Origin of the sequence: Citrobacter sp. Cb041 (assembly GCF_030336655.1) — a bacterium.
Classification (GTDB): Bacteria; Pseudomonadota; Gammaproteobacteria; order Enterobacterales; family Enterobacteriaceae; genus Citrobacter; species Citrobacter braakii.
Map to the genome: position 1 here is coordinate 1 of NZ_JAOWDD010000042.1, position 53,744 is coordinate 53,744.

Sequence of the window (53,744 nt, forward strand, 5' to 3'; positions counted from 1 at the left end):
GTCGGCTTACCCGGCTGGATAAATTCCAGTTTTACTGCATATTTCTCTGCCCATTCAGCCAGAGCCAGTGAGATAAATTCCGGATCGTTATCAATGCGTAGCATGACAGGATAGCCGCGATTTGCGGCGATCCTGTCGAGTACACGGACCATCCGCAGAGCTGGCAGATTCAGATCGATTTCAATCGACAATGCCTCACGGTTAAAGTCATCAACAACATTGAACGTGCGAAAACGACGGCCACAGACCAGGGCATCATGCATAAAATCGACAGACCAGCTCTGATTCAGCGCTTCCGGCGTGGCCAGTGGCGAGGGATTACGCACCGGCAACCGCTGTTTGCCCTTACGACGAAAGTTCAGCTTCAGCAGACAGTAAATACGGTGGATCCTTTTGTGATTCCACGGGTGTCCCTGCCGCCTCAGAACCTGAAAAAGTTTCGGAAAACCGTATCGTGGGTATCGCTCAGCCACTGCCTGCAACGCGACAATAACGGGTTCGTCACGCGTGGTATCCGGACGGTGATGGTAAACCGTTCTGCTCAGGTTCAGACTCCGGCAGGCCTGACGGATACTGAGTCCAAATGTCGTTATCAGATGAGTGACCAGCTCACGCTTAAAGGCTGGTTTTAAAGCTTTTTTTCGATAACGTCTTTCAGCGCCCGGCTCTCAAGGCTCAGGTCGGCAAACATCTGTTTGAGACGTCGGTTCTCGTCCTCAAGATCCTTGATCTTTTTAATATCAGAAGCCTCCATGCCGCCGTATCTGGACTTCCTGTTGTAGTAGGTGGCTTCAGAGATACCTGCCTCCCGGCAGACATTTTTAACAGTTCGTCCGGCTTCAACCGACTTAATCACTGCGATGATCTGATGCTCAGTAAAACGGGCTTTACGCATAGCGATCTCCTATGTTGGCAGAGTGATTATGCCGGATGATCTCTAAATGTGAATGGCACGATTATGCGGGATGTTTACATAATGCCTGTGTGATTAAAAATACGCTTCGTTGAACAAAAAAGCCCGCAGCGCGGGCTTTTGAGTTTGTGGAGATTAGAACTGGTACACAATACCCATGGCAAACTGATCGTCAACTGCGTTGCCAGTAATTGCGCCGTCTTCTTTATCCAGCAGGTTAAATTTATACGCTGTGTAGACGTTCATATTTTTATTGAAGTAGTACCAGGTGCCGAGCTCGACGTAATTCACGCGGTCAGCGTTAACACCGCCGGCCAGGTCTTTACCCTGCGAATAAACGTAACCCAGGGATGGACGCAGACCAAAGTCGAACTGATATTGAACGACTGCTTCAATGTTTTGCGTTTTGTTTGCAAAAACCGGATCGGTTCCGGTTCCGATTCTGGTCATATTACGCGTTTCGCCATACATCGCTGCCGCATAAACGCTGTTGGCGTCATATTTTGCTGCCAGGGACCAGACTTCAGCGTTGCTGCCATAGCCATCGATGGATTGTTTGTCCGTACGGTCGGATTTACCATATACCGCAACGAAACCAAAGCCATCTACGTTGTAGTCCACCGACATGCTGTAGCCGTCGCCATTTGCTTCAGTGACAGCGTCATCGTGATTCTTACCCTGGTACTGTAGCGCGAAATCAAGACCCTCAACCATGCCGAAGAAATCTGTGTTGCGGTAGGTCGCCACGCCGTTGGTACGACCGGTCATGAAATTATCCGTCGCAGACCAGGAATCGCCACCCCATTCAACCAGCATATCGGTGTAGGCTGCCGCATCGTAGGCTACGCCATAGTTACGACCATAATCAAATGAGCCGTAATCCGCATATTTCAGACCCGCGAAGGCCAGACGAGTTTTTTGCTCCTGAACTCCTTCCGCATTGCTGGCGTCGAGGTTGTGTTCAAACTGACCAAAACCTGTCAACTCGTTGCTGATCTGGGTTTCACCTTTCACCCCAAAACGGGCGTAAGAGGTGTCAGCATTTTCACTGTTACTGCTATCCGTATTCGACCAGATGCGTTCGCCTACCATCTTGCCGTAAAAATCAATTTTATTGCCGTTCTTATTATAAATTTCAGCCGCATTTGCTGCGCTTGCAGCTAATAAGGCAGGGAGAAGCAGTGCCAGTACTTTTCTTTTCATTATGTATTCCCTTTATATAATAATTAAAATGAATATGTAGCGCTATCTGAAAGACTACATTTGAATACTATCTATGAAGTTCATTTAATTTTAAATATAACATGTAACAAATATATTTAAGATATTTCAAGATGTTTCATTGTTGCTTTTATATAATTAAAATTGCATGGCATTTGAATTAATATAATTCATACAAATGTATTTTTTATCATATAGTTATGATTTCTTTTATTCTATCTTGTTGAATGTATATTATTGATATTTGTTATTTATTTTGCATGCGAGATTATAATTGAACTGCTTATTTTGAATAATGGATTTATATATCCATTATAGTGATGCTTGTTAAGTGAATAATATGTATTGATGATAAAAAAGCGTCGACGGTAGTCTGACATGAGAATTGTTGCTAAGGTGGTTTTCTTTCTGCGAAGAGCGAGAGTATGGAACTACAGTACTGGCAGTCGAAATTTGAAGCCTGGTTACGTGACAATCATTCCGGGCACGACGCTGCCCATGACATCTTTCATTTTCGTCGCGTCTGGATCACATCACAAAAGTTGAGCATGGATGTGACCGTAGACTGGCTGGTGGTGCTGACGGCGTGCTACTTTCACGATCTCGTCAGTTTGCCGAAGAACCATCCCGATCGTCATCGTTCGTCGGTACTGGCAGCCCAGGAAACGCGTCGCGTTTTGATGCGCGATTTCCCTGATTTTCCACAACAACGATTACCTGCCGTGTGCCATGCTATTGAGGCGCACAGTTTCAGCGCCAAAATCGTACCAGAAACCCTTGAAGCCAAAATCGTGCAGGATGCTGACCGGCTTGAGGCGTTGGGCGCAATTGGTTTAGCTCGGGTATTTGCCGTGTCCGGCGCGTTAGGCGTGGCGCTGTTTGATGCGGAAGATCCGTTTGCCCGACAGCGTAGCCTTGATGATAAACAGTACGCACTCGATCACTTCCAGACCAAATTGTTGACGCTGCCGCTGACGATGCAAACTGAACACGGTCGGCATTTGGCGCAACATAATGCTGACTTCTTACTGACGTACATGGCGAAGCTGAGTGCGGAGTTAAAAGGAGAATATGAAATGCTGGATCTTGACGCGATTCAACCCTTTAAGCTGCGTTAGTCGCCAGTACAGCCGCAACGTCAACCGCACTAATTTATGTTAACCTGTCAGCTATCCATTTCGGCCGGTTAAATGTATGCAGGATAATTTTTCAGTAGCAGGTTCCATGAACCCGATGACAGATGATAACGAGGCCGCCGCACAGGTGATTTTGGCTAAGTTGCTTGAAATATATGACGTGAAAACGCTGGTTGCTCATCTGAATGGTGTTGGCGAGAACCGCTGGAGTCCGGCCATCTTCAAGCGAGTAGTTGCCAATGAAACGTGGCATCGCCTCAGCGACGGTGAGTTGGCTCATCTGAACGACTTGCTGCCGAGGCCGCCTGCGCATCATCCACATTATGCTTTTCGCTTTATCGATCTTTTTGCCGGTATTGGCGGCATTCGTCGCGGCTTTGAGGCGATTGGCGGGCAGTGCGTGTTTACCAGTGAGTGGAACAAGCATGCGGTGCGCACCTACAAAGCGAATCACTACTGCGATCCTCACCAGCACCATTTTAATGAAGATATTCGCGATATCACCCTCAGTCATCATGATGGGGTGAGTGACCAGCAGGCGGCGGAACATATCCGCCAGCATGTTCCGCAGCATGACGTGCTGCTGGCGGGATTTCCTTGTCAGCCATTCTCTCTGGCCGGTGTATCAAAGAAAAACGCGTTAGGGCGGGCTCATGGCTTCGCCTGCGATACGCAAGGCACACTTTTTTTTGACGTGGTGCGCATCATCGATGCGCGTCGGCCGGCAATATTTGTGCTCGAAAATGTCAAAAACCTGAAGAGTCACGATCAGGGGAAAACGTTCCGCATCATTATGCAAACGCTGGATGAGCTGGGTTATGACGTGGCTGATGCACACGATAACGGGCCGGACGATCCGAAAATTATCGATGGGCAACATTTTTTGCCCCAGCATCGCGAACGTATTGTGCTCGTCGGCTTTCGCCGCGATCTGAATCTGAAATCAGACTTCACGTTGCGCGATATTGTCTCCCGCTATCCTCAGCGGCGTACGACGCTGGCGGAGCTACTTGAGCCGACCGTCGATGCAAAATATGTGCTCACGCCGGTGCTGTGGAAATATCTGTATCGTTATGCGAAAAAGCATCAGGCGCGGGGCAATGGATTTGGCTATGGCATGGTGTATCCCGGCAATCCCGATTGCGTAACGCGCACATTATCGGCGCGTTACTATAAAGATGGGGCAGAGATCTTGATCGACCGCGGTTGGGATATGGCGCTGGGTGAAAAGGATTTTGATGATCCGCACAATCAGCGATACCGTCCGCGCAGGCTGACGCCCAGAGAGTGCGCGCGCCTGATGGGATTTGAATCACCTCAGGGCTATCAGTTCAGGATCCCGGTGTCGGACACACAGGCTTATCGTCAGTTTGGTAATTCGGTGGTCGTCCCGGCATTTGCGGCGGTAGCCAGACTGCTGGAGCCAAAAATCAAACAGGCGGTTGCTATTCGCGAGAAAGAGAAACTGCATGGCAGACGTTCACGATAAAGCGACGCGCAGTAAAAATATGCGGGCGATAGCAACCCGCGATACCGCAATTGAAAAACGCCTTGCCAGCGTACTGACAGAGCAGGGGGTAACGTTTCGCGTGCAGGATGCGACGTTACCCGGTCGTCCCGATTTCGTGGTGGATGATTATCGTTGTGTGATTTTTACCCACGGCTGTTTCTGGCATCATCACAACTGCTATCTATTCAAAGTCCCCGCCACACGAACAGCGTTCTGGCTGGAAAAAATAGACAAAAATGTCCAGCGTGACGCGCGGGATTGTGAAAAGTTGCAGGCTCTGGGCTGGCGCGTACTGATTGTCTGGGAGTGCGCCCTGCGTGGGCGCGAAAAGCTGGGGGATGACGCGTTGTCCGAACGCGTCATCGAGTGGATCTGCGGCGGTGGCGCAAGTGCGCAGATCGACACCCTCGGTATCCATTTACTGTAACGTCTTTTCCGACGGGGTCGCAACGGCGTCCGCTTTAATGGGAAATAAGTATTTACCGAGTGTGACCAGTACCACCGCAAATACAATCACGCCAAGCGCCAGCCATTCGATGGGCGCCAGACTTTCACCTCCCAGGCCGGTACCTAACAGTACAGCGACAACCGGATTAACGTAGGCATAGCTGGTGGCTAATGCCGGGCTGACGTTGCGGATCAAGTACATATACGCGTTGATGGCAATAATAGAACCAAACACGGCCAGATAGGCGACCGCCATAAAGCCTGAAAACGTCGGCATAGTGGTCAACGTTTCCCCGGAAATCAGCGAGGCGCACATCAGCACAATACCGGCGGCTAACATTTCAATGGCTCCGGCCATCATGCCAACGGGTAACGTTATGCGCGAGCCGTACACTGAGCCAAACGCCCAGCTTATCGAACCTATCAGGATTAAAATTGCTCCCCATGGATTACCACTCAAATTACCACCGCTGTTCAGCATGATGATCCCCGCGAGTCCAATTGCGATCCCCATCCATTCAAGTTTGCGCGTTTTGATGCCAAAAAAGTGGCTAAAACACAGCGTAAACAGCGGGACGGTGGCGACCACCACGGCGGCAATACCGGAAGGCACGTTTTGATGTTCTGCGACGGTGACCAGTCCGTTACCGACAGCCAGCAGCAGGATACCAATTAACGCGGCGTTCAGGAGCACGCGCAGAGGCGGCAGCTTATGTCCGCGGATAAGTAAGAATGCTGTTAATAAAATCCCCGCAGAGAGAAAACGAACACCAGCCATCATCAACGGCGGCCAGCTTTCAACGCCAATGCGAATAACGAAGTACGTGGAACCCCAAATGATGTACAGCGCGAAAAGCGCACTGAAAAGCGGTAGCAATTGCCTGAAACGCATAATCCCTCACGGTGGAAATAAAAAGGTGCAACATAGTAAACGTCAAAACTATCTTGCTGGCGAGATTTATAATTACGTGCTGATGTTAAAAATTTGTTGACCAGAAAGGTCAGTTTCAGCATTGCGTGTTTTACTTCATACTTATGACTGCAAAAAAATAATATTGAGGGTAAAAATTTTGGCAGGAAGTAGCTTATTGACCTTACTCGATGATATCGCCACTTTGCTGGATGATATCTCTGTCATGGGAAAACTGGCCGCGAAAAAAACCGCGGGTGTGCTGGGCGATGATCTGTCGCTTAACGCGCAGCAGGTGTCGGGTGTGCGGGCGAACCGTGAACTCCCGGTGGTCTGGAGCGTCGCGAAAGGATCGTTTGTTAACAAAGTTATCCTTGTGCCGTTGGCGCTATTGATAAGCGCCTTCATTCCCTGGGCGATCACCCCCTTATTAATGGTAGGCGGGGCGTTCCTCTGTTTTGAAGGTGTAGAAAAAGTTCTCCATACCCTGGAAGCGCGTAAGCACAAAGAAACCCCGGAAGAGCGTCAGCAGCGTCTGACATCTTTGGCAGCACAGGATCCGCTCACCTTTGAGAAAGACAAAATCAAAGGGGCGATACGTACCGACTTTATTTTATCTGCTGAGATTGTCGCGATTACGCTGGGGATCGTAGCGGATGCGCCATTGTTGAATCAGGTGTTGGTGTTATCTGGCATCGCATTAGTGGTGACAGTGGGGGTCTACGGCCTGGTCGGGATTATCGTTAAGCTCGATGATATCGGATACTGGTTGGCAGAAAAGCGCAGTACGCTGGCCCAGTCGCTGGGTAAAGGATTGCTGGTTGTTGCCCCCTGGCTTATGAAAACACTTTCCGTGGTCGGCACGCTGGCGATGTTTTTGGTTGGCGGCGGAATTGTGGTGCACGGAATAACACCGCTGCATCATGCGATTGAACATTTTGCCCAACAGCAAAGTGCATTGATTGCGCTGATGCTTCCGACCCTGCTGAATCTGGTGCTCGGTTTTATCATTGGCGCAATAGTGGTGCTGCTGGTGAAAACCGTCGCCAGAGTGCGCGGAGTTTCGCACTAATTGTCGCAGGGTTGATTACGCAAAACCCTTCTTTGTCGTCTAAGGTGTAAAGGTTTCTCTTGATACAGGAGGCAGGTATGGTCTTTTCTGTCAGTGAGGAAGTCACCTCCAAAGAGGGTGGCCCACGCATGATCGTTACCGGGTATGCCAGCGGAATGGTGGAGTGTCGCTGGTACGACGGCTTTGGCGTCAAACGGGAAGCATTCCGTGAAGATGAACTGGTGCCGGGCGAGCGAAGAAAGCTCTGCCAGGATGCCTGAACACCTGGGGTGCGCGTAACCGGGTGATCTTTCAATCATTAGTTATATTTATCATTTTAGTGAGAATTATTTACTTGTCAGGCAAAAAAATTGCAGATAAGGTTTGTTTCACATCAGATTTCCTGGTGTAACGAATTTTCAAGTGCTTCTTGCATAAGCAAGCTTGATCCCGACCCGATAAGGGCCGGGATTTTTTTCGCCCTCAGTCAGCGATTGATCTCCGACACGCTAAAATCATGGATATCAAGCTCGAACGCGTCGGCCAGTTCATGCCACGTGTGGTAATCACGTCCGTCGACGCTGACGCGTTCAGGGTCATCCTGACTGCGATGAATTTCACTCTCGCAGATTTCGTTGATTGCCTTCAGTAGCGCGTCCACATCGACGCTGACTTCACGTTTGGCCGTATCGCTGTACTCTTTCGCGGTTTTCATCCTCATACCTCTCAACCGTTAAGGATACCGGGGGAGCGCATCCAAACATCAGATACGCACAACTTAAGTATAGACCGTCGATAAAACCCGCAATCGCGCGAGGCGGGCGCTGCCAGAAAAAGGAAATTGTTCTACACTGGCACAAAGCCACAGGAGGAAAACTATGAAGGTGAATGATCGGGTCACAGTCAAAACGGACGGCGGTCCTCGTCGACCGGGCGTGGTACTGGCTATCGAAGAGTTTAGTGAAGGCACCATGTACCTGGTTTCGCTGGAAGACTACCCGCTCGGTATCTGGTTCTTTAATGAGTCAGGTCATCAGGATGGTATCTTCGTGGAAAAAGTAGAATAAGGTGAGTTTTGCTGCATGATCCTGACTGGTGGATTCGCCACCAGTCAGAACGTGTTAGCGCGTATTCACAAAGATACCATTGGTAACGTTATCGGTGAGTCTCACAACGTGATAGATAACTTGCTTATTATGCGTCTTTATCTTTCGTTTTATATTCCCCTTATGGGATGACACGGTCTTGGCCTTGATATTCATTTGGTCGGATATCTGTATTGTTCCCTGACCCTCCATCCACATGCGTAGCATGCTGGACTCGGTACGGCTCAATGATAATGTCGGCAGATTCACATCAATGACAAAATCTACTTCTTTTTTCAGAATATCGCCAAGGAGTTCATCCAGTGAATCTGGTTTAATCGACTTAGAACTGATCAGTAAATTTTTTCTTACTAATAGATACTCATCAAAATGCACGTTGGCAATTGCCATAAACACAATAAATAATGTGCCAGGATGCTGATTAATGATTTGCTTTATTTGCTGGCTATTAGCAGGATCGTGGATAAAGCAGTCCTCATTAATAAACACCACAGCGGGCTGTTGAGAGACACAGGCGAGACTGAGCTCCTCAACGTTGGAAATGTTGTTGATTTCCCTTTTCTTCACCCCCCGACTTACCAGATATCCGGTCAACCCTAGCCGGGTGTAACTGCACAAATCCATAATAATCGTTGACATGGCATACCCTCACTCAATGCGTAACGATAATTCCCCTTACCTGATTATTTTCATCACAACTAAACGGAATAATAACGACCCAAGATGACGCTTTCGCTGTTTTTCAGGCGAAATTACTATCCCGTAAAGTTGCGTATAATTTGCCAGGAAACATCTTAAAGTAAAGTAAATGTTGCGTTATGTGAGTGAGTCTATAATAAATAAACCGCGACAGAGATATCCTGGTGGATGTTGTCGCTTTTTAAATTTAGGACAATCCTTAGTAAAACAGGATAAAAATTAAGGGTTATTATTTTCCGGGCATTTCGCTGACAATATCAGCCAACAGATTAAAAATTTCGCTGAATAATCGCTCGCAGAATGGCGCAATTAATGGCATCAGGGCCGCCATTAATGAAATACCCACGGCGAGGGTGAGTGGAAAACCGATGACGAAAATTGACAACTGCGGGGCCATGCGGTTCAACAGACCGAGTGCGAGGTTTAGGGTGAGTAGCAGCGTCATTATCGGCAGGGCCAACATTAGCCCGTTGAGGAAAATCAGGCTACCCGCCCGCGCCAGCGCGAGAAACGCATTGCTGTTCACCGGATTGCCGCCGATTGGCAAGGTATGAAATGTATCCACCAACAGCGAAATAAGCCACAAATGGCCGTTAAAAGTCAGGAATAACAGCATGGCGAGCATGTCGATCAGTCTCGCCAGTACCGGCATATTCAGACGGCTGCCGGGATCAAAGAAGGTTGCGAAGGAGAGACCCATTTGCAGACCAATTAATTCCCCGGCGGTACGTACTGCCGCGAACGCAAACTGCATAGTGAAGCCCAGAGCGATGCCGATCAGGATTTGTTGCATTGCCTGCCATAGCGCCACGATAGAAAAGATAGGGACGTCTACCGGGGGAATCGACGGAGCGATAACGACGGTTATCATTAACCCCAGCCCCAGTTTTACCCGTTTGGGGATCGCGCGCTCGCTGAGAATCGGGGCCGTTGAGATGAGCGCCAGGATGCGCAGCAAAGGCCAGAAGTAAAGATTCAGCCAGTGGAGCCACTCAACGCTGGTCACCTGCAGCATAATGTCATCTACCCGATGATGTAGGGGATATTGCTGAACAGCGTACGCACGTAGTCGAGCAGCAGGTTAAGCATCCACGGGCCGGCAACAATGATGGCAATAAAAACCGCGACAATTTTGGGAATGAAGGACAGCGTCATTTCGTTTATCTGAGTCGCCGCCTGCAAAATACTGATGATAAGACCTGTAACGAGGGCGACCAACAGCAAAGGCGCGGCAAGGGCCAGGGCGACTTTCATCGCCTCTGTGCCCATCATCATGACCGATTCAGGTGTCATTTCGCGCCTCTAACTGTAAAAGCTTTGAGCTAGCGAGCCGACAAGCAACTGCCAACCGTCTACCAACACAAACAGCATCAGCTTGAACGGTAGCGCGATCGTGGCCGGGGGGACCATCATCATCCCGAGCGCCATCAGCACGCTGGCGATGACCAGGTCGATAATCAGAAACGGAATAAAAATGGTAAAGCCTATCTGGAATGCCGTTTTCAGCTCGCTGGTGACATAGGCTGGAAGCAAAATCCGCATCGGTACGGCTTCTGGTCCCTGTAGGGGACCGCTGTTTGCTAAGCGCGCGAAGAGTGCCAGATCGGCTTCACGGGTCTGGCGCAACATAAACTCACGCAGCGGCTGTGCGCCTTTCTCCATGGCTTCCTGCATAGAGATTTTCTCTTCGCTGAACGGCTGATATGCGTCGACGTAGATTTTGTCGATTACCGGCGACATGATGAAAAAGGTCAAAAATAGCGCCAGGCCCAGTAGCACCTGGTTCGGGGGGGCCGAAGGGGTTCCCAGCGCATTTCGTAACAGACCGAAAACGATGATGATGCGGGTGAAGCTGGTCATCATCAATAAAATGGCGGGCAGGAACGTCAGCGAGGTGATAAACACCAGCGTTTGCACGGGCAAAGACCAGCTTTGTCCGCCGCCAGGCAGCGGCTGGCTAACCAGACCCGGGAGCTGGGCGAGGGCTACTGGGCTGAAAAGCCATAAGCCTGCCAGCGTGATGGATAACAAACGGCGCATCAGGATCTCCCGGGACGCTTAAGCAAACTCTTCATCATGGCCTGGAAATCCGCGGGGGAGGCCGGTTTTTCTTCTGCATCAGCAGGCGCCGGGGGCAGGGTGTGCAACACGTTAATTTGCGAGGCCGTGACGCCCAGTACCAGGCGCGCATCTTCAACCTCAACAATCACCACGCGCTCACGTGGACCCAGTGAGGTACTTGCCGCAACTTTCAGTCCGCGCGTACCGGCGCTTTTGGGGGCAAACCCCATACGCTTAATCACCCAGGCTGCAGCCAGGATCAATACGATGATCCCAAGCAGCGCGCCGCTTACCTGAACCAGCGGTGAGCCGGGTACGGCGGCTGGCTGAGAAACTGTAGCCTGGGTATTCATGATTAACGGCTCAGACGGCGCATGCGTTCAGATGGGGTAATAATGTCGGTGATACGTACGCCGTATTTGTCTGCGACAACCACCACTTCACCCTGGGCAATCAGGTAACCGTTGATCAGGATATCCAGCGGCTCGCCCGCCAGACCATCCAATGCGACGACCGAACCCTGCGTCAGACGCAGCAGCTCTTTGATGGTCATACGGGTTCGGCCCAATTCGACGGTCAGTTTGACCGGAATGTCCATGATCAGGTCGATGTCCTGCAAGGCACCGCTGACGTCGCCGCCACCTAACTGCTGGAATACCGCATCGGCCGCACTTTTGGTGGGCGTGGTTTTTTGCTCGTTTAACGCGTCAGCCCACAGATCGTCCAATGCACCAGTGTTCTCATCGGACGGATTATTCATATCACTCATTTGGGCTGTTCCTCATTCAGCGAATTCAAAATCGGGTTTATCAGATGTTCTACGCGTAACGCATACTGACCGTTCACCGTGCCATACTGGCTGGTCAGTACAGGCACGCCGTCCACATGAGCAATAATGCGGTCGGGTTTTTCAATCGGCAGTACATCGCCGGGTTTCAGTTTTAAAATCTGGGATAGCCGCAGCGGAATGTCAGCAAAATTTGCCACCAGCTCCAGCTCAGAATGCTGAACCTGACGCACCAGATTATTGCGCCAGTTCTGATCTTCATTACGTGAGTTTTCCAGCGGCGGGTTCACCAGCAGCTCACGCAACGGTTCAATCATGCTGAATGGCAGACAGATGTTAAATTCACCGGTCAGATTGCCAATTTCAACGTGGAATGGGGTATTGACCACGATGTCGTTAGGAGACGTGGTGATATTGGTAAATTTCACCTGCATCTCAGAACGAACGTATTCCACTTCCAGCGGATTGATGGCCTTCCACGCGTCGCTGTAGCTTTCCAGCGCCAGCTTCAGCATGCGGTTGATAACGCGCTGTTCGGTATGGGTAAATTCACGGCCTTCCACTTTCGTCGGGAAGCGGCCATCACCGCCGAACAGGTTATCGACGGCGATAAATACCAGACTCGGTGAGAACACCACCAGACCCGTACCGCGCAGCGGCTTCAGGTGGATTAAGTTCAGGTTGGTCGGAACCGGTAAGTTGCGCGCAAACTCGTGGTATGGCTGGATACGGATCGCACCCACGGTAATATCCGGGCTACGGCGCAACAGGTTAAATAACCCCATACGGAACTGGCGCGCGAAGCGTTCGTTAATGATCTCCAGCGCCTGTAAACGCTCACGTACCACGCGGCGCTGGGTGTTGGGATCGTAAGGACGAATATCGCTTTCTTTTGCGATACCGGAAATGGGTTCGTCTTTAGTTTCGCTATCGCCATTAAGCAATGCGTCGATTTCAGCCTGAGAAAGAATACTGTCGCCCATGTCTTTACCGCAGAATAAAAGCTGTATAAAGAACGTCGGTGACAACCTGTTTGGGTTGCCCAACAACGAGCGGAGTCGCGAGCGTCTCTTTGATGGCGGCAATGAGCTGTTGCTTACCTTCTTCGGTGGCGAGCGTAGCCGCGTTCTGACGAGAGAACAGCAGCAGCAAGCGGCTGCGCACTTCCGGCAGATATTCGTTAAGACGTGAACGCGTTGCCTCGTCTTTCATGCGCAGCGTGATACCGATATACAGTACACGGTCCGCATCACCCAGATTGACGGTAAAGGTATCCAGCGCAAAGAATACCGGGGCTGGCGGTGGAGCCGGTTCCGCTTTGACGCTGGCGGACGGCTGCTGCTGCATGCGCCAGTAGCTATAACCCGCAGTTGCGCAGGCGGCGAGGGTAATCAATACCAGCAGAGGGATCCAAATAGCGCGTTTACTTTTTTTGTTAATCGCGGAGTCAGTCATCAGATACGGGCTTCCTGTTTCGGTACAGCTTATGGGCTGATTATCCCGTGTCCTGTCCACGACAAAGCGTGGAAAAGACGCGGATAATCATGCTACCTCTGGCGTTAGGCGAAGATGTCTACTGCTCCATCACCGCGTGCTGCGGCTTGCAGTGAGGCTGGTGCTGCCAGTACGGCGTCATCTTCAGCGGCAAAAATGTCTTGTCCCTGAGCGCGACCCGCCTGCTGTTGCTGCCCGGAAGACTGCTGATTACCGGCAAAGCTTTCACTGCTGATACTGCTTTGTCCAAGCTGGATACCGCTTTCAGCCAACTGCGTACGCAGCATCGGTAATGCAGCTTCCAGCGCAGCGCGCACGTGACTGTGTGGCGATACCATTTGCAACTGCGCGAGGTTGTCATCCAGCTTGAGGGAAATGTGCACCTGGCCCAGATCCTGTGGATGCAGACGCAGTTCTGCGCTTTGCTGGCCCTGGCGAGTAAACAGAGTGACGTGCTGGCTTAGTGATTGCTGCCATTCCTGGCTACCCAATGGCGCGCTTAGCACAGGTGCGGCGGTCGGTAACGGCTGAGCGTGGGACTGCGGGCCACTTAACGGCGCCGTCGTCATGCCAATGCTGGTCGGCGAAGGGGAGCTTTCAATTTCCGCTCTGGTCGTCGCCGCTGCCGTCAACGGGGTTAATGTCGGATTGTTTGTCTGATCTACGCTGCTGGCAGGCGTTGCAATATCCGCTTTGCCTTTTTTTGCATCACCTGGCAGCAATTCGCCAGCATTATCGGCGATAGCGCTGTGTACCGAACCTCGTGACAACGCCGAAAGTGTCGCATCAACGGGGGCTGGCGCGCTGTCGACGGCAGGCGTGGTCTGCGGTTGTCCTGGCAGCATGGCGAACAACGCGCTCAGGTTGGCGAGATCCTCATCGCTCAGTGCAGTGTTTTTTTCATCCTGCTGAGCGACTTTGCCCAGAGTCGTCAGGGCATTAACTTTCAGTGAGGGCGTGAGGGCAGACAAAAGTTGCTGAGCGTCTGTCATGTCGACAAGAGAAGCATCAGTGTGCATCTCTTTTTGCGCCAGTAGTTCGGTCAACTTGAGCGACGGTGCTGAATCGCCATTTTTTTGCAATAACCCTTTTTGCAGTTTGCTACCGGCCGCCTGTAAGTCGGCAAACGACAGCGGGGCGTCTTTACCCTGCGCGTTGTCCGCACCTAATGCACCCGCCAGCAGCGCTAAAAAATCCTCGGGTGAATCAACCGCTTTGCCTGACTGAAGACCTGCGGCTACGTCGGTGTCGGTGGTAATCAGTTGGGGTAAAGTAATCATTCGGGTTTCCTCATAGCTGCACGCTGAGCAAATTCATCCATTTTTTTCTGATCCAGGCGGTTTTCGGCCAGTAACGCCGCCGAGGTTTGTCTGTCCTGCAGAGTCTGCCACGCCTGTAAACGTTGTTTTTTGTCGCGCCAACTGTTCAATGCCTGGTCTACTTTCTGCGTCCACTGATTGAGCTGTTGGCGGTGTTGCTCAATCGCTTTTTCCAGCGTCTGAATAAATTGTTGGTAATTGATCCAGCGATTACTGGTAATTCCCTGACCCATGTCGCTGTTCAGATTGTTGCGGTACTCATGCTGATAATCGATCAGCATTTTCAACTGCTCTTCCGCCTGCTGACAGCCACGACGCATCTCTCCCAATAAGACAGCGGCGTCATCTACCTCTTTTTCAGCCAGGTCTTTCAGTGTGGCTAATGCACCATGTTGTGCCATGACCTATGCTCTCCTGCTTACTCACACACCAGGGAAAATCAGTTCTAACGCGTGCAGAGAATCTTCCCAGTCCGCTCGTTCAAAAATGCCTTGCTGTAAGAATGCTTCCAGTTGTGGCCATAGGGCGATGGCTTTATCCAGCATGGGATCGCTGCCTTTGGCATACGCCCCCACGCTGACCAGATCGCGGTTGCGCTGGAAGCTGGATAGCAGCTGTTTAAAGTTTCGTACCCGCGCATAGTGTTGTTCACTAATAAGCGCGGTCATGGCGCGGCTGATCGAGGCTTCAATATCGATGGCCGGATAGTGACCCGCTTCGGCCAGATGACGGGACAGCACAATGTGGCCGTCCAGAATCGCGCGCGCGGAATCCGCAATGGGGTCCTGCTGGTCGTCACCTTCGGTCAGTACCGTGTAAAACGCGGTAACGGAACCGCCGCCGTGAATACCGTTCCCGGCACGTTCGACCAGTGCCGGTAATTTGGCGAATACTGAGGGGGGATAACCTTTCGTTGCCGGCGGCTCTCCGATCGCCAGGGCGATCTCACGTTGCGCCATCGCATAGCGGGTGAGGGAATCCATAATCAGCAATACGTGCTGTCCACGATCGCGAAAATCTTCGGCGATACGCGTGGCATAGGCCGCGCCTTGCATACGTAACAGCGGCGAGACATCTGCGGGAGCGGCAATCACCACCGAGCGTGCACGACCGTCGGTACCGAGAATATTTTCAATAAAATCTTTAACTTCGCGACCACGTTCGCCAATCAGACCTACGACGATAACATCGGCCTGGGTATAGCGCGCCATCATGCCGAGCAGAACGCTTTTACCGACACCGGAGCCCGCGAAAAGTCCCATACGCTGACCGCGACCGACGGTTAACAACGCGTTGATGGGGCGTACGCCTGTATCGAGGACGTGTTCAATCGCGGTGCGTTGTAGCGGGTTAAACGGCGGCGTAATCAGCGCCCCGGTTTCGGTGGTATCCGGGGCGGGCAGACCGTCGAGCGGTTTGCCGCTACCGTCAAGCACACGACCCAGCAATGCAGGGCCAAGCGGTAATTGCTTCCCGCTTTGCAGGCCTTCTCCGGCAATGTTTTTTGCGTACACGCGTGCGCCGGGCAGAACGCCTTCAACCTCTTCGAGGGGCATCAGAAACAGACGCTGACCGTTAAACCCCACGACTTCACTTTCGACCTCCTGGGTTTCGTTGCCGTCCTGGCGTTCAATAACGCAGGTGGCGCCCAGCGGCAACTGTAATCCCGTGGCCTCCAGCACCAGCCCGGTGGCGCGGGTCAGGCGACCGTAACGGCGCACCGCAGGCAGCAGCGACATTTTCTCTTCGAAGCTGTCCAGCGTATTGAGCCAGCGAGTCAGGCGAGTGGTCATTACACGACTCCCGGCGCTGCCAGACGGCAGAGTTCTTGCCAGCGCGTGGCGACGCTGGCATCCAGATCGCCTTCATCGGCAGAGACTTTACAGCCGCCGTGATGCAGCGTCGGATCGCCGCGCAGCCGCCAGCCGTGCAGGCTGAGGGTCGCACCGAGCATCTCCTCTACACGCTGGAGATCGTCCGGATGTACGCGTAGCTGCGGTTTACCGCTAAACAGCGGTTCTTGCTGTAACAGCTGTTGGATTTGTTTAATCAGCGCAGCGTTATCCACAATAGGCGTCTGGCCAATAACCTGACGCGCAGCTTCCAGCGCCATTTGCATCAGACGCGAGGCAATGACGCTGTCCAGCGCGTCCAGCGTATTCTGAAACTCGCTCACCAGCTGCTGCATGCGGGCGTGGATCGGTGCATGCTGAGCGCGCGCCTGGTTCTGGCCTTGCTCCAGCCCCTGACTCAGGCCTTCCTGATAACCTTGTTCGTGGCCTTTTTGTCGACCTTCCGCCAGACCCGCGTTATAACCTTGCTCATGGGCCTGCAGTTGCAACTGTGCGAGCTGCTGTTCAAGCTGTTGCTCTGCGGAAAGCTCTGGTTCTTCTGTTTCTTCTGACAGCGGGTTTTCGCTGTGGTCAGCCAGTACGAACTCCGCCATCGGTGGGGCGAGGTCGTCCGGGGTCCAGACTTTCCACGGCAGTTCGTTAGACATAGGTATCCTCGCCGCTGCCTATCACCATCTCGCCGGTTTCCGCCAGACGACGCACAATAAGCAGAATGGCTTTCTGTTCGTTTTCCACCTGCGACAAACGCACCGGGCCGCGGTTGGCGAGGTCGTCGCGCAGAATATCGGCAGCACGTTGCGACATGTTGCGCAGGAACTTCTCGCGCAGCGGCTGTTCGGCACCTTTCAGGGCAATCAGCAACGATTCGGAATCCACTTCCTGCAGCAGGCGCTGGATACTGCGATCGTCGACATCCACCAGGTTCTCGAACAGGAACATCTCGTCGATAATTTTCTGCGCCAGCTCGCCGTCGAATTCGCGTACGGCGGTAATAACCGCTTCTTCCTGCTGGGTTTTCATCAGGTTGATAATTTCTGCCGCCGTTCTCACGCCGCCCATTTTGCTGCGCTTGAGGTTCTGGCCATCGAGCAGGCCGTTGAGAACCTCGGTCAGTTCTGCCAGCGCGGCAGGCTGTACGCCGCCAAAGGTGGCGATACGCAGCATCACGTCGTGACGTAAACGCTCGTCGAAAAGCGCCAGTATATCGGCGGCCTGGCCCCGCTTGAGGTGCACCAGGATGGTGGCGATAATCTGCGGATGCTCGTCGCGGATAAGGTCGGCGGCGCTTTGCGGCTCCATAAAGTTAAGCGTTTCAATGCCGCTGGTGGTATCGCGGGTTTCCAGAATATCTTCCAGCAGACTGGAGGCACGTTCCTCGCCCAGCGCTTTCACCAGTACGGAGCGCAGATATTCGTTGGCGTTGATATTCAGCGCGGCAAACTGTTCGGCTTCTTGTTCAAATTCGGCCAGCACTTCCGTCAACTGCTTGTTGGAAATCTGGCGAACGTTGGCCATCGCCGTACTGAGCGCCTGAACTTCGCGCGTGGAAAGGTGCTTAAACACCTCCGCCGCGCGATCTTCGCCAATGGTCATCAGCAGGATGACGCTTTTATCGGTACCGGTAAGATTACTCATGATCGTTGCTCATCCACTGGCGAATGACCAGCGCCACGACGCGCGGATCGTTATCTGACATTTCACGAATACGCTGACTCATGACTTCTGCTCCCAGACGCTGATTAGTACGACGCTGCTGGGTTTGTTCGTCTTTGCTGAGGCGAACTTCTACCGCTTCTTCGGTTTCCTGACGGACACGCGTTTGTTCTTGTACGGCTTTCGCTTCTTCACTGCGACGGACCAACTGCGGACGAACGGCTTTCCGCCACAGGATCCACGCCACCAACAGAACCAGCAACCAACGACCTGCGGACATTAACTGATCAATAAAGAACGGCTGTTTCCAGAACGGTAGCTCGCCAATGGAATCGTCGGTCGCCGTGAAGGGAGAGTTCACCACGTTCAGGGTATCGCCACGCTTGTCGGAGAATCCCATCGCTTCGCGGGTTAGATCCTCAATCTGTTTCATCTGCTCGGCGGTTAACGGCAACGGTTTGCCGTCTGGTAACGTTTTGTAGTTGACCACAACAGCCACCGAGAGACGCTGCACATCGCCAACGTTCATTTTGGTATGGCGAATGGTACGGTCAACTTCATAGTTGCTGGTTTCATTGCGCTGAGTATTGCGCGGGCCGGCATTATTACTGTTGTTCGCCGTCTGTGCGTTTTGCGTATTTTGCGCGTTTTGCTGATTAGCGGGTGGATTGGCGATTGGCGCAGTATTTGCCGGAGCGGGCTGATTTGACAACGCGCCCGGGACGCCGCCTGGCGCTCCGCTACCGACCTGCTCACTGACATTCAACTGACGAGAACGCAGCACGGCCTGGGACTCATCACCGTTTGGACGGTACTGTTCTTCGGTTTGCTCTTTGTTGGCAAAATCCAGCTGCGCGGTGACCTGCGCATGTACGTTACCGTTGCCGACAATCGGCGACAGAATAGATTCGATACGACGCTGAACGCGGCCTTCGACGTCGCTGGCGTATTTCAGCTGCGCATCGTTAAGATCGCGGCTACTGGTATTTGACTGGGTTAAAAGATGACCCGCCTGGTCGACCAGCGTAACGTTGCCCGGCGGCAAGCCTGCAACAGCGCTGGAAACCAGATGCGTGACCGCACTGATCTGACCTTCATCCAGCGCGCGACCCGGCTCCAGGTTGACGGTGACGGAGGCTGAAGGCGCTTTTTGCTCACGCACAAACAGCGATGGTTTCGGCATAGCCAGATGCACGCGGGCGCGTTTTACCGGTCCCAACGTTTCAATCGTACGGGCTAATTCACCTTCCAGCGCGCGCTGGTAGTTGACCTGCTCGCTAAACTGGCTGATACCAAATTTTTCCTGATCCAGCAGTTCAAAACCCACCGCGCCGCCTTTGGGCAGACCTTGCTGCGCCAGACGTAAACGCAGTTCGTGGACTTTATCGGCAGGAACTTCAATGGCGCCGCTTCCCTCAGTAAAACGGTAGGGAACGTTCATCTGCGTCAGTTGGGTGACGATCGCGCCACCATCCTGATCGGAAAGATTGCTGAACAGCGTGCGGTAGTCAGGTGCTTTGGCCCACAGGACCATCGCCACGATGATCGCGACGGCAGCGGCTCCCGCCACAATCAGAGGAATTCTGGGATTCGCGCGCAGGCGGTTTAACCACTCGAGAGGTTTAAGCTGGGTTGCAGTCGATGCTGTCGCACTCATCTCGCACCTCGTGGCTTATCGTGGACGGCGTTTTTTGCAAAGTGGAACAAGACTCACTCCCGGGTCAGCAAACTCGAAAAATTGACGGTCTCATTATTTGCGGTATCGAATTTTTCTATGCGTTAAAAACCGTGGTTTTTTATCGTTATTTAACGCCTTTATCTTATTGACTAACTGGTAATCTCAACTACGTAAAAAATTATCCAGGGGATCAGAATGTCGGCAATACAGGGGATTGAAGGGGTCATCAGCCAGCTACAGACCACGGCGATGTCAGCAAAAATGCAGGATATGCAGCCACAACCGACCGTGAGCTTTGCCGGTCAACTGCATGCGGCGTTAGACAGGATCAGCGATGTACAAACCGCGTCCCGTGTGCAGGCTGAGAAATTTACCCTCGGTGAACCGGGTATTGCGCTGAACGATGTGATGACCGATATGCAAAAAGCGTCGGTATCGATGCAGATGGGGATCCAGGTGCGCAACAAACTGGTGTCGGCGTATCAGGAAGTGATGTCGATGCAGGTGTAGCAAGCCGAACATTCTCCCGCTGCGTCGGGCAACGGGAGAATCGCATTACTTCTGAATTAAATAACGAATCGTTGGACCATCCTGCTGAATATCCAGCACCGTATAGCCGTGATTACGCGCATCCAGTGGAATATTGTTGATTGACTGCGGGCAATCGCTCACCACTTCCAGAATCTCACCTTTCTTCAATTGCGGCATCGCTTCCAGTGTGGCGACAGCCGGGTACGGACACGGCTCGCCGACCATATCGAGGCGATAATCAGGCACGATATTTTTCATACAGACTCCTTGGCAGGCGTCAGCCCAGCGCGACGGAAGAAGCGTTTTTCCCAGCCGATGATGAGCATCAGCGCGGTAAATAACAGCAGATAGGTTACCAGCAGGCCACCGAGCGGGCCGAAGGTGTTGAGCAGATTCACTTTGTCCCAACTGGTGGCAAGCGCGGGAGCAAAATCATCCCAGTAGTAGGCCAGAATTGTCGAGCCAATAACGTTGCCCAGACCCACCCACCAGTAATGCACCTGGCCTTCAACGGCGCGGTACATCCAGCCCGTTTCACACCCGCCCGCCAGAACAATGCCGAAGCCGAACAGCAAGCCGCCGATCACCGCATTCGGACCTGCCCACATGATTTTAGGCTCGACGCCCAGTTGTACGTAGCTAAAGATACCGATGGCGCTGACCGCCATCCCGAAGATGATCGCTTTCGCCATATGGGTGCGACCGGAAATCCACAGATCGCGGAAGGCGGAGGTGAAGCAGATTTGCGCCCGTTCAATCAGCAGCCCGAACCCAACGCCGAACAGCATGGCCAAACCAAGTTTGGGCTTATCCATCGCAGTGAGTAGCGCCCAGCCGATCATGGCGATAAACACCAGCATGCCGAGGCGGAAACGGCGACGGGCCTGATCTGGCTTTTGCGTTAACGGAGAAGCGGCGGAGACTTTCTGCATTTTAACCGGAATACGAAACATCGGCAGCAGGGTAAAGCGTGCGCCAAACCATGAGCCAATAGCAGTTGCCAGGGCGAAAAACCAGGCGTGTAGCGAGAACTGTGGAATACCGGTGAAGAATGCGGCCAGGTTACAGCCCATTGCCAGCCGGGCGCCGAATCCGGCAATCATCCCGCCGACAATCGCCTGCATAATGCGCACCCGACTGCGCGGCATGCGTAATTTGACGTTGTTTGCCCACAATGCGGCAGCAAAACAGCCCCCGAACATACCGAGGATCATCATGCCGTCAATGCGGGTCAGGGGTGAGCCTTCGAGATGGATCAGCTTGTAGTATCCCCATTCTTCGGCGTGAACGCCAAACAGTTGCAGGATTTGACCACCCCAGCGAGTGAATTCGCCGGTAACGGCCCAGAAGGTTCCCGTAATGCCGAAATAGTAGGTAGAGAGAATACCCGCTGCGATGACCGCAGGGGCGGGGGCCCAAAATTTAATTAACCAGGCCTGTTTGAAGTGTTGCCATGACATGCGTTGTGCCTCTGAACTCAGAAGGTATGTAACAAGAAGTGTGGATACTACACCGATCAGAATTTTTGACTATGAGTAATAAGAGGTAACACCGTCTGGATCAATCTTTCTCAACCCTGCCGAAAGGCTGGCGACATCAGGCCTTTAATGCCACAATCCCATTTTCTTCGCATGCAGGATGAATGATGAAAAAATTAGCAATCGTTGCTGTATTTCTGGCGCTTACCGGATGCGCCGAAGTAGAAAATTATAACGACGTGGTGAAAACGCCAGCGCCAGCCGGTCTGGAAGGATACTGGCAGTCAAAAGGTCCGCAACGCAGTCTGGTGAGCCCGGAAGCGATTGCCAGCCTGGTGGTAACAAAAGAGGGCGACACGCTGGATTGTCGCCAGTGGCAGCGAGTGATCGCGCTGCCGGGGAAACTGACGATGATCTCTGGCGATCTCACCAACGTGACGGTGAAACGCGAGCTGTATGAGATTGAGCGTGAAGGCAATACGCTGGAATATGACGGTATGACGCTGCAGCGGGTCGACCGCCCGACGCAGGAATGTGCTGACGCGTTAAAGAAAACGCCGCTGGCCACGCCACTGCCATAAGCTATACGCCCCGGTAGCCAACGGCCACCGGGGTTGAATTTTATAACACGTCTTCAATCACCCACACGCTGACGCTACCGCCGTTACAATAAAACGTCGCTTCACCGTTCTCATCGGTGACCACGCTTTCTTCGCGATTTCCCAGATAGTCGCGCCAGGTTTTATTCCCGTAATTGGCGCCGAGATTGATGGTCTTTTCCCCGTCATCGCCGTTAGACAAAACAACCACACAGCCGGGATCGTCGTCCGTTCCGCTGCGGCTAAAAGCGATACAGTTAGGGTGATCGAAAAAGAGCGTCTGTACGCCGTGCGCGAAGCGCTGGCGCGCGAGGATCAGTTCATCAAGCTGTTCAATGATCGGCATGTCGATAGGATAGGTTTCGCCATCGCCGCCAGTATCTTCGTAATGTGCCCCGTAGAGGTCAGGATAAAACACTGACGGCACGCCGTTTTCGCGCAGCAGGATCAGCGCATAGGCCAGCGGCTTAAACCATGGCTCGACAGGGGCTTCCAGCGCCTGCAAGGGCTGAGTGTCGTGGTTGGCCACCAGCGTGACGGCATGAAACGGGTCGGCTTCCACCAGAGTGTCGGTGAAAATCTGACTCATGTCGTAATCGCGACCCTGACGAGAGGCTTCGTGGAATTTCATCTGCAAAGGGGCGTCGAATAGCATAGTTTTCCCCTCCACCTGATTAATGTAGGTTTGCAGCTTGTCGACTTCATGCGACCAGTATTCCGCGACGATAAACAGTGGCTTGGGGGCGACTTCCTGCACGTGCTCAATCCACTCTTTATAAAACCATGCCGGAATATGTTTCACGGCATCTAAACGAAAGCCGTCACACTGGGTTTGCTCCATCACCCAACGCGCCCAGTATTTGATCTCTTCGGTGACCGCGTGATTGCGAAAATCGATGTTTTCGCCCATCAGATAATCAAAATTACCCAACTCATCATCAACCTGATCGTTCCAGCCTTCGCCGGTGTAGTCGTTCACGATTTTAAAAATGCCGTCTTCGGTTGGATTTTCGATATGGTCAATACCGCTGAAGCATTTAAAATCCCAAATGAATTGCGAGTACTGGCCTGCGCGGGCAGGGAAGGTGTAGCGCGTCCAGCCTTCGCATTCGACAATCTCATCGTCTATTTGCGTGCGATCCTCGGCGTTAACCCGCTGGACACGAATATTCTCTTTCTCATCTGCGCCCATTTTGTGGTTAACCACCACGTCGAGCAGTACGGCAATATCATTGTGTTTTAGCGCGTCTATCGCCGCCAGCAGCTGGTTTTTATCGCCGTATTTGGTGGCGACGGTTCCCTTTTGGTCGAATTCGCCCAAATCAAACAGATCGTAGGAGTCGTAGCCAACGGAATAGCCGCCGGACGCGCCTTTATAGGCGGGGGGCAGCCATACCATATTGATGCCGATATCATTGAGTCCGCCTGCGCGTTCGGCAAGTTCGGGCCAGAGTTGGCCGCCATCAGGGTAATACCAGTGGAAGTACTGCAATAACGTGGGATTTTTCATCTTCCGTGCTCCAGAAGTCGTTTGGCCGACCTCTGGAGTATGGAAGATTATTCAGACGAGACGGGAAATTATTGTGGGGCAGTGGGGGCGTCGGGAACTAACAGCATGCCGGAAAGACGGCCATAAGCGTTATTTAGCGTCTTTTGGCGCGTCGACTGACCGATGAGATTGCTGAGTTCATCCAGACGTTGCTGCAACAATGTTTTGAGCAGTTGTTCGTTATCCAGCGTCTGTTTAATGTACCCGGCTACTAAATCCTGAATACTTCGCGTAATGCCTGGTGGAGTTTGCTCTTCCATGACCACTTCAATACTTTGCAGATAGGTAACTTCCTGTTCCAGTAAAAGGTCCCATTCACCGCGCTGCGCCAGTTCCAGCAGCGAGTGACTGAGTAGCGCGATGCGCTGCCAACGGTTGATAAACTCCACGGCTGAGGTCATTAACGAGACTCCTGGGACGACGCGTTCGGTGAGATCTGTTTCCAGGCATCCGCAATGTTGCCGAGTAACCCTTCGACTTCTTCAATGGCTTGACAATCATTATTCAGATTAGCGTGCAGTAAGCGGCGAACCATATAGTCATACAATGAAGAGAGATGGGTGGCGAGTTCTCCCCCTTTTTCGTGGTCCAGGCCGGCTTTCAGGCCATTATCAATAATATTGATGGCTTTACTTAACGCTTCACCTTTGGCGACGATATCACCCTGCTGCATAAACAGGCGAGCGCGCACCAGGGCGCTGTTCGCACCATCAAACAACATTTCAATCAGTTGATGTGGATTGGCGCTCATTACGGCGCTTTCCACGCTGACCTGTGCATAGGCTTTGGTACCGCTCGCGGTATACATGCTTACCTCGTGTTATCAGGAATTATTCATCGCTGAAAATTGTTGACCCAAATACGTACTGGTGCTGTTCAGCTTACTCATCATGGAATCCAGTTGGGTAAACTGGGCTTTATAACGAGCAACGACTTCATCAATACTGTTGCTGACGGTCAGATACTGTTTAGTCAGCAGCTTTAGGTTGGCGTTAATATTGTCTTGCGCATTATCGATAATGCCGTCATCGGCCAGATAGCTTTTTACTTCGGTGGCAATCTTAGTGGTAATACCGGTCTCTTTGCCATCGCCAACCAGCAGTTCGCGAGTGGCAGCGGTATTATCTTTCAGTGCCTTAGCCAGTTTTTCTTCATCAATTTTTAACTTGCCAGTGCCGCCATCCTGAGTAATGCCAATCTCAGACATGGTTTTAAACGGTGACTCGCTGCCGCTGTTAGCAAATGGCGCACGAATGCCGTTTTGAATGGTACGGAGAACACTGTCGCCCAGTAACGCGCCGTTATCGGCGCTGGCCGCTTCACCCGGTTCAACTTCTTTATATTTCGTCAGCGTGCCAAAGGTATCCACCAGTGAGTTATAGGCTTCTACCCAGGCCTTGATCGCCGTTGTGGCCTTTTCATCACTTTTTGTTACCGTGATAGAGGCATCTTTTACTTCTTTGGTCAGTTCGAGCGTGATGCCCTGCGGAGCGTCAGTTACGGTATTGCTTTGACGTTCAATATCAATGCCGTTGACCGTCAATTGGGCATTTTGCGCCCCGACCAGCTGTTTCATTTTCCCGCTGCCGGCTTTGCTGTCATAGGACAGTAAATCGCTCAGTTTTGCGTCGTTGGACACCGAGATGGTCATTTCACTTTCAGTGCCGCTTTCTGCGGTTAACACCAACTGATAGTCGTCTTCTTTAACCTTCACCAGACTTGCGGAAATACCGCTGTCGGCATCATTTATGGCATCGCGAATATCTTCCAGTGAGGTTTCGCCTTTGCCTAATTTGATTTCCAGTGGCTCTTTACGGCCCGGTTGCGAAATCGTAATCGTACGTTCATCGACGCTGGTATCGCCCAACTGCTCTTTAGTCGAGGTAATTTTCGCCGTAGTCGATAATGACTGTGCCTGCGCCAGTTGAGTGACGCTGACGGTGTATTTCCCTGGAGCAGCGCCCGCGGTGGTGCTGACTTTTAAATCTTCTGTGCTGCTGGTGGCAGTGGTGCTTTTAAACAGATCGGCATTGTTCAGTGCGGTATTCGCAGTCTGAAATTTTTCTAATGCACTTTTTAGCGTGCCATACGCGGTCAGACGCGAGGTGTTGGCGCTCTGCTGCTGGGTAATCGGCGTTAAACGCTTTTTCTCAGCAGTGGTTAAGTTTGTCAGCAATGTATCCAGCGGTAAGTTCGAACCAACGCCCAGTGATGTAAATGAAGGCATGCCTAATTCCTTGTGATTGCAAACAGTAGTTAACCGCTTTATCGGCAATCTGCGCGCAAAGTTTAATAATAGTTTTGCAAAAATAATGCGCGGAATAGTGGTGCATATAGAGGGTATTTCAGCGGCTAAGAAAAAAAACGACGGAAAGTAAAAATTTTCTAAAGTTCGAAATTAAGGTGCCGATACATGGGTTACGGTGAGAAACCGTGGGCAACAGCCCAATAACATCAAGTTGTAATTGATAAGGAAAAGATCATGGCACAAGTCATCAATACAAACAGCCTGTCGCTGTTGACCCAGAACAACCTGAACAAATCTCAGTCTTCCCTGAGCTCCGCTATCGAGCGTCTGTCCTCTGGTCTGCGTATCAACAGCGCGAAAGATGATGCTGCTGGTCAGGCGATTGCTAACCGCTTCACCTCTAACATCAAAGGTCTGACTCAGGCGTCCCGTAACGCCAACGATGGTATCTCCATCGCGCAGACCACTGAAGGTTCTCTGTCTGAAATCAACAACAACCTGCAGCGTGTTCGTGAGCTGGCGGTTCAGTCTTCTACTGGTACCAACTCCCAGTCTGACCTCGACTCTATCCAGGCTGAAATCACTCAGCGTCTGAACGAAATCGACCGCGTATCTGGTCAGACCCAGTTCAACGGCGTGAAAGTGCTGGCGAAAGACAACACCCTGACCATCCAGGTCGGTGCCAACGATGGCGAAACCATCGATATCAACCTGCAAGAAATCAACTCCAAAACCCTGGGGCTGGATTCACTGAACGTACAGAAAAAATATGATGTTTCTGACGTTGCTGCAGATTTTGGCTATAAAGATACTGCCCAGGCGTTTGTTACTACTGGTTTTGCTGCTGATGCAGCGGCAGCGGGGAAGTTTGGTGCGGCCGTAGATGATGCAACTGCTACCAATTTTAAATTTGATGCAGCTAGCAATAAATACTATGCAGATGTGGCATCAGTTAAAGATAATACTGTAAATGGTACATATGAAGTTGATGTTGTTGCGGGAACTGGCGTAGTAACACTGAAAGACAAGACCGCGGATACAGTTCCTGCAGGGGCCCAGGCTGTTAGTAAGGTGCAACAAAAAGCAACGCCTGATCTTACTGCGGCAAAAGCTGCTCTGGAAAAAGGTGGAGTTTCCAATGCGGAAGCAACATCAGCTACCTTGGTTAAGGTTTCCTATACTGATAAAAATGATAAAGCAATTGATGGCGGTTACGCGCTGAAAACTGCAAGCGGTAAATATTATGCTGCCTCAGTCGATGAATCCACCAAAGAAGTCTCTATCAAAGAAGTAGCGTATACAGATAAAGATGGTAAGGCAGCAACTGCTGCAGTTCAACTTGGCGGTGTCAACGGCAAAACAGAAATAGCAACTGTTGGCGGCAAGGATTATCTTGCTGATAAAGTAAAAAATCACAATTTCAAAACTGAACCTAAAGTGAATGAAATTGCGACTGCAACTACTGACAGCCCGCTGGCTAAAATCGACGCGGCGCTGGCGAAAGTTGCTGACCTGCGTTCCGACCTGGGTGCGGTACAGAACCGTTTCAACTCTACCATCACCAACCTGGGTAACACCGTAAACAACCTGTCTGAAGCACGTAGCCGTATCGAAGATGCTGACTACGCGACCGAAGTGTCCAACATGTCTCGTGCAAACATTCTGCAACAGGCGGGTACTTCTGTTCTGGCACAGGCTAACCAGACCACGCAGAACGTCCTGTCTCTGCTGCGTTAATTTACACTTATCGCGCAAACCCCGCTCCGGCGGGGTTTTTTACATTCAGCTTTACCCGTAACCCCCAAATAACCCCTCATTTCACCCACTATTCACCCGATTAAAACCCCTGCAGAAACGGATAATCATGCCGATAACTCATTTAACGCAGGGCTGTTTATCGTGAATTCACTGTATACCGCTGAAGGTGTAATGGATAAACACTCGCTGTGGCAGCGTTATGTACCGTTGGTGCGTCACGAAGCATTGCGCCTTCAGGTGCGTTTGCCGGCGAGCGTAGAACTGGATGACCTGCTACAAGCGGGCGGCATCGGGTTATTGAATGCAGTCGACCGATATGACGCTTTGCAAGGAACGGCATTTACCACTTACGCAGTGCAGCGTATTCGTGGAGCGATGCTGGACGAACTACGTAGCCGGGATTGGGTGCCGCGTAGCGTTCGGCGCAATGCTCGCGAAGTGGCACAGGCGATGGGGCAACTGGAGCAGGAATTAGGGCGTAACGCGACGGAAACCGAAGTGGCGGAGCGTCTGGCTATTCCTGTGCAAGAGTATCGTCAGATGTTGCTTGATACCAATAATAGCCAACTCTTCTCCTACGACGAGTGGCGGGAAGAGCATGGCGATAGTATTGAGCTGGTGACGGAAGAACATCAGCAGGAAAACCCGTTACAGCAGCTACTTGAGGGTAACCTCCGCCAGCGCGTGATGGACGCGATCGAAGCGTTGCCGGAACGCGAAAAGCTGGTGTTAACGCTGTACTACCAGGAAGAGCTGAATCTGAAAGAGATTGGCGCGGTACTGGAAGTGGGGGAGTCACGGGTTAGCCAGTTGCACAGTCAGGCCATCAAACGTCTACGCACCAAGCTGGGTAAGCTATAGGGGTACATTATTACCCCTGAACAATGCCGCATTACGAATTGACTACCAGGAGTTCTCATGACGGTGCAGCAATCAAAAAGACGGCCTCTAAGCCGCTACCTCAAAGATTTCAAACACAGCCAGACGCATTGCGCCCATTGCTTTAAGTTGCTCGACAGGATCACGCTGGTTCGCCGCGGGCAAATTGTGAATAAAATCGCCATCGCCCGACTGGACACGTTGCTGAATGAAGCAGAGTGGGAACAGGAGAAAAAAGAGTGGGTGGCGCTGTGTCGTTTTTGTGGTGATTTGCACTGCAAAGAGCAGAGCGACTTTTTTGACATTATCGGCTTCAAGCAATTTTTATTCGAGCAGACCGAAATGAGTCACGGCACGGTACGCGAATACGTTGTGCGCCTGCGTCGCCTCGGGAATCATCTGACCGAACAAAATATCTCTCACGATCTGCTGCAGGAAGGGTTTCTCGACGAAAACCTTGCCCCGTGGCTACCGGAAACCAGCACCAACAATTACCGCATCGCCTTGCGTAAGTATGAGCAGTTTAAAGCCCATACGCATATGGGACATATGCAGAAATCCTCCTGGACAGCCAGTTCTGATATATATTAAAAACGAATAAGGTGTAACAGAGTCGTGTTTGTGGATCACGGCAAACGCTTTACACTGTAGTCATAAATGATAGTCACTAATGACAATATTCGGGGTAACTATGAAATTAGCACTTCTGGGACGTCAGGCTCTGATGGGTGTAATGGCTGTTGCACTTGTCGCCGGAATGAGCGTGAAGACTTATGCAGATGAAGGTCTGTTAAATAAAGTTAAAGAGCGCGGCACGCTGCTGGTGGGCCTGGAAGGGACCTATCCCCCGTTTAGTTTTCAGGGCGATGACGGCAAGCTGACCGGTTTCGAAGTGGAGTTTGCCGAGGAACTGGCCAAGCATCTCGGAGTGAAAGCCACGCTGAAGCCGACCAAATGGGACGGTATGCTGGCTTCTCTTGATTCCAAACGCATTGACGTGGTCATCAACCAGGTGACTATCTCTGATGATCGTAAGAAAAAATACGATTTCTCTACCCCGTATACGGTCTCTGGTATCCAGGCGCTGGTGAAGAAAGGCAATGAAGGCGTTATTAAGACTGCTGCCGATCTGAAAGGTAAAAAAGTCGGCGTGGGTCTGGGAACCAACTATGAAGAGTGGCTGCGCCAGAACGTGCAGGGCGTGGATATTCGTACCTATGATGATGACCCGACCAAATATCAGGATCTGCGTGTAGGTCGTATCGACGCCATCCTGGTTGACCGTCTGGCCGCGCTGGATCTGGTGAAAAAAACCAAGGATACGCTGGCCGTTACCGGTGAAGCATTCTCCCGCCAGGAGTCCGGCGTGGCGCTGCGTAAAGGCAATGAAGATCTGCTGAAAGCGGTGGATGCAGCCATTGCTGAAATGCAGAAAGACGGTTCGCTGAAAGCCCTGTCTGAAAAATGGTTTGGAGCAGATGTGACGAAATAATCGTCATCTGATGAAAAAAGGCGCCTTTAACAGCGCCTTTTTTTATTTCATTGCGCCTGAACGTGCATAATAAAAGAACATCACAACAACGAATACCGGAGGCTGTATGCCGCTGCATAATTTAACGCGCTTTCCACGTCTGGAATTTATTGGCGCGCCAACGCCACTCGAATATCTTCCGCGCCTCTCAGATTACCTCGGGCGCGATATTTTCATTAAACGCGATGACGTCACGCCGATGGCTATGGGCGGCAATAAGCTGCGTAAGCTGGAGTTTCTGGCCGCAGACGCGCTGCGTGAAGGCGCGGATACGCTGATAACCGCGGGTGCGATTCAGTCTAACCACGTTCGTCAGACGGCGGCGGTCGCCGCTAAGCTTGGCCTGCACTGCGTGGCGCTGTTGGAAAATCCGATAGGCACCACTGCCGAAAACTATCTCACCAATGGCAACCGTCTGCTGTTGGACCTGTTTAATACGCAGATTGAAATGTGCGATGCGCTTACCGACCCTAATGCACAGCTGCAGGATCTGGCGACGCGGATTGAAGCGCAAGGGTTCCGCCCGTATGTGATCCCGGTTGGGGGTTCCAATGCACTGGGTGCGCTGGGCTATGTGGAAAGTGCGCTGGAAATTGCCCAACAGTGTGAAGGGGCCGTTTCGCTCTCTTCCGTAGTGGTGGCCTCGGGCAGTGCGGGAACCCATGCCGGACTGGCCGTGGGCCTGGAGCAATTGATGCCAGACGTCGAACTCATCGGCGTGACCGTCTCACGCAGCGTGGCGGATCAAAAGCCCAAAGTTGTTGCATTGCAGCAGGATATTGCCAGGGAGCTGGAACTGCCGGCCTCAGCGGAAATCCTGTTATGGGACGATTATTATGCGCCGGGCTACGGTACGCCAAACGAAGAGGGCATGGAGGCGGTAAAACTGCTGGCGCGCCTGGAAGGCATTTTGTTGGATCCGGTGTATACCGGCAAGGCGATGGCGGGTCTGATTGATGGCATCAGCCAGAAGCGCTTCAAAGATGAAGGGCCAATTCTCTTTATTCATACTGGTGGGGCACCTGCGCTGTTTGCCTACCATCCTCACGTGTAACGACCAGGTAGAAAAACGCTAATGCATGAAAGTATCCAACTGGTGATTGATTCTCTGCCGTATCTGCTCAAGGGCGCAGTGTTTACGCTGCAACTGAGTATCGGTGGGATGTTCTTTGGCCTCGTGCTGGGGTTTATCCTGGCGCTGATGCGTCTGTCGCCGCTGCTGCCTGTGCGCTGGCTGGCGCGCTTTTATATCTCTATCTTTCGCGGAACGCCGTTGATTGCCCAGCTGTTCATGATCTATTACGGTCTGCCGCAGTTTGGTATTGAGCTTGATCCTATTCCGGCGGCGATGATTGGCTTATCGCTTAATACGGCGGCCTACGCAGCGGAAACGCTGCGTGCGGCAATCTCCTCCATCGACAAAGGGCAGTGGGAAGCGGGTGCCAGTATTGGTATGACGCGGTGGCAAACCATGCGCCGGGCAATCCTGCCGCAGGCTGCGCGGGTTGCGCTCCCACCGCTGAGTAACAGCTTTATCAGCCTGGTGAAAGACACCTCTCTGGCCGCGACTATTCAGGTACCGGAACTGTTCCGTCAGGCGCAGTTGATTACCTCGCGTACGCTGGAGGTATTCACGATGTATCTGGCAGCCTCGTTGATTTATTGGGTGATGGCGACGGTGCTTTCTGCACTGCAAAACTATTTTGAAGAGCAACTGAATCGCCAGGAGAGAGAGCCGAAATGAGTGCTATCGAAGTCAGAAACCTGGTCAAAAAATTCCATGGGCAAACGGTGCTGCATGGGATCGATCTTGACGTCAAACCCGGTGAAGTTGTGGCGATTATCGGGCCGAGCGGTTCGGGCAAAACGACGCTGCTGCGCAGCATTAATTTGCTGGAGCAACCCGAGGCGGGCACCATTAAGGTGGGTGAGATTACCATTGATACCGCGCGTTCGTTAACTCAGCAGAAAGGTCTGATTCGTCAGTTGCGCCAGCACGTGGGCTTTGTGTTCCAGAACTTTAATTTGTTCCCGCATCGCACGGTGCTGGAAAACATTATTGAAGGTCCGGTGATTGTTAAAGGCGAACCGAAAGCCGAAGCGACAGCCCGAGCGCGCGAACTGCTGGCGAAAGTCGGGTTAGCTGGTAAAGAAACCAGCTATCCGCGGCGTTTGTCCGGCGGGCAGCAGCAGCGCGTAGCGATTGCCCGGGCGTTGGCGATGCGCCCCGAGGTGATTCTGTTTGATGAGCCTACCTCCGCGCTTGATCCTGAACTGGTTGGCGAGGTACTTAATACCATACGTCAACTGGCGCAGGAAAAACGCACCATGGTGATTGTGACGCATGAAATGAGCTTTGCGCGCGACGTTGCCGATCGGGCGATATTTATGGATCAAGGACGGATAGTGGAGCAGGGGCCAGCTAAATCCTTATTCACGCATCCGCAGCAGCCGCGAACCCGTCAGTTTCTTGAAAAGTTTCTGATGCAATAAATAGTGCATGCAGCACTCGTCGAAATTGTTTTTTGGCGAGTGCTGTTCGCATAACTATTTATAATTATTGCTTTATTATTAACTCCCAATACCGTTACTTCCTGCCGTCGTTGAGTAATGCTCAAGTAATTGACCATTTGTCCGATAATTTGCATATATAAAATACATTTATGTGTTAGCTTGTTTCATATGTTTGGATGATTATCAATCTCAGGGGTGTTACCACTTAGTATGCAGGGTCATGATTTCTTCACCTGGCGACGGAGTATGCTGTTACGCTTTCAGGAAATGGCGACGGCAGAGGATGTCTATAATGAATTACAACAACAGACGCAGCATTTAGAGTTCGATTTTTACGCGCTCTGTGTTCGTCATCCCGTACCTTTTACCCGACCTAAAACGTCGCTTCACACGACCTATCCCAAAGCATGGGTGGCGCATTATCAGTCCGAGAATTATTTCGCTATTGATCCGGTGCTGAAGCCTGAAAACTTCAGTCAGGGGCATTTACCCTGGAACGATACCTTATTTCGCGATGCACAGCCCCTGTGGGATGCCGCGCGCAATCACGGTTTACGTAAAGGGATGACGCAATGCTTAATGTTGCCTAATCGGGCGTTGGGTTTTTTATCGGTATCGCGTGCGAGTGTCCGTAATAGTCGCTTTGCAAACGATGAGGTAGAGCTCAGGATGCAACTGCTGGTGCGGGAAAGCTTGTCGGTACTGACGCGGCTGCAAGATGACATGGTCATGGCGCCAGAGATGCGCTTTAGCAAGCGGGAAAAAGAGATATTGAAATGGACGGCAGAGGGGAAAACCTCTTCAGAGATAGCGATAATTCTGTCGATTTCTGAAAATACCGTTAACTTTCACCAGAAAAATATGCAAAAGAAATTTAATGCACCCAACAAAACGCAGATCGCCTGTTATGCCGCGGCAACCGGGCTGATCTGAGTAAATTATCGTTCTGAGTGTCAGACGCAAACCCGGCTGAGAGCATCGCTGTCAGCCGGGTTCTTATTACTGGCGGTAGGCCTGTTTAATTTGCTTAACAGTGCTGGAAAATACCGCAGCCTGTGATTGATCTTCAATCAGCGCGATCTGTTTTTCCATTTTAAGAATCACGCGCCCTGCATCGGCTTGGCCCATTGCCTGCAGCATCAGCGTTAACATGGCTTTCAGGCAGGTGACTTCGTTGGCCAGTTCCTGGTTATTCTCAGCAGTGGAAAAGTCAGGCGTACTCATTTATTTTCCTCGTTATGTTTCAATGAAAAAGTGCGATGTCAAATCTTAAGGCGCCGGAGTATACCATAAGCGAGGCTAAAAATATCAGCGGTTGTTTTCTGCGCAAACATAAGTCGCGGACATTAAAATAAACAACATGTTGCACTGCATATATTTTCTCCATCTGTTGTTTATTTCGAGTATTTTACTCGTTAATTATTGTTACAACTTTAGCTGCCTATTTTGCATTCAACGGACGAATATGAATTTTTTGTCACTATTCTGAAACAGCTATGCAGATATAACCGTGGCAAAAGGTTGCCATAACAGAAAGTTTCCACTCGTCGTACCTTCTAATTTCCAAAAACGAGAGCAAAATCGAAAGACGGCGATTTTTACATTTCAAAGTTGAGATAAAACCCGTTAACATAGGACCGATTAACTATCGGTAGCGTTATCCCTATTCTGGAGATATTCCTTTGATCAACGTTTTTCTTGTTGATGACCACGAACTGGTGCGCGCAGGGATACGACGCATTCTTGAAGATATAAAAGGCATTAAAGTTGTCGGTGAGGCGTGCTGCGGTGAAGATGCGGTAAAATGGTGCCGCTCAAATTCCGTTGACGTTGTGCTGATGGACATGAATATGCCCGGTATTGGTGGCCTTGAGGCAACGCGTAAAATTGCGCGTTCAACGGCTGACATTAAAGTGATCATGCTGACTGTCCATACCGAAAACCCGTTACCTGCAAAAGTCATGCAGGCGGGAGCCGCGGGCTATCTCAGTAAGGGGGCTGCGCCCCAGGAGGTCGTGAGTGCGATTCGTTCGGTTTATTCTGGCCAACGTTATATTGCCTCCGATATCGCTCAGCAGATGGCGCTTAGCCAGATTGAGCCTGAGAAAACGGAAACCCCGTTTGCCAGTTTGTCTGAACGTGAGTTGCAGATTATGCTGATGATCACCAAAGGTCAGAAGGTCAATGAGATCTCAGAGCAACTGAATCTTAGTCCTAAAACGGTGAACAGCTATCGCTATCGAATGTTCAGTAAATTAAACATTCACGGCGATGTTGAGCTGACTCACCTGGCAATTCGCCATGGCCTGTGTAATGCGGAGACATTAACAAGCCAGTGACCGATCAGTTTGATGCCAAAGCGTTCCTGAAAACCGTGACCAGTCAGCCCGGCGTTTATCGTATGTATGATGACGCCGGGACGGTCATCTACGTCGGGAAAGCGAAAGACCTGAAAAAAAGGCTTTCCAGCTACTTCCGTAGCAACCTCGCATCGCGTAAGACCGAAGCACTGGTCGCGCAAATACAGCAGATTGATGTCACGGTAACGCACACCGAAACCGAGGCGTTATTGCTTGAGCACAACTACATCAAGCTGTATCAGCCGCGTTATAACGTTTTGCTGCGCGACGATAAATCCTATCCTTTTATTTTCCTCAGCGGCGATACCCATCCTCGCCTGGCAATGCATCGCGGGGCCAAGCATGCCAAAGGCGAGTACTTTGGACCGTTTCCTAACGGCTACGCTGTACGCGAAACGCTGGCGTTGCTGCAGAAAATCTTCCCTATTCGTCAGTGCGAAAATAGTGTTTATCGCAATCGCTCGCGGCCCTGTCTGCAATATCAGATTGGCCGCTGCCTCGGTCCGTGTGTGGCGGGCCTGGTGAGTGAGGAAGAGTATGCGCAGCAGGTTGATTACGTTCGTCTGTTCCTGTCCGGGAAAGACGATCAGGTATTAACGCAGCTGATCGCCCGGATGGAAAAAGCCAGCCAGAATCTCGAGTTTGAAGAGGCTGCCCGCATTCGTGACCAAATTCAGGCCGTACGCCGCGTGACCGAAAAACAGTTTGTCTCTAATACCGGAGACGATCTGGACGTCATCGGCGTGGCGTTTGACGCTGGCATGGCCTGTGTGCACGTGCTGTTTATTCGCCAGGGTAAAGTGTTAGGCAGTCGTAGCTATTTCCCGAAAGTACCAGGTGGAACAGAACTCGGCGAGGTCGTTGAAACCTTTGTCGGACAGTTTTATCTGCAGGGAAGTCAGATGCGCACCTTACCCGGTGAGATCCTGCTCGATTTTAATCTTAGCGATAAAACCCTGCTGGCAGACTCTCTGTCTGAGCTGGCCGGGCGGAAGATCAACGTTCAGACGAAACCGCGAGGCGATCGCGCGCGGTATCTGAAGCTGGCGCGTACCAACGCGGCGGTGGCGTTAACCACAAAACTTTCCCAGCAGTCGACCATTACTCAACGCCTGACGGCGCTGGCATCAGTACTCAAGTTACCCGCAGTGAAACGCATGGAGTGCTTTGATATCAGCCACACGATGGGCGAGCAGACGGTAGCCTCCTGCGTGGTATTCGATGCCAATGGACCACTGCGCGCCGAGTATCGCCGCTATAACATCACGGGTATTACGCCGGGTGATGATTATGCGGCAATGAATCAGGTTCTCCGTCGGCGCTACGGTAAGGCGATTGAAGAAAGTAAGATTCCGGACGTCATATTGATCGATGGCGGGAAAGGTCAACTGGGGCAGGCGAAAGCCGTTTTTGCTGAGCTGGACGTTCCCTGGGACAAACAGCACCCGCTTTTGTTGGGTGTGGCAAAAGGGGCCGATCGTAAAGCTGGCCTGGAAACGCTGTTCTTTGAGCCGGAAGGTGAGGGCTTTAGCCTTCCGCCGGATTCGCCAGCTTTGCACGTTATCCAGCATATCCGCGATGAATCTCACGATCATGCGATTAGCGGGCACCGTAAAAAACGGGCGAAGGTGAAAAGTACCAGCACGCTGGAGACTATTGAAGGTGTCGGGCCGAAGCGTCGGCAGATGTTGTTGAAATATATGGGCGGTTTGCAAGGCCTTCGTAACGCGAGTATTGAAGAAATTGCAAAAGTGCCGGGTATTTCGCAAGCTCTGGCAGAAAAGATCTTCTACTCGTTGAAACATTAGGCCCTCTGTAGCAACATAGGGGTAATTTTACTGACAACAGATAGTTATCCGTCATATGCAATTTAATATCCCTACGTTGCTCACGCTGTTTCGCGTCATCCTGATCCCATTCTTTGTATTGGCTTTTTATCTGCCATTCACCTGGGCTCCCTTCGTTTGTGCGCTGATCTTCTGTATTGCGGCGGTCACCGACTGGTTTGACGGCTATCTGGCGCGTCGCTGGAACCAAAGTACGCGTTTTGGCGCCTTCCTCGATCCGGTCGCTGATAAGGTACTGGTGGCTATCGCGATGGTGCTGGTGACCGAGCACTATCACAGCTGGTGGGTAACGCTTCCTGCCGCCACGATGATCGCGCGTGAAATTATTATCTCTGCGCTGCGTGAGTGGATGGCTGAACTGGGTAAACGTAGCAGTGTGGCGGTGTCCTGGATCGGCAAAGTGAAAACCACTTCGCAAATGGCCGCGCTCGCATGGCTGCTGTGGCGTCCAAATATTTGGGTAGAGTACGCCGGGATCGCACTTTTCTTCGTCGCCGCGATACTGACGTTGTGGTCAATGTTCCAGTATTTGAGCGCTGCGTGGGGAGATTTGCTTGAACAGTGATCGTTTCGGCGCAAATTTCAGCAAACGATCGTCAGTGGTGAAAAATATCGTTGACTCATTGCGTCAGGTAAGTAGAATGCAACGCATCGAACGGCAGCGCTGATTGCCAGACGATAACAAAATCAAGTGATTAACAAAGTTACTTGGTGATGCGGGAATAGCTCAGTTGGTAGAGCACGACCTTGCCAAGGTCGGGGTCGCGAGTTCGAGTCTCGTTTCCCGCTCCAAATTAAAGACATCGGCAATAGCGGATGTCGGCTGAAAAGCCAGAAGATTTTGGCGCGTTAGCAAAGCGGTTATGTAGCGGATTGCAAATCCGTCTAGTCCGGTTCGACTCCGGAACGCGCCTCCAATTTCTTCCCGAGCCCGGATGGTGGAATCGGTAGACACAAGGGATTTAAAATCCCTCGGCGTTCGCGCTGTGTGGGTTCAAGTCCCACTCCGGGTACCATGGGAAAGAAAAGAATAATCAAAGCAATAAGCAGTGTCGTGAAACCACCTACGGGTGGTTTTTTTGTGCCTGAAATTTCCTGCTTCTCGCGCAGCGAACCTTCAAGATCAGAAATCCCCTGGCTTTCATCCTTTGTGCATTAAAGGCATTTGGGGTGTAACGCAGCATATCACCCTGACGGGCGCAACACAGATACGCCAACGCTATTGCAACTCTTACCGGTCTATTTGCACCATCAATATGCGGTGAACTAACAGATTAGATGAAAACAAGCATAGTCACTATCAGCGTGCAGCATGAGCTCTTAAGGCCTGTCAGCCAGTCGTTGAGATAGATTTTCTGATACATATGAAACTCTCCCTGTTTTGAAATTCTTTTTTATGATTCCAGAAGTCAGGAGGGGCGGCTACAGGTCATGAGAGATAAACGTTCGCAGCCGAGGGGCCTCGAAGACCATTTATTCGACAAAACTCAACGCGTAATCCGGGGATGAGTACTTCTGAGTCACGGAGACTTAAGGCTGAAATGTGAAGCTGTACATCTTTGCGACCATCGGAGGGGGAGATAAGGCCTTTACCGCTCTTGCAGTCAAAGGCTTTGACAATTCCTGTCATTTTACGAGACAAAAAAATTCCTTAAAGCTAATAACGTGTTGCACTATACACATACCCCTGGATAATGCCAGAAATATTTTTCAGCAATCGTGAGATCTGGATAGCTAAAATAAACATTGATTATTATATACGCCCGTGCGTTAATGGTCGCGTCGGTTTGAAGAACAGACAAAATACAAAGTAGTTTACTAAAGCAGTTCTCATTTCAGGTGTTTTATATTTATCCCTTCTTTGAGTCTCCCCACTAAGCACTAAGTAGTTTCTGTAATAAAACCATGTTCGCCGGAAGGCCAAATTAAGGAATACAAAATGTCAAAAAAGATGAATGGTTTAGTAAAATGGTTTAATGCCGATAAGGGATTCGGTTTTATTTCTCCTGTTGACGGTAGTAAAGATTTATTTGTACATTTTTCTGCTATCCAGAGCGATAATTTCCGCACCTTGTTTGAAGGGCAAAAAGTCTCTTACTCCATTGAGAATGGTACTAAAGGTCCGGTTGCTGGCAATGTAGTTATTACAGAGTAAATCCTTTTTTTGTCTGTATGCGATAACGAAGAAGGCTAAAGCCTGAGTAGACATACTGACAAAAGCAATGAATGTATTGTTGGGTCAGTAGAGATGAAATGTTACTGATCCGGCATTCAGGGCAATGGTCAGCATATTTCATCTCTCTTTTGCATGAGAAAGTATGCTGACCATTGTGATTACGTGTAGGTCGCTGCACGAAAAGTCTAACCACTTGCTTTGCACGACAACATACGCAAGAGGATAGCTTTTCCCAGATATCACCATAATTTTTATTTTTTTAATATGAAAATACTAAACCCGCAGCCAGCGGGTTTTCTGTTATCTGTAGCTTGATAAATATTAAAATACAGAGGTGGTGATTCTGTTCCAGAAATAGAGTCTAAAACGGATTCAGGCTGCTTCTTTTTGGTTTGTCTGGAATACTTTATTGCAATGAGGACAGATTAAAAGAGAACCTTTTTGTACTCTTGAAAAACTGTGTTCAGATTGTTGGGTACAGTTTGGGCAGGTGCATTTGACAAGATAGTTGCGGCGTGATTTAGAGTCTTTACGTTCTGACATAGGCTTTTCCTTGAGTGGATGAACTTCAACCATACCCTAATTCGTCCAAAAAATCTTAACTTTATGATGTTTTGGATATGTAAATATAAAGAAAAGGTATCGCAAAGAGCCTGATGATAAGGGCGGCTTCCCAAATTTATTTCTGTAATCCTCAATCTCCCTGGCTGCGTGGTTCTAATGAAAATACGAACAGATTGCTCAGACAGTATTTTTTAAAAGGAGCTGGCTTATCGGTTCGCAGCCAGCAAAGAATTAACATTGTTGCATCCAGCGGTTGAACGCACAGCAAAAAGCGGACGTTTTTGAGCTCAGTAAAAAAGGACGTTATATTTTCGCCTGATTGACGCGGGATGAAAGCTCCTGATGGCTCTCTTTTCGTTCGCTGTAGCGATCGGCAAGGTAATCGGTTTGACCCTTGAGCAGCAGCGTGATTTTAAACAACTCCTCGGCGACATCGACGATACGATCATACCAGGACGAAGGTTTCATTCGCCCGTTCTCATCGAATTCTTGCCAGGCTTTGGCTACTGAGGACTGGTTAGGGATCGTGAACATCCTCATCCAGCGCCCAAGGATACGCATCTGGTTCACGGCGTTAAAAGATTGCGACCCGCCGCAGACCTGCATCACCGCCAGTGTTTTTCCCTGTGAAGGGCGAACGGCCCCTTCGCTTAAGGGTATCCAGTCGATCTGTGCCTTCATCACCGCACTCATTGCCCCATGCCGCTCCGGGGAACTCCACACCATCCCATCACACCATCTGACCAGCTCGCGCAGCTCGGTGACTTTTGGGTGCGTATCTGGGGCATCATCCGGCAGGGGTAAACCTGAGGGGTTAAACAGTCTTACTTCCGCTCCCATCGCCGTCAGCAGGCGTCCCGCTTCTTCTGCGGCAAAGCGACTGTAAGAACGCTCTCTTACCGAGCCATACAGGATCAGTATGCGTGGCGGCTCCTGGAGCTGCAGGCGTTCAGCAATCTGCTGATCGAAGCAATCAGCATTCAGTGCAGGAAAGTGTTCCATTTTTTACTCCTCCGGGAGGTTCTGTGATTTCAAATTCAACACATATGATTTATCATATATGTATTCTAAAGGGAACGGAGTAAAAAATGCTACAGCCAGTTCAGCTTTTTAAAATCCTGTCGGATGAAACCCGTCTCGCCATTGTTATGCTTCTCCGGGAATCCGGCGAACTGTGCGTATGCGATATATGCGCGGCGACCTCTGTATCACAGCCTAAAATCTCTCGCCACATGGCTATTCTGCGTGAAGCAGAGCTGGTGCTTGACCGCCGGGAAGGCAAATGGATTCACTACCGTCTGTCTCCCCACATGCCAGCGTGGGCCGCTGAGACGATCACGACGTCCTGGCAGTGTCTGAGGAAAGATGTGGGTGAATGGCTGAAAAAATCAGCCTGCACATCCTGTTGAGAGAATTTGTCATATTCACATAATCATATATAAAGGAATCTAAAATGCTTTTGGCAGGGAGTATTTTTATACTGACGCTGGTCCTGGTCATCTGGCAGCCCAGAGGTCTCAGCATTGGCTGGAGCGCAAGTATCGGAGCCTTACTGGCACTGGGGACGGGGGTCATCCACATTGATGATATTCCCGTAGTCTGGAATATCGTCTGGAACGCAACAGCGGCATTCATCGCGGTGATTATCATCAGCCTGCTGCTTGATGAGTCCGGTTTCTTTGAATGGGCCGCGCTGCATGTCTCCCGCTGGGGTAACGGGCGTGGTCGCCTGCTGTTTACCTGGATAATACTGCTTGGCGCTGCTGTTGCTGCGCTGTTTGCTAACGACGGTGCAGCACTGATACTGACGCCGATTGTGATTGCGATGTTGCTCGCCCTGGGGTTCAGCCAGGCGACGACGCTGGCCTTTGTCATGGCTGCAGGATTTATCGCAGATACTGCCAGCCTGCCGCTGATTGTCTCTAACCTGGTCAATATTGTCTCGGCGGATTTCTTCGGCCTGGGCTTTACACAGTATGCCTCCGTGATGGTCCCTGTAAACCTGGCGGCCATTGCTGCCACGCTGGTCATGCTCCATCTCTTCTTCCGCCGCGATATCCCGGCCAGATATGACGTTTCACTGCTCAAGATGCCTGCCAGTGCGATTAAAGATCCGGCGACGTTCAGGGCGGGCTGGATTGTTCTGCTGTTCCTGCTGGTCGGTTTCTTTGTTCTGGAGCCGCTGGGGATCCCTGTAAGCGCGATAGCAGCAGTTGGGGCTGCGGTGCTGTTCGTGGTAGCCAAGCGTGGCCACGCCATTAATACCGGGAAAGTGCTGCGTGGGGCGCCCTGGCAGATCGTGATTTTCTCGCTGGGTATGTATATGGTCGTCTACGGCCTGCGTAATGCAGGACTCACCGAGTATCTTTCTGCTGTACTCAATATGCTGGCAGACAAAGGTTTATGGGCTGCCACGTTCGGTACCGGCTTCCTGACTGCCTTCCTGTCGTCTGTGATGAACAATATGCCGACGGTGCTGATTGGTGCATTGTCCATAGACGGGAGTGCTGCGACTGGCGTCGTCAAAGAGGCGATGATTTATGCCAATGTGATTGGCTGCGATTTAGGTCCTAAAATCACCCCGATAGGCAGTCTGGCAACTCTGCTGTGGCTTCATGTGTTGGCACAGAAAAATATGACCATCACCTGGGGATATTACTTCCGCACCGGCATTATCATGACTCTGCCCGTGCTGTTCGTCACGCTGGCCGCGCTGGCGTGGCGGCTCTCTGTCACTTTGTAATGAGATACTGATATGAGCAACATTACCATCTATCACAACCCGGCCTGTGGCACCTCGCGTAACACGCTGGAGATGATCCGTAACAGCGGTAACGAACCAACTATTATTTATTATCTCGATACGCCCCCGACTCGTGATGAACTGACCAAACTGATTTCAGATATGGGCATTTCAGTACGCGCATTGCTGCGCAAGAACGTTGAACCTTATGAGCAATTGGGTCTTGATGAGGATAAGTTTTCTGATGAGCAGTTGATCGATTTTATGATTCAGCATCCGATCCTGATTAATCGACCGATTGTTGTGACGCCGCTTGGTACGCGTCTTTGTCGTCCCTCAGAAATTGTGCTGGATATTTTACCTGAAGCTCAGAAAGGCTTTTTTACCAAAGAGGATGGCGAAAAGGTCATTGACGAAACAGGGAAACGGGTTAAGTAATCTTTCCGCTTAATATTATCGGGTGCCTGTTGACTTCATACCGGTGCCTGCTCTTCGCTGATAACCCTCGTTCACGACTGGAGAAGCTGATTTGCGGGGGTATCAAAACAGGTTCATTAGCCTGCCCACTTGCCAGAAGAGGCATTTGTCTCACTCCGAATGCATTTCGTTTATCAATTATTGAAATAAATATATACATAATAGTTTTTGATTAGCAGAACTTACCGATGCAGGTCAGTTGAGGCAATTTCATTTCCCTTAGGGTAAGAGTCAAAAACTATCATGAAACAAGAGCTTGTATTGACAGATGAAGACTTACTTGCACGAGGTAACGATCGTTACGTCTTTCAGCATCCACAGGATAGTAACCTGCTGATCAAAATCGTTATTTCAGATATTGCGAACTATAAAAGCAAGTTACGGGAAGTCTTCCGGGACCTCAAAGAATGCAAGCCTGGTCATCAAACAGACTCTCTTTATATGCAAAAGATCGAAGGTCTTGTTGAAACAAATAAAGGTCTAGGGCAGATCACTGTGAAGGAGTGCGATGAGCATGGCAACATTGCTCAAACTCTTTATCAGCTTGCTCTGAAAAAAGAACTCGATGACAGCAAATTGCAGAAGCTGAATGCTTTTTTAGCATGGTTTGTCAGCACCAAAGTCATTATTAACTCCCTGCATTGTAAAAACATTGTTTATGCCTGGGATAGCGAGCGTCAGGATTATCGCTTCAAAGTCATTGACGGGTTTGGTGACAAAACGTTTTTTCAACTCAGTAAGCTTTCGCAATCAGTTCGCGATAAGAATAAAATCAAATGTCTCAAGCGGATGCTTAACGATTTGAACGGTCTGCAACAAGCTTAACCACGCAGGTTAAAAATAATCGAATCACCAGTTTTCTGTTGCCGAATTTCCGATCCCGCATAACTGATTAACAAAGGTGTTTACGCAGAAGTAAGTTACATATTAACTTCTTGAAAAATATCCTGAACTGCTCGGCGTTCGTGCTGTGTGGGGGCAAATCCCACACCGGTACCATGGGAAAGAATAGAACAATCAAAGCAATAAGCAGTGTCGCGAAACCACCTACGGGTGGTTTTTTTGTGCCGGCTTTTGACGAACCATAGGTATTTTGCGCCAAGTAAGCCTGCCAGAGCGTTAAGCCGCCCGCTACACACCCCCATTGCCAATCAATCTATCGACGAATCGGTGCATTAAACATAAACCTTCCCCGAGCAGGGTTGTTAATAAAGCCATCCCGGGCGGGATTATAGTTGTGGTCCTGAAAACCATTCATCATGATGGGATCGCCTATGCCATCCTGAATCGCCAAATGTCTGTGGATTCGGTTACGTGCCCTGAATGTGAAAGCGAAATCATCCGCCTCGCTAATGATGATGACGCCATGTCCTGCAAGAAGTGCCGCACTTAACTCATGCTCTCTTGCGGCCTGGTTTTGTAACGCGCTGGCTGCGGCAGACGATGACGCCAGCAGCAATACGAGGACGGCGCATGAAAATACCGATGGCAGTTTCATGATTAATACCCATTAAAGTATGGCTATTAAAGTATAGTCTTATGTCGTCATCTCATCTGAATAGAACATGAACAATTTAAGCCTGTTGCCTGTACAGAGTCTGAGGGGGCTGGAGAGGAGTGCCGCACAATTAAGAACTATAATAAAAACAGTCGGCAGTTGATGACTCCAGTTTGCAGATAGTACCGATACAGGGGGCGGTTATGCGCGTCTCATTTTCTCCGCGAGTTGCGTTCACCGCTACGACATCTGGCTGGATAACTATCATGGACTCCCTGCCAAAGTGATCAGCTATGCGCCAGATGGGCAGCGATTAGAAACTGTTCTTCTGGATGCTATGGTTATCAACACCCGTTTCCCCGTCAATTTTTTCACGCCTTGAGGGAGCCTGCACTATGGCTGACTATCAGTTTTCCACAGTCTGGCGTGTTGAGGCTTCAATTCAGGAGGTATGGGATGTTTTTTCCCATCCGGATAGCTGGCCTGAATGGTGGGGAAGTCTGGAACGCATCGTTGAGATAAGGAAAGGGGATTTACGGGGTATTGGGGCGTTGCATCGTTATACCTGGAAAGGGGCGCTTCCTTATCGCTTAACCTTTGATATCAATGTGTTGAAAATACGGCCTTGCACACTGCTTGAAGGACAAGCCAGCGGCGCGGTGGAAGGGCGAGGGGTTTGGTCTTTTACTGCCAATGGTACAGCGACTATTGTCAGATATGACTGGAATGTGCGTACCACGATCCGCTGGATGAATTATCTCGCCCCGCTGGCAGCACCTGTATTTCGCTGGAATCACAATACGGTCATGCGCGAGGGGGCAAGAGGGTTAGCCCGCAAACTGGCAACGACTGTGTATATAGTCTGAACGTATCTCCGCTGCTGTACTTTTTTGGCTGTAAATGGCTTAATAGCAACCTTGTAGTTTCTCACTTCATTCACAGTTAACAGGTCTGTTATTGATGAATAATCTCCATCGACTCGCCTTTTTATGCCAGCCTCTGTCTGCTGTGATGATCGCTTACGGTTTCCCCTTTAGCCGTAGCTCAACTCTTACAACCTGGACAGACAGCAATGCAACGTCGTCAATTTCTCAAAAATAGCGTTCTCCTTTCCGCCGCCGGATTAGTCGGCCCTGCAGTCATTAGCCAGACGGTACGTGCCGCTGAGCCATCCGTTGCGCCAGTGGCTCGTCGACGCTTTGTCTTATCTCAAACGTATAAACTTAATCCTCCTAAGGGATCGAGCGGCGTGGTGAAACTGTGGATCCCGCTACCGGTGGATACCGCGTTTCAACAAATGACAGCGCTTGCCTTTAGCGGAAACTATAAGCAGGCGTACGTCACCACCAATAATACCTACGGCGCGAAAACGCTGTTTGCCACCTGGGCTGACTCGCAGGGTGAAATGTTGGTTAACGTTGATATCGACATTGAAACCGCCGACTGGGAACCGCTGAAGCAGGACGAGCTGAAAAACTGGCAGGCACCTGAGCAGATTATTTATCCGCTGGATGTAAAACCGTATCTGTTGCCGACGGCACATACCCCAGTTGATGGACGGGTCCTGGAAACCGCGCGTAAAATCACCGGTAATGAGCAGGATCCGCTGATAAAAGCGCGCCTGATTTACGAATGGGTCAGCAGCCATATGGAGCGTGACAACGACGTTATTGGCTGCGGCACGGGGGATGTGGCGGAGATATTAAAAAGCGGTAAGCTCAAAGGAAAATGCACCGACATGAGCTCCGTTTTTGTTGCTCTGGCGCGGGCCAGCGGTATTCCGGCGCGCGAACTGTTTGGCATCCGTCTGGGCAAGGCCAATAAGCTCGAACGTTACTCGAAAAGTGCTTTTGGCACAGCCGACAGTGCAGGCGTTGCCAACGTGAGCGGCGGTCAACACTGCCGCGCTGAGTTCTATCTGGCAGGTTACGGTTGGTTACCGTGCGATCCTGCTGACGTGACCAAAATGCGTCTGGCAGAGAAAAAAACGCATCAGGATGCCGATGTCCAGGCGGTTAACGCTTACCTGTTTGGTAACTGGGAAATGAACTGGGTTGGATTCAACTACGGACGTGATTTCGAGTTGTATCCGGCAACGGAGCAGGGGGCCATGAATAACTTTGGTTATCCTTACGCTGAAGTCGATGGTGACCCGATCAATTTCTATGATCCTAAAGCGTTCTCCTACAGCTATGTCGCCACAGAACAACGCTAAAGGTGCGGGGCTTACCCTGTTGACGGCTGCTGCGGCCGCCGTCACCGCTGGCTTATGCTGTGTTGGACCGCTACTTTACCTGCTGTTTGGTATTTCGGCGGCGAGCTTCGCCGTTTTCACCCGGTTTGAGTTTTTGCGAACTCCTCTGGTACTGCTGTCCCTGGGATTATTACTGCGTGTCTTCTGGCGGCTCTATTTTTCCAAACGGTTGTGGTGCTCCGGGTGGTTAACTCTGAAGCAAGCGCGCGTTCTCTACTGGTGCGCGCTGGCATTGATTTTGCCGGTGCTATTTTACCCAACGCTTGTTGCCTGGTTTTATGAGGTATTTGAATGAAGATCTTCGCGTTAGTTGCATGCTTGCTGTTGCCGCTGTGGGCTCAGGCGGCCAATCAAAAAGTGGTGCTGGATATACAAAATATGACCTGCTCGTTATGCGTTATTTCGGTCAATCAGGCGCTACGTGAAACCGACGGCGTGATTAAAGCAAAATCCTCTCTCAAAACCCGGCAGGCAGAAGCCATCGTGCCAGAAGGTTTCCCAACCGATACTCTACTTAACGCAGTAGCGAAAACGGGCTATACCGCAACGCTCAACCGTATTGAACAACAGTAAACCACCTGCGGGTGGTTTTATTGTGTTTTCCCGGTATGATTCCCGGCGGCTTAGTGTTCTCTTTTGTGCGTTAACTACCGGAATTCCCCTCTTTTCCTGTTAACCTGAACAGGCGGCTGCTGTAAGCCGCATATGCCCATTTATATCTGTTATCCCTCCAGCCATGTAGGATGATCACAGGCAAGATTTTTTGACTAAGGAAAAGCGTTATGAAAACGGGACCATTAAACGAGAGCGAACTAGAATGGCTGGATGATGTACTGACTAAGTACAATACGGATAAGGCTATTCTGGATGTGTCAGAACTGGATGGTTTACTGACGGCGGTACTGAGTTCACCGTATGAAATTGAACCGGAGCAGTGGCTGGTCGCTATTTGGGGCGGCGCGCAGTATGTTCCTCGCTGGTCCTCCGAAAAAGAAATGACGCGTTTCATGAACCTGGCGTTTCAACATATGGCGGATACGGCCGATCGCCTGGATGAATATCCAGAGCAGTTTGAGCCGCTGTTTGGTTTGCGTGAAATTGACGAGCATGAACTGACCATCGTTGAAGAGTGGTGTTTTGGTTATATGCGCGGCGTCGCGCTGTCGGACTGGTCCGCGTTACCAGACTCGTTAAAACCGGCGCTCGAGGCTATTGCGCTGCACGGTACGGAAGAAAACTTTGCGGTCGTTGAGAAAATGACGCCAGAAGCGTTCGAAGAGAGCGTGGATGCCATCCGCCTGGCGGCGCTGGATCTGCATGCTTACTGGATGGCGCATCCTCAGGAAACGCCGATGAAAGTACCGGTCAAAGTGGATGCCAAGGTAGGGCGCAATGACCCTTGTCCGTGCGGTAGCGGTAAAAAATATAAGCAGTGTTGTTTGCATTAAGAAAAAGGGGCATTAAGCCCCTTTTGTTTTAACCCACTTCCGGTAGTAATCCTGCTGCAATAGAAAACTGTACGGCTATCACCACAATGCCGCACAAAAATACCAGCGCCAGCGCCGGAGCACCCCCTGCCACGCGATATTTAGCCTGTGGATTCTGTTTTCTGCTCTGCCATGCCAGCATCGAGGGAATGAGCAGCGCCAGCACTGCCAGGGCAACGCCCGCATACCCCAGGGCCATGACGAAACCACGCGGATAGAACAGCGCGAATGCCAGCGGCGGCAGGAAGGTCACCACGCCGGTTTGCATTCTTCCTGCTACGGTATTGCGGCGCTGGAAGAGGTCGGCCAGGTAGTCAAATAATCCCAGTGCGACGCCGAGGAAAGAGGTTGCCAGCGCAAGGTCGGCAAACAGATGCACCGCCAGTTCGACGTGCGGCGAAGCCACGACTTCACGTAATGCTTGTAATAAACCGTTTAAACCAGCGTGGTTGGCTAACAGCCCCATGAACGTTGAGGAGTTAATACTGCCAAGCGTAGCCAGTTGCCAGAAGATATAGGCGACCAGCGGAATGGCGCTACCGGTGATAAACACCCAACGCAGTTTACGGATGTTACCGTTCATATAGCTGACGATACTGGGGACGCTGCCGTGAAAACCGAACGAAGTGAAGATAACCGGGATAGCAGACAGTGCCAGCCCCTGCTGGAGTGGCAACGTAAGCAGGTTTACTTTATGGATATGCGGCATTAACAGGGCCAGCATCACCACCAGGAAGATTATCTTGGCACTGAACAACAGACGGTTGAACAGATCGACCAAAGATGTGCCAACGCAAACCACGCCACCGGCAACAAAGGTGAACAGCAGTACGCCTGTTGTCGGGGAGAGCGTTGTCCCGGTCCAGTCGCTAATGCTGGAAGCCAGCAACTCACCAGCGCCACTGATATACGCCGCCGTCAGCGCGTACATTAAAAACATCATGCTAAAGCCCGTTACCCATTGTCCGTAACGACCAAGATAACGTTTTGCCAGCGTACCCAACCCTGTGTCTGCCGGTACGTGTTGATACACTTCAAGCAGCAACAGCGCGGTGTAGCACATTAGCGCCCAAAGACTCACTAACAATACCAGCGTGACGCTAAACCCCACGCCTGCCGCGGCCAGCGGCATTGCCAACATACCGGCACCGATCGTGGTTCCCGCCACGATAAAAATACTACCCAGGGTTCTGTTTTTCACGCTTTCCTCTGTCCCAGAGATAATCAACGGTTATATCTGCGGCGCAGGTTAAGGCAAAACGCTATTTTCGTCAAATCACCGTTACAATGAATGTACATTAATCTTTACGAAGTTTGGCGCGTTAAGATGTATCACAAATGATATTTATCTGCGGGTAAACCTGCGTTAGCGCAAAGCAAGGCCGTGCCGTTCACATTAGGCTACGGACTTTATTGAGGAGGTAGTATGGAATCTATTCACGGTCACGAAGTGCTCAACATGATGATTGAATCTGGCGAGCAGTATTCAAATGCCAGCCTTGAAGCGGCGATTACGGCACGGTTTGGCGAGCAGGCTCGTTTTCACACCTGTTCTGCAGCGGATATGTCGGCAGCTGAGCTGGTGGCGTTTTTAGCGGCGAAGGGAAAATTTATTGCAAAAGAAGACGGCTTCTCTACGCACGAAAGCAAGATCTGCCGTCACTGATTTTAGCGGGTAATGATGGCGGGTTGCCTTCATTACCCCACAACATTAATTCTGTGTATCAAGCGTAGCCAGTTCTTTATCGATGAAATAAAGACCTTCGCCACTTTTCCCTGCCAGCGATAACTTATCAATGACAGATTTAAATAATTTCTCTTCTTCATGCTGCTCGGCAACATACCATTGCAGGAAATTAAACGTCGGATAATCCTGGTGGGTCATTGCCGCGTGTGCCAGCTCATTAATTTTCTGGGTGATCAACTGCTCGTGTTCGTAAGTAACACGGAACAGTTCGTCCAGAGACGCATATTCAGCAAAGGGGGAAGGAACGGTGTTAATACACGGCAAGCTGCCGGTATCGGTCAGGTAGTCAAACAGACGCTGCATATGCGTCATCTCTTCCTGGGCGTGACGGCGCAGGAACGCGGCGGCACCTTCAAAGCTGTGATAGCTGCACCACGCGCTCATCTGTTGGTAGAGCAGAGATGAATATAATTCAAGGTTCATTTGCTCATTCAGTTGGTCGATCATTTCTGTTTTCAGCATGGTTGTGCTCCACAAACGTTATTATATATTAGCGTGGCGTCACTATAATTTGTTATTTAATTATTTGCAAAAGGTAAAATAATAAATTTATTTATTAAAAATGCGAATGGGAATAAAACGCATTAACGCTATTAAGCGGAGAATATAAATAATGAAAAGGCAGAAGACCAGCAATAATGTGCTGGTCGAAAATATTAATAATTGAAGGAGGGCGATTGGGATACCGCAACGCCGTGACACTGCCAGGCGAGCGTGATTTTGGTATTTAAGCACAGAGAACCGGCATATACGCTACAGGTAGATACCGGCTGACCAAACGCCATTGCGTTGGCATAGCCCAGGCGCTGACACTCTTTGGTGGCTGTGCCTTGGGTAAGGTAGTCATCGGTACGCGCCGTTTGTAGCATGGCCTGGTTGTAGGTCAGGCGAACGACGCCGGTGATGGCACTGGCTTCGCTGACCTGCGCCTGTTTAGTAATAGTGCATCCTGTCAGCACGAGCGGCAAAAGGGCAAGGATAAAGGTCTTCATGTGATCGCTCTGAAAGTTCGGAGATAGGCTATCATGGCATATGTGGTGGCGCATCAATGGCTTGAATAGCCCGAAGATCACCTGCGATTAATCGCAACGACGTCATTTTATTGAGGCTATTCTGAGCTGTCTCAGAAAAAATGTGAGCACCTCATTATTTTATAAAACAAAATTTCATTAAATTTGAAAGTGAGTTTGCAAAATAGTAATGTGGCCTGAATGTTATGACTTTCAGCGGGCCTCCGCAGCGCATTCAGGAGATTACAGAATGAAAATTGCATTGATGATGGAAAACAGCCAGGCAAGCAAAAATGCCATCATTCATAACGAGCTTAAAGCCGTTGCGGATGAGAAAGGTTTTCCAGTGTATAACGTCGGGATGAGCGACGAAAATGACCATCATCTGACCTACATCCATTTAGGGATTATGGCCAGCATCCTGCTCAATTCCAAAGCCGTGGATTTTGTGGTTACGGGGTGCGGTACGGGCCAGGGGGCAATGATGTCACTGAATATACATCCGGGCGTGGTGTGCGGTTACTGTCTCGATCCGGCAGACGCATTCTTGTTCTCTCAGATCAACAACGGGAATGCGCTTTCTCTGGCATTCGCCAAAGGTTTTGGCTGGGGTGCTGAGCTGAATGTGCGCTATATGTTTGAAAAAGCATTCACTGGTCGTAACGGCGAAGGGTATCCACCAGAGCGTAAAGAGCCGCAGGTGCGTAACGCGGGTATTCTGAACCAGGTGAAAGCGGCGGTGGTAAAAGAAAACTATCTGGACACTCTGCGCGCTATCGATCCTGAACTGGTAAAAACCGCCGTATCTGGCCCGCGCTTCCAGCAGTGCTTTTTTGAAAACTGCCAGGACAAAGCGATCAAAGCGTTTGTACGCGAGATAGTTGGCTAAATCCTGTTGGCCCGGCGGTGTTCGCCTGCCGGGCTATTTGTTCTTGTTAGAAACCGCGCTTCCAGCATCATGGGTAAGCCGCAGCGTATCAACCATACCTACCAGACAAATAATCGCAATAGCGACAAAGGCCAGCCGGAAACTGATCCCCGGAATATTGCCTAACGCCAGCCATTCACTCACCTCATCACCGATACGGATCCCGATAGCGGCCAACGAAATGCCCAAGCCTACCGCTAATTGTGTTGCCGTACTGAACAGCGTATTGGCGTAGCTCATTTGTGGTCCGGGGACGTCCGCAAAGGCAAGCGTGCTGATGCCGGTAAACTGAATTGAGCGGAACACGCCGCCCAGATACAACACCAACAAAATAACCCACACCGGGGTCTGCGGCGTAATTAATGCACAGGCCAACAGCGCCAGGACGTTTAGCGCACCGTTGATTAACAGCAGTTTCTTAAAGCCCAGCCAGCGTATCAACGGCGTGGTGGCAGGTTTTATCGTCAGATTGCCCACAAACACCGCCAGAACCAGCGAACCCGCGTGAAAAGCGTTCATGCCAAAACCGACCTGGAACATTAACGGCAGCAGAAATGGTACAGCGCTAATAGATGCGCGAAATAGTGACCCGCCGTACAGGGTGACGCGAAAAGTAGGGACGCTCATGGCATCAAGACGAATCATCGGCCAGGTAGTGCGACGAAAATGATGCAGGGCAAACAGAAAGGTCACGGTTCCTAGCGCCAGCAGCCCGGCGGTTAGCCAGCCCTGCGGCTGCTGGGTTCCCAGTAACTCCATGGCATACACCAGGCTAACCATCGCAACTGAGGTCGCGATAAAACCCGCTATATCAAATGGACGGCGCTCGTCGTCATGAATATCCGGGATGAAACGTAGCGCCAGCGCGATCGCCAAAACTCCCAGCGGTACGTTAATAAAGAAGATCCAACGCCAGTTAGCATAGCTGGTAATGAATCCTCCAAGCGGTGGCCCGATGATAGGCGCGACTAACGCGGGCCAGGTCAGGGTCGCAATAGCGGTGATCAACTGATGTTTAGGCGTGGTGCGCAGTACCGCGAGACGGCCAACAGGAACCATTAGCGCGCCACCTACACCCTGTAAAATTCGCATTGCTACAAAGCTCTCAAGGCTTTCGGACAAACCGCATAAAACCGAAGCGAGAGTAAAAATCGCCAGCGCCAGGGTAAACACTTTTCGGGCGCCGAAGCGATCCGCAATCCAGCCGCTGGCGGGGATAAGCACCGCGAGGGTGATCAAGTAGGCGCTGATACCAATGTTCAGGTCTACCGCCTGTACGCCAAAGCTTTTGGCCATGTCGGGTAGGGCTGTGGCAATCACCGTGCCGTCAATAAATTCCATAAAGAAAGCCCCGGCAACAAGTAATGCTGCCGGGGAAAGACCGCGTTGGTTCTCAACCGCTAACTGTTCACTCATGTTGTGCTTGCCATCTCAAAAGAAACTGACTGGACCTTTTTTATTTTCAGCGCATTTGTAATGTGTGCGCGGCTATCGTTTCGATCGCTGAATAGGTACTATGACGACCTTTCTATAAGGAGCTCACTATGTCCCAAACATTGAATGCCGATCAGGAACTGCTCTCGGACGTTGTTGCCTGTCAGCTGGTTATCAAGCAAATTCTTGATGTTCTTGATGTTATTGCCCCGGTAGAAGTTCGGGAAAAAATGTCCAGCCAACTGAAAAACATCGATTTTTCCAGCCATCCTGCAGGGGCCGATCCGGTCACTA

General features: G+C 50.9%; 66 protein-coding genes, 3 tRNA genes and 2 pseudogenes (1 of these 71 running past the window's edge). 36 read left to right on the top strand and 35 right to left on the bottom strand.

Translation table 11 applies throughout. From position 1 onward, the window contains the following. A pseudogene (locus OGV52_RS18645) lies at positions 1 to 895 on the bottom strand (IS3 family transposase); the annotation flags it as partial. Between the two features lie 153 nt (positions 896 to 1,048). Then, positions 1,049 to 2,116 carry a porin gene (locus OGV52_RS18650; protein ID WP_181221606.1) on the bottom strand — a complete coding sequence of 356 codons (1,068 nt, stop codon included), beginning with the start codon at positions 2,114 to 2,116 and terminating at the stop codon, positions 1,049 to 1,051. Positions 2,117 to 2,559: 443 nt separating this feature from the next. On the opposite strand from OGV52_RS18650, the gene OGV52_RS18655 reads away from it, so the two are divergent. From OGV52_RS18655 to OGV52_RS18665, 3 genes are all read left to right on the top strand, one after another. After that, on the top strand, positions 2,560 to 3,252 hold the full coding sequence (locus OGV52_RS18655) for a phosphohydrolase (RefSeq protein WP_287108938.1): 693 nt from the start codon (positions 2,560 to 2,562) through the stop codon (positions 3,250 to 3,252). Between the two features lie 76 nt (positions 3,253 to 3,328). Beyond that, positions 3,329 to 4,759 carry a DNA cytosine methyltransferase gene (locus tag OGV52_RS18660; protein WP_137380349.1) on the top strand — a complete coding sequence of 477 codons (1,431 nt, stop codon included), beginning with the start codon at positions 3,329 to 3,331 and terminating at the stop codon, positions 4,757 to 4,759. Then, the gene (locus tag OGV52_RS18665; protein WP_049282105.1) at positions 4,740 to 5,207 is read left to right on the top strand and encodes a very short patch repair endonuclease; all 468 of its coding nucleotides are present in this window, start codon (positions 4,740 to 4,742) and stop codon (positions 5,205 to 5,207) included. Before OGV52_RS18660 ends, OGV52_RS18665 begins: the two co-directional genes overlap by 20 nt. On the opposite strand, the gene yedA is transcribed toward OGV52_RS18665, so the two are convergent. Next, the gene (gene yedA / locus OGV52_RS18670; RefSeq protein WP_153690259.1) at positions 5,199 to 6,119 is read right to left on the bottom strand and encodes a drug/metabolite exporter YedA; all 921 of its coding nucleotides are present in this window, start codon (positions 6,117 to 6,119) and stop codon (positions 5,199 to 5,201) included. The two genes, OGV52_RS18665 and yedA, sit on opposite strands and share 9 nt — an antisense overlap. 178 nt (positions 6,120 to 6,297) lie before the next feature. Between yedA and OGV52_RS18675 the strand changes: the two genes are divergently transcribed. Continuing rightward, positions 6,298 to 7,209: a DUF808 domain-containing protein gene (locus tag OGV52_RS18675; protein ID WP_029139582.1), complete on the top strand. Its 912-nt coding sequence runs from the start codon at positions 6,298 to 6,300 to the stop codon at positions 7,207 to 7,209. Between the two features lie 77 nt (positions 7,210 to 7,286). Continuing rightward, positions 7,287 to 7,469 (top strand): YodC family protein, encoded by a 183-nt coding sequence (locus tag OGV52_RS18680; protein WP_016153498.1) that lies wholly within the window; start codon positions 7,287 to 7,289, stop codon positions 7,467 to 7,469. A gap of 206 nt (positions 7,470 to 7,675) precedes the next feature. Here OGV52_RS18680 and yodD read toward each other — a convergent pair whose 3' ends face one another. Beyond that, positions 7,676 to 7,903, bottom strand: a complete 228-nt coding sequence (yodD, locus tag OGV52_RS18685) for a YodD family peroxide/acid resistance protein (protein ID WP_003030417.1) — start codon at positions 7,901 to 7,903, stop codon at positions 7,676 to 7,678. A gap of 163 nt (positions 7,904 to 8,066) precedes the next feature. Between yodD and dsrB the strand changes: the two genes are divergently transcribed. Beyond that, positions 8,067 to 8,255 carry a protein DsrB gene (gene dsrB, locus OGV52_RS18690; protein WP_003030419.1) on the top strand — a complete coding sequence of 63 codons (189 nt, stop codon included), beginning with the start codon at positions 8,067 to 8,069 and terminating at the stop codon, positions 8,253 to 8,255. 54 nt (positions 8,256 to 8,309) lie between these two features. Here dsrB and rcsA read toward each other — a convergent pair whose 3' ends face one another. From rcsA to fliF, 14 genes are all read right to left on the bottom strand, one after another. Further along, complete coding sequence (gene rcsA / locus OGV52_RS18695) at positions 8,310 to 8,933, bottom strand: transcriptional regulator RcsA (protein WP_016153497.1); 624 nt, start codon at positions 8,931 to 8,933, stop codon at positions 8,310 to 8,312. A gap of 289 nt (positions 8,934 to 9,222) precedes the next feature. Beyond that, the gene (fliR, locus tag OGV52_RS18700; protein ID WP_016153496.1) at positions 9,223 to 10,008 is read right to left on the bottom strand and encodes a flagellar biosynthetic protein FliR; all 786 of its coding nucleotides are present in this window, start codon (positions 10,006 to 10,008) and stop codon (positions 9,223 to 9,225) included. Positions 10,009 to 10,016: 8 nt separating this feature from the next. Continuing rightward, positions 10,017 to 10,286: a flagellar biosynthesis protein FliQ gene (fliQ, locus tag OGV52_RS18705; protein WP_003030425.1), complete on the bottom strand. Its 270-nt coding sequence runs from the start codon at positions 10,284 to 10,286 to the stop codon at positions 10,017 to 10,019. Between the two features lie 9 nt (positions 10,287 to 10,295). Then, on the bottom strand, positions 10,296 to 11,033 hold the full coding sequence (gene fliP / locus OGV52_RS18710; RefSeq protein WP_006684053.1) for a flagellar type III secretion system pore protein FliP: 738 nt from the start codon (positions 11,031 to 11,033) through the stop codon (positions 10,296 to 10,298). After that, positions 11,033 to 11,410 (bottom strand): flagellar biosynthetic protein FliO, encoded by a 378-nt coding sequence (gene fliO / locus OGV52_RS18715; RefSeq protein WP_029139581.1) that lies wholly within the window; start codon positions 11,408 to 11,410, stop codon positions 11,033 to 11,035. Before fliO ends, fliP begins: the two co-directional genes overlap by 1 nt. After that, positions 11,410 to 11,823 (bottom strand): flagellar motor switch protein FliN, encoded by a 414-nt coding sequence (gene fliN / locus OGV52_RS18720; RefSeq protein WP_003030433.1) that lies wholly within the window; start codon positions 11,821 to 11,823, stop codon positions 11,410 to 11,412. Before fliN ends, fliO begins: the two co-directional genes overlap by 1 nt. Beyond that, a complete protein-coding gene (gene fliM / locus OGV52_RS18725) occupies positions 11,820 to 12,824 on the bottom strand; it encodes a flagellar motor switch protein FliM (RefSeq protein ID WP_003030434.1) in 1,005 nt (334 codons plus the stop codon). Before fliM ends, fliN begins: the two co-directional genes overlap by 4 nt. A gap of 4 nt (positions 12,825 to 12,828) precedes the next feature. Next, on the bottom strand, positions 12,829 to 13,296 hold the full coding sequence (gene fliL, locus OGV52_RS18730) for a flagellar basal body-associated protein FliL (protein ID WP_016153493.1): 468 nt from the start codon (positions 13,294 to 13,296) through the stop codon (positions 12,829 to 12,831). A gap of 104 nt (positions 13,297 to 13,400) precedes the next feature. Next, a complete protein-coding gene (fliK, locus tag OGV52_RS18735; protein ID WP_016153492.1) occupies positions 13,401 to 14,615 on the bottom strand; it encodes a flagellar hook length control protein FliK in 1,215 nt (404 codons plus the stop codon). Then, the gene (gene fliJ, locus OGV52_RS18740) at positions 14,612 to 15,055 is read right to left on the bottom strand and encodes a flagellar export protein FliJ (RefSeq protein WP_016153491.1); all 444 of its coding nucleotides are present in this window, start codon (positions 15,053 to 15,055) and stop codon (positions 14,612 to 14,614) included. Before fliJ ends, fliK begins: the two co-directional genes overlap by 4 nt. A gap of 21 nt (positions 15,056 to 15,076) precedes the next feature. Further along, entirely contained in the window at positions 15,077 to 16,447 is a 1,371-nt protein-coding gene (gene fliI / locus OGV52_RS18745) for a flagellar protein export ATPase FliI (protein ID WP_016153490.1), read from the bottom strand. Beyond that, entirely contained in the window at positions 16,447 to 17,154 is a 708-nt protein-coding gene (gene fliH / locus OGV52_RS18750) for a flagellar assembly protein FliH (RefSeq protein ID WP_016156842.1), read from the bottom strand. Before fliH ends, fliI begins: the two co-directional genes overlap by 1 nt. Beyond that, entirely contained in the window at positions 17,147 to 18,142 is a 996-nt protein-coding gene (gene fliG, locus OGV52_RS18755) for a flagellar motor switch protein FliG (RefSeq protein WP_016153488.1), read from the bottom strand. Before fliG ends, fliH begins: the two co-directional genes overlap by 8 nt. After that, a complete protein-coding gene (gene fliF, locus OGV52_RS18760; RefSeq protein ID WP_016156841.1) occupies positions 18,135 to 19,817 on the bottom strand; it encodes a flagellar basal-body MS-ring/collar protein FliF in 1,683 nt (560 codons plus the stop codon). The genes fliG and fliF overlap by 8 nt, the downstream gene beginning before the upstream one ends. A gap of 216 nt (positions 19,818 to 20,033) precedes the next feature. On the opposite strand from fliF, the gene fliE reads away from it, so the two are divergent. After that, on the top strand, positions 20,034 to 20,348 hold the full coding sequence (gene fliE / locus OGV52_RS18765) for a flagellar hook-basal body complex protein FliE (RefSeq protein ID WP_016153486.1): 315 nt from the start codon (positions 20,034 to 20,036) through the stop codon (positions 20,346 to 20,348). A gap of 45 nt (positions 20,349 to 20,393) precedes the next feature. Here the strand turns inward: fliE and yedF are convergent, their stop codons facing one another. Beyond that, positions 20,394 to 20,627 carry a sulfurtransferase-like selenium metabolism protein YedF gene (gene yedF / locus OGV52_RS18770; protein ID WP_000790504.1) on the bottom strand — a complete coding sequence of 78 codons (234 nt, stop codon included), beginning with the start codon at positions 20,625 to 20,627 and terminating at the stop codon, positions 20,394 to 20,396. After that, a complete protein-coding gene (gene yedE, locus OGV52_RS18775; RefSeq protein ID WP_323579337.1) occupies positions 20,624 to 21,886 on the bottom strand; it encodes a selenium metabolism membrane protein YedE/FdhT in 1,263 nt (420 codons plus the stop codon). The genes yedF and yedE overlap by 4 nt, the downstream gene beginning before the upstream one ends. Before the next feature lie 128 nt (positions 21,887 to 22,014). Here yedE and yedD point away from each other — a divergent pair, with 128 nt between their 5' ends. Beyond that, positions 22,015 to 22,428, top strand: a complete 414-nt coding sequence (gene yedD / locus OGV52_RS18780) for a lipoprotein YedD (protein ID WP_016153484.1) — start codon at positions 22,015 to 22,017, stop codon at positions 22,426 to 22,428. A gap of 40 nt (positions 22,429 to 22,468) precedes the next feature. On the opposite strand, the gene amyA is transcribed toward yedD, so the two are convergent. The 4 genes from amyA to fliD all read right to left on the bottom strand — a co-directional run bounded on the left by amyA (position 22,469) and on the right by fliD (position 26,222). Beyond that, a complete protein-coding gene (amyA, locus tag OGV52_RS18785) occupies positions 22,469 to 23,956 on the bottom strand; it encodes an alpha-amylase (protein WP_287108941.1) in 1,488 nt (495 codons plus the stop codon). A 68-nt stretch (positions 23,957 to 24,024) separates the two neighbouring features. Further along, entirely contained in the window at positions 24,025 to 24,396 is a 372-nt protein-coding gene (fliT, locus tag OGV52_RS18790; protein ID WP_003030458.1) for a flagella biosynthesis regulatory protein FliT, read from the bottom strand. Next, positions 24,396 to 24,803, bottom strand: a complete 408-nt coding sequence (gene fliS / locus OGV52_RS18795) for a flagellar export chaperone FliS (protein WP_043016778.1) — start codon at positions 24,801 to 24,803, stop codon at positions 24,396 to 24,398. The genes fliT and fliS overlap by 1 nt, the downstream gene beginning before the upstream one ends. 15 nt (positions 24,804 to 24,818) lie before the next feature. Continuing rightward, positions 24,819 to 26,222, bottom strand: coding sequence for a flagellar filament capping protein FliD (gene fliD, locus OGV52_RS18800; protein ID WP_287108944.1), 1,404 nt, complete (start codon positions 26,220 to 26,222; stop codon positions 24,819 to 24,821). 255 nt (positions 26,223 to 26,477) lie between these two features. Between fliD and OGV52_RS18805 the strand changes: the two genes are divergently transcribed. From OGV52_RS18805 to sdiA, 8 genes are all read left to right on the top strand, one after another. Continuing rightward, positions 26,478 to 27,980 (top strand): FliC/FljB family flagellin, encoded by a 1,503-nt coding sequence (locus tag OGV52_RS18805; RefSeq protein WP_287108945.1) that lies wholly within the window; start codon positions 26,478 to 26,480, stop codon positions 27,978 to 27,980. Positions 27,981 to 28,142: 162 nt separating this feature from the next. After that, a complete protein-coding gene (fliA, locus tag OGV52_RS18810; protein WP_016153479.1) occupies positions 28,143 to 28,862 on the top strand; it encodes an RNA polymerase sigma factor FliA in 720 nt (239 codons plus the stop codon). Between the two features lie 57 nt (positions 28,863 to 28,919). Next, positions 28,920 to 29,471, top strand: a complete 552-nt coding sequence (gene fliZ, locus OGV52_RS18815) for a flagella biosynthesis regulatory protein FliZ (protein WP_016153478.1) — start codon at positions 28,920 to 28,922, stop codon at positions 29,469 to 29,471. 100 nt (positions 29,472 to 29,571) lie between these two features. After that, on the top strand, positions 29,572 to 30,372 hold the full coding sequence (tcyJ, locus tag OGV52_RS18820) for a cystine ABC transporter substrate-binding protein (protein WP_016156835.1): 801 nt from the start codon (positions 29,572 to 29,574) through the stop codon (positions 30,370 to 30,372). Between the two features lie 106 nt (positions 30,373 to 30,478). Next, entirely contained in the window at positions 30,479 to 31,465 is a 987-nt protein-coding gene (gene dcyD, locus OGV52_RS18825; protein WP_181547990.1) for a D-cysteine desulfhydrase, read from the top strand. A 21-nt stretch (positions 31,466 to 31,486) separates the two neighbouring features. Then, on the top strand, positions 31,487 to 32,155 hold the full coding sequence (gene tcyL / locus OGV52_RS18830) for a cystine ABC transporter permease (RefSeq protein WP_003030474.1): 669 nt from the start codon (positions 31,487 to 31,489) through the stop codon (positions 32,153 to 32,155). Beyond that, positions 32,152 to 32,904 (top strand): L-cystine ABC transporter ATP-binding protein TcyN, encoded by a 753-nt coding sequence (gene tcyN, locus OGV52_RS18835; protein ID WP_003030477.1) that lies wholly within the window; start codon positions 32,152 to 32,154, stop codon positions 32,902 to 32,904. Before tcyL ends, tcyN begins: the two co-directional genes overlap by 4 nt. 231 nt (positions 32,905 to 33,135) lie before the next feature. Continuing rightward, complete coding sequence (sdiA, locus tag OGV52_RS18840) at positions 33,136 to 33,858, top strand: quorum-sensing transcriptional regulator SdiA (protein ID WP_016156833.1); 723 nt, start codon at positions 33,136 to 33,138, stop codon at positions 33,856 to 33,858. 66 nt (positions 33,859 to 33,924) lie between these two features. Here sdiA and OGV52_RS18845 read toward each other — a convergent pair whose 3' ends face one another. After that, entirely contained in the window at positions 33,925 to 34,149 is a 225-nt protein-coding gene (locus OGV52_RS18845; protein WP_016153474.1) for a DUF2594 family protein, read from the bottom strand. 19 nt (positions 34,150 to 34,168) lie between these two features. Then, entirely contained in the window at positions 34,169 to 34,312 is a 144-nt protein-coding gene (locus OGV52_RS23575; protein WP_428839379.1) for a hypothetical protein, read from the bottom strand. A 295-nt stretch (positions 34,313 to 34,607) separates the two neighbouring features. Here OGV52_RS23575 and uvrY point away from each other — a divergent pair, with 295 nt between their 5' ends. The 6 genes from uvrY (at position 34,608) to OGV52_RS18875 (ending at position 38,148) form a co-directional block, all read left to right on the top strand. After that, on the top strand, positions 34,608 to 35,264 hold the full coding sequence (uvrY, locus tag OGV52_RS18850; protein ID WP_006684079.1) for a UvrY/SirA/GacA family response regulator transcription factor: 657 nt from the start codon (positions 34,608 to 34,610) through the stop codon (positions 35,262 to 35,264). After that, complete coding sequence (gene uvrC / locus OGV52_RS18855) at positions 35,261 to 37,093, top strand: excinuclease ABC subunit UvrC (RefSeq protein WP_016153473.1); 1,833 nt, start codon at positions 35,261 to 35,263, stop codon at positions 37,091 to 37,093. The genes uvrY and uvrC overlap by 4 nt, the downstream gene beginning before the upstream one ends. A 55-nt stretch (positions 37,094 to 37,148) precedes the next feature. Beyond that, entirely contained in the window at positions 37,149 to 37,697 is a 549-nt protein-coding gene (gene pgsA, locus OGV52_RS18860) for a CDP-diacylglycerol--glycerol-3-phosphate 3-phosphatidyltransferase (RefSeq protein WP_016153472.1), read from the top strand. Positions 37,698 to 37,848: 151 nt separating this feature from the next. Continuing rightward, positions 37,849 to 37,924, top strand: a tRNA-Gly gene (locus OGV52_RS18865). A 51-nt stretch (positions 37,925 to 37,975) separates the two neighbouring features. Next, positions 37,976 to 38,049 (top strand) — tRNA-Cys (locus OGV52_RS18870). 12 nt (positions 38,050 to 38,061) lie between these two features. Beyond that, positions 38,062 to 38,148: transfer RNA gene (locus OGV52_RS18875), tRNA-Leu, on the top strand. 258 nt (positions 38,149 to 38,406) lie between these two features. On the opposite strand, the gene OGV52_RS23580 is transcribed toward OGV52_RS18875, so the two are convergent. Both OGV52_RS23580 and cspH read right to left on the bottom strand, forming a co-directional pair. After that, complete coding sequence (locus OGV52_RS23580) at positions 38,407 to 38,496, bottom strand: hypothetical protein (RefSeq protein WP_448839122.1); 90 nt, start codon at positions 38,494 to 38,496, stop codon at positions 38,407 to 38,409. Positions 38,497 to 38,561: 65 nt separating this feature from the next. Further along, entirely contained in the window at positions 38,562 to 38,774 is a 213-nt protein-coding gene (gene cspH / locus OGV52_RS18880) for a cold shock-like protein CspH (RefSeq protein WP_049040548.1), read from the bottom strand. 297 nt (positions 38,775 to 39,071) lie between these two features. Between cspH and cspA the strand changes: the two genes are divergently transcribed. Further along, positions 39,072 to 39,287 (top strand): RNA chaperone/antiterminator CspA, encoded by a 216-nt coding sequence (cspA, locus tag OGV52_RS18885; RefSeq protein ID WP_016153470.1) that lies wholly within the window; start codon positions 39,072 to 39,074, stop codon positions 39,285 to 39,287. Between the two features lie 393 nt (positions 39,288 to 39,680). On the opposite strand, the gene OGV52_RS18890 is transcribed toward cspA, so the two are convergent. Next, positions 39,681 to 39,851: a YnfU family zinc-binding protein gene (locus OGV52_RS18890; RefSeq protein WP_162835200.1), complete on the bottom strand. Its 171-nt coding sequence runs from the start codon at positions 39,849 to 39,851 to the stop codon at positions 39,681 to 39,683. A gap of 131 nt (positions 39,852 to 39,982) precedes the next feature. On the opposite strand from OGV52_RS18890, the pseudogene OGV52_RS18895 reads away from it, so the two are divergent. Beyond that, positions 39,983 to 40,129, top strand: a pseudogene (locus OGV52_RS18895) (IS30 family transposase); the annotation flags it as partial. A gap of 46 nt (positions 40,130 to 40,175) precedes the next feature. Here OGV52_RS18895 and arsH read toward each other — a convergent pair. After that, a complete protein-coding gene (gene arsH, locus OGV52_RS18900; protein WP_016153469.1) occupies positions 40,176 to 40,874 on the bottom strand; it encodes an arsenical resistance protein ArsH in 699 nt (232 codons plus the stop codon). A gap of 86 nt (positions 40,875 to 40,960) precedes the next feature. On the opposite strand from arsH, the gene OGV52_RS18905 reads away from it, so the two are divergent. From OGV52_RS18905 to OGV52_RS18920, 4 genes are all read left to right on the top strand, one after another. Next, positions 40,961 to 41,281, top strand: a complete 321-nt coding sequence (locus tag OGV52_RS18905) for a transcriptional regulator (RefSeq protein WP_049040547.1) — start codon at positions 40,961 to 40,963, stop codon at positions 41,279 to 41,281. Between the two features lie 44 nt (positions 41,282 to 41,325). Continuing rightward, positions 41,326 to 42,615 (top strand): arsenic transporter, encoded by a 1,290-nt coding sequence (locus OGV52_RS18910; protein ID WP_047502092.1) that lies wholly within the window; start codon positions 41,326 to 41,328, stop codon positions 42,613 to 42,615. 12 nt (positions 42,616 to 42,627) lie between these two features. Then, on the top strand, positions 42,628 to 43,053 hold the full coding sequence (gene arsC / locus OGV52_RS18915) for a glutaredoxin-dependent arsenate reductase (RefSeq protein WP_287108947.1): 426 nt from the start codon (positions 42,628 to 42,630) through the stop codon (positions 43,051 to 43,053). 282 nt (positions 43,054 to 43,335) lie between these two features. Next, on the top strand, positions 43,336 to 43,917 hold the full coding sequence (locus OGV52_RS18920; RefSeq protein WP_047502094.1) for a YrbL family protein: 582 nt from the start codon (positions 43,336 to 43,338) through the stop codon (positions 43,915 to 43,917). Positions 43,918 to 44,248: 331 nt separating this feature from the next. Here the strand turns inward: OGV52_RS18920 and OGV52_RS18925 are convergent, their stop codons facing one another. Next, a complete protein-coding gene (locus OGV52_RS18925) occupies positions 44,249 to 44,590 on the bottom strand; it encodes a hypothetical protein (protein ID WP_200047005.1) in 342 nt (113 codons plus the stop codon). A gap of 395 nt (positions 44,591 to 44,985) precedes the next feature. On the opposite strand from OGV52_RS18925, the gene OGV52_RS18930 reads away from it, so the two are divergent. The 5 genes from OGV52_RS18930 (at position 44,986) to OGV52_RS18950 (ending at position 48,292) form a co-directional block, all read left to right on the top strand. Continuing rightward, positions 44,986 to 45,456, top strand: coding sequence for an SRPBCC family protein (locus tag OGV52_RS18930; RefSeq protein WP_053389504.1), 471 nt, complete (start codon positions 44,986 to 44,988; stop codon positions 45,454 to 45,456). A gap of 206 nt (positions 45,457 to 45,662) precedes the next feature. Beyond that, positions 45,663 to 46,805 (top strand): transglutaminase-like domain-containing protein, encoded by a 1,143-nt coding sequence (locus OGV52_RS18935; RefSeq protein ID WP_287108949.1) that lies wholly within the window; start codon positions 45,663 to 45,665, stop codon positions 46,803 to 46,805. Continuing rightward, complete coding sequence (locus OGV52_RS18940; protein WP_016153461.1) at positions 46,783 to 47,139, top strand: mercuric transporter MerT family protein; 357 nt, start codon at positions 46,783 to 46,785, stop codon at positions 47,137 to 47,139. The genes OGV52_RS18935 and OGV52_RS18940 overlap by 23 nt, the downstream gene beginning before the upstream one ends. Then, the gene (locus tag OGV52_RS18945) at positions 47,136 to 47,417 is read left to right on the top strand and encodes a heavy-metal-associated domain-containing protein (protein WP_016153460.1); all 282 of its coding nucleotides are present in this window, start codon (positions 47,136 to 47,138) and stop codon (positions 47,415 to 47,417) included. The genes OGV52_RS18940 and OGV52_RS18945 overlap by 4 nt, the downstream gene beginning before the upstream one ends. A gap of 209 nt (positions 47,418 to 47,626) precedes the next feature. Continuing rightward, complete coding sequence (locus OGV52_RS18950) at positions 47,627 to 48,292, top strand: YecA/YgfB family protein (RefSeq protein WP_047502102.1); 666 nt, start codon at positions 47,627 to 47,629, stop codon at positions 48,290 to 48,292. A gap of 28 nt (positions 48,293 to 48,320) precedes the next feature. Here the strand turns inward: OGV52_RS18950 and tyrP are convergent, their stop codons facing one another. Then, the gene (gene tyrP / locus OGV52_RS18955) at positions 48,321 to 49,532 is read right to left on the bottom strand and encodes a tyrosine transporter TyrP (RefSeq protein WP_019077056.1); all 1,212 of its coding nucleotides are present in this window, start codon (positions 49,530 to 49,532) and stop codon (positions 48,321 to 48,323) included. A gap of 225 nt (positions 49,533 to 49,757) precedes the next feature. Here tyrP and OGV52_RS18960 point away from each other — a divergent pair, with 225 nt between their 5' ends. Next, on the top strand, positions 49,758 to 49,997 hold the full coding sequence (locus OGV52_RS18960) for a YecH family metal-binding protein (RefSeq protein WP_016153457.1): 240 nt from the start codon (positions 49,758 to 49,760) through the stop codon (positions 49,995 to 49,997). 45 nt (positions 49,998 to 50,042) lie between these two features. Here the strand turns inward: OGV52_RS18960 and ftnA are convergent, their stop codons facing one another. Beyond that, positions 50,043 to 50,540 (bottom strand): non-heme ferritin, encoded by a 498-nt coding sequence (gene ftnA, locus OGV52_RS18965; RefSeq protein ID WP_016153456.1) that lies wholly within the window; start codon positions 50,538 to 50,540, stop codon positions 50,043 to 50,045. Between the two features lie 194 nt (positions 50,541 to 50,734). After that, the gene (gene yecR / locus OGV52_RS18970; RefSeq protein WP_080858829.1) at positions 50,735 to 51,070 is read right to left on the bottom strand and encodes a YecR family lipoprotein; all 336 of its coding nucleotides are present in this window, start codon (positions 51,068 to 51,070) and stop codon (positions 50,735 to 50,737) included. A gap of 268 nt (positions 51,071 to 51,338) precedes the next feature. Here yecR and OGV52_RS18975 point away from each other — a divergent pair, with 268 nt between their 5' ends. Then, positions 51,339 to 51,977 (top strand): RpiB/LacA/LacB family sugar-phosphate isomerase, encoded by a 639-nt coding sequence (locus OGV52_RS18975; RefSeq protein WP_287108950.1) that lies wholly within the window; start codon positions 51,339 to 51,341, stop codon positions 51,975 to 51,977. A 33-nt stretch (positions 51,978 to 52,010) separates the two neighbouring features. Here the strand turns inward: OGV52_RS18975 and OGV52_RS18980 are convergent, their stop codons facing one another. Then, entirely contained in the window at positions 52,011 to 53,432 is a 1,422-nt protein-coding gene (locus tag OGV52_RS18980) for an MFS transporter (protein WP_200052089.1), read from the bottom strand. A gap of 128 nt (positions 53,433 to 53,560) precedes the next feature. On the opposite strand from OGV52_RS18980, the gene OGV52_RS18985 reads away from it, so the two are divergent. Further along, positions 53,561 to 53,744: the 5' portion of a DUF2766 family protein gene (locus OGV52_RS18985; RefSeq protein ID WP_016153452.1), read on the top strand. The gene runs 68 nt beyond the window's last position; 184 of the gene's 252 nt are visible here — the first part of the coding sequence; the start codon lies at positions 53,561 to 53,563; the stop codon falls past the right edge of the window.

Excerpts from the sequence above, each read along its gene's own strand:
- OGV52_RS18650 (WP_181221606.1), bottom strand. The coding sequence starts at position 2,116 with ATGAAAAGAAAAGTACTGGCACTGCTTCTCCCTGCCTTATTAGCTGCA.
- OGV52_RS18655 (WP_287108938.1), top strand. The coding sequence starts at position 2,560 with ATGGAACTACAGTACTGGCAGTCGAAATTTGAAGCCTGGTTACGTGAC.
- OGV52_RS18660 (WP_137380349.1), top strand. The coding sequence starts at position 3,329 with ATGCAGGATAATTTTTCAGTAGCAGGTTCCATGAACCCGATGACAGAT.
- OGV52_RS18665 (WP_049282105.1), top strand. The coding sequence starts at position 4,740 with ATGGCAGACGTTCACGATAAAGCGACGCGCAGTAAAAATATGCGGGCG.
- yedA (WP_153690259.1), bottom strand. The coding sequence starts at position 6,119 with ATGCGTTTCAGGCAATTGCTACCGCTTTTCAGTGCGCTTTTCGCGCTG.
- OGV52_RS18680 (WP_016153498.1), top strand. The coding sequence starts at position 7,287 with ATGGTCTTTTCTGTCAGTGAGGAAGTCACCTCCAAAGAGGGTGGCCCA.
- yodD (WP_003030417.1), bottom strand. The coding sequence starts at position 7,903 with ATGAAAACCGCGAAAGAGTACAGCGATACGGCCAAACGTGAAGTCAGC.
- dsrB (WP_003030419.1), top strand. The coding sequence starts at position 8,067 with ATGAAGGTGAATGATCGGGTCACAGTCAAAACGGACGGCGGTCCTCGT.
- rcsA (WP_016153497.1), bottom strand. The coding sequence starts at position 8,933 with ATGTCAACGATTATTATGGATTTGTGCAGTTACACCCGGCTAGGGTTG.
- fliR (WP_016153496.1), bottom strand. The coding sequence starts at position 10,008 with ATGCTGCAGGTGACCAGCGTTGAGTGGCTCCACTGGCTGAATCTTTAC.
- fliQ (WP_003030425.1), bottom strand. The coding sequence starts at position 10,286 with ATGACACCTGAATCGGTCATGATGATGGGCACAGAGGCGATGAAAGTC.
- fliP (WP_006684053.1), bottom strand. The coding sequence starts at position 11,033 with ATGCGCCGTTTGTTATCCATCACGCTGGCAGGCTTATGGCTTTTCAGC.
- fliN (WP_003030433.1), bottom strand. The coding sequence starts at position 11,823 with ATGAGTGATATGAATAATCCGTCCGATGAGAACACTGGTGCATTGGAC.
- fliM (WP_003030434.1), bottom strand. The coding sequence starts at position 12,824 with ATGGGCGACAGTATTCTTTCTCAGGCTGAAATCGACGCATTGCTTAAT.
- fliL (WP_016153493.1), bottom strand. The coding sequence starts at position 13,296 with ATGACTGACTCCGCGATTAACAAAAAAAGTAAACGCGCTATTTGGATC.
- fliK (WP_016153492.1), bottom strand. The coding sequence starts at position 14,615 with ATGATTACTTTACCCCAACTGATTACCACCGACACCGACGTAGCCGCA.
- fliJ (WP_016153491.1), bottom strand. The coding sequence starts at position 15,055 with ATGGCACAACATGGTGCATTAGCCACACTGAAAGACCTGGCTGAAAAA.
- fliI (WP_016153490.1), bottom strand. The coding sequence starts at position 16,447 with ATGACCACTCGCCTGACTCGCTGGCTCAATACGCTGGACAGCTTCGAA.
- fliH (WP_016156842.1), bottom strand. The coding sequence starts at position 17,154 with ATGTCTAACGAACTGCCGTGGAAAGTCTGGACCCCGGACGACCTCGCC.
- fliG (WP_016153488.1), bottom strand. The coding sequence starts at position 18,142 with ATGAGTAATCTTACCGGTACCGATAAAAGCGTCATCCTGCTGATGACC.
- fliF (WP_016156841.1), bottom strand. The coding sequence starts at position 19,817 with ATGAGTGCGACAGCATCGACTGCAACCCAGCTTAAACCTCTCGAGTGG.
- fliE (WP_016153486.1), top strand. The coding sequence starts at position 20,034 with ATGTCGGCAATACAGGGGATTGAAGGGGTCATCAGCCAGCTACAGACC.
- yedF (WP_000790504.1), bottom strand. The coding sequence starts at position 20,627 with ATGAAAAATATCGTGCCTGATTATCGCCTCGATATGGTCGGCGAGCCG.
- yedD (WP_016153484.1), top strand. The coding sequence starts at position 22,015 with ATGAAAAAATTAGCAATCGTTGCTGTATTTCTGGCGCTTACCGGATGC.
- amyA (WP_287108941.1), bottom strand. The coding sequence starts at position 23,956 with ATGAAAAATCCCACGTTATTGCAGTACTTCCACTGGTATTACCCTGAT.
- fliT (WP_003030458.1), bottom strand. The coding sequence starts at position 24,396 with ATGACCTCAGCCGTGGAGTTTATCAACCGTTGGCAGCGCATCGCGCTA.
- fliS (WP_043016778.1), bottom strand. The coding sequence starts at position 24,803 with ATGTATACCGCGAGCGGTACCAAAGCCTATGCACAGGTCAGCGTGGAA.
- fliD (WP_287108944.1), bottom strand. The coding sequence starts at position 26,222 with ATGCCTTCATTTACATCACTGGGCGTTGGTTCGAACTTACCGCTGGAT.
- OGV52_RS18805 (WP_287108945.1), top strand. The coding sequence starts at position 26,478 with ATGGCACAAGTCATCAATACAAACAGCCTGTCGCTGTTGACCCAGAAC.
- fliZ (WP_016153478.1), top strand. The coding sequence starts at position 28,920 with ATGACGGTGCAGCAATCAAAAAGACGGCCTCTAAGCCGCTACCTCAAA.
- tcyJ (WP_016156835.1), top strand. The coding sequence starts at position 29,572 with ATGAAATTAGCACTTCTGGGACGTCAGGCTCTGATGGGTGTAATGGCT.
- dcyD (WP_181547990.1), top strand. The coding sequence starts at position 30,479 with ATGCCGCTGCATAATTTAACGCGCTTTCCACGTCTGGAATTTATTGGC.
- tcyL (WP_003030474.1), top strand. The coding sequence starts at position 31,487 with ATGCATGAAAGTATCCAACTGGTGATTGATTCTCTGCCGTATCTGCTC.
- tcyN (WP_003030477.1), top strand. The coding sequence starts at position 32,152 with ATGAGTGCTATCGAAGTCAGAAACCTGGTCAAAAAATTCCATGGGCAA.
- sdiA (WP_016156833.1), top strand. The coding sequence starts at position 33,136 with ATGCAGGGTCATGATTTCTTCACCTGGCGACGGAGTATGCTGTTACGC.
- OGV52_RS18845 (WP_016153474.1), bottom strand. The coding sequence starts at position 34,149 with ATGAGTACGCCTGACTTTTCCACTGCTGAGAATAACCAGGAACTGGCC.
- OGV52_RS23575 (WP_428839379.1), bottom strand. The coding sequence starts at position 34,312 with ATGGAGAAAATATATGCAGTGCAACATGTTGTTTATTTTAATGTCCGC.
- pgsA (WP_016153472.1), top strand. The coding sequence starts at position 37,149 with ATGCAATTTAATATCCCTACGTTGCTCACGCTGTTTCGCGTCATCCTG.
- OGV52_RS23580 (WP_448839122.1), bottom strand. The coding sequence starts at position 38,496 with ATGTATCAGAAAATCTATCTCAACGACTGGCTGACAGGCCTTAAGAGC.
- cspA (WP_016153470.1), top strand. The coding sequence starts at position 39,072 with ATGTCAAAAAAGATGAATGGTTTAGTAAAATGGTTTAATGCCGATAAG.
- OGV52_RS18890 (WP_162835200.1), bottom strand. The coding sequence starts at position 39,851 with ATGTCAGAACGTAAAGACTCTAAATCACGCCGCAACTATCTTGTCAAA.
- arsH (WP_016153469.1), bottom strand. The coding sequence starts at position 40,874 with ATGGAACACTTTCCTGCACTGAATGCTGATTGCTTCGATCAGCAGATT.
- OGV52_RS18905 (WP_049040547.1), top strand. The coding sequence starts at position 40,961 with ATGCTACAGCCAGTTCAGCTTTTTAAAATCCTGTCGGATGAAACCCGT.
- OGV52_RS18910 (WP_047502092.1), top strand. The coding sequence starts at position 41,326 with ATGCTTTTGGCAGGGAGTATTTTTATACTGACGCTGGTCCTGGTCATC.
- arsC (WP_287108947.1), top strand. The coding sequence starts at position 42,628 with ATGAGCAACATTACCATCTATCACAACCCGGCCTGTGGCACCTCGCGT.
- OGV52_RS18920 (WP_047502094.1), top strand. The coding sequence starts at position 43,336 with ATGAAACAAGAGCTTGTATTGACAGATGAAGACTTACTTGCACGAGGT.
- OGV52_RS18925 (WP_200047005.1), bottom strand. The coding sequence starts at position 44,590 with ATGAAACTGCCATCGGTATTTTCATGCGCCGTCCTCGTATTGCTGCTG.
- OGV52_RS18930 (WP_053389504.1), top strand. The coding sequence starts at position 44,986 with ATGGCTGACTATCAGTTTTCCACAGTCTGGCGTGTTGAGGCTTCAATT.
- OGV52_RS18935 (WP_287108949.1), top strand. The coding sequence starts at position 45,663 with ATGCAACGTCGTCAATTTCTCAAAAATAGCGTTCTCCTTTCCGCCGCC.
- OGV52_RS18940 (WP_016153461.1), top strand. The coding sequence starts at position 46,783 with ATGTCGCCACAGAACAACGCTAAAGGTGCGGGGCTTACCCTGTTGACG.
- OGV52_RS18945 (WP_016153460.1), top strand. The coding sequence starts at position 47,136 with ATGAAGATCTTCGCGTTAGTTGCATGCTTGCTGTTGCCGCTGTGGGCT.
- OGV52_RS18950 (WP_047502102.1), top strand. The coding sequence starts at position 47,627 with ATGAAAACGGGACCATTAAACGAGAGCGAACTAGAATGGCTGGATGAT.
- OGV52_RS18960 (WP_016153457.1), top strand. The coding sequence starts at position 49,758 with ATGGAATCTATTCACGGTCACGAAGTGCTCAACATGATGATTGAATCT.
- ftnA (WP_016153456.1), bottom strand. The coding sequence starts at position 50,540 with ATGCTGAAAACAGAAATGATCGACCAACTGAATGAGCAAATGAACCTT.
- yecR (WP_080858829.1), bottom strand. The coding sequence starts at position 51,070 with ATGAAGACCTTTATCCTTGCCCTTTTGCCGCTCGTGCTGACAGGATGC.
- OGV52_RS18975 (WP_287108950.1), top strand. The coding sequence starts at position 51,339 with ATGAAAATTGCATTGATGATGGAAAACAGCCAGGCAAGCAAAAATGCC.
- OGV52_RS18980 (WP_200052089.1), bottom strand. The coding sequence starts at position 53,432 with ATGAGTGAACAGTTAGCGGTTGAGAACCAACGCGGTCTTTCCCCGGCA.